This window comes from Bradyrhizobium huanghuaihaiense (assembly GCF_007830635.1).
Classification (GTDB): domain Bacteria; phylum Pseudomonadota; class Alphaproteobacteria; order Rhizobiales; family Xanthobacteraceae; genus Bradyrhizobium; species Bradyrhizobium huanghuaihaiense.
The window spans coordinates 1-54,684 of record NZ_VLLA01000024.1 but is presented as its reverse complement, the minus strand read 5'-3'; the positions used below and the strand labels follow the sequence as shown (position 1 = coordinate 54,684).

General features: G+C 65.2%; 58 protein-coding genes, 1 tRNA gene and 1 pseudogene. 33 read left to right on the top strand and 27 right to left on the bottom strand.

Going from position 1 to position 54,684, the window contains the following annotated elements:
• The first annotated feature begins 80 nt into the window (after positions 1-80).
• On the top strand, positions 81-881 hold the full coding sequence (locus IQ16_RS35060) for an ATP-grasp domain-containing protein (RefSeq protein WP_018644097.1): 801 nt from the start codon (positions 81-83) through the stop codon (positions 879-881).
• A gap of 187 nt (positions 882-1,068) precedes the next feature.
• Here IQ16_RS35060 and IQ16_RS35055 read toward each other — a convergent pair whose 3' ends face one another.
• Positions 1,069-1,989: an amino acid ABC transporter substrate-binding protein gene (locus tag IQ16_RS35055; RefSeq protein WP_018644098.1), complete on the bottom strand. Its 921-nt coding sequence runs from the start codon at positions 1,987-1,989 to the stop codon at positions 1,069-1,071.
• A gap of 12 nt (positions 1,990-2,001) precedes the next feature.
• On the bottom strand, positions 2,002-3,297 hold the full coding sequence (locus IQ16_RS35050) for a dicarboxylate/amino acid:cation symporter (protein WP_018644099.1): 1,296 nt from the start codon (positions 3,295-3,297) through the stop codon (positions 2,002-2,004).
• 213 nt (positions 3,298-3,510) lie between these two features.
• Here IQ16_RS35050 and IQ16_RS35045 point away from each other — a divergent pair, with 213 nt between their 5' ends.
• The 5 genes from IQ16_RS35045 (at position 3,511) to IQ16_RS35025 (ending at position 8,808) form a co-directional block, all read left to right on the top strand.
• Complete coding sequence (locus tag IQ16_RS35045; protein ID WP_145832021.1) at positions 3,511-4,518, top strand: NADP-dependent oxidoreductase; 1,008 nt, start codon at positions 3,511-3,513, stop codon at positions 4,516-4,518.
• Between the two features lie 148 nt (positions 4,519-4,666).
• Positions 4,667-5,497, top strand: a complete 831-nt coding sequence (locus tag IQ16_RS35040) for a hypothetical protein (RefSeq protein WP_018644101.1) — start codon at positions 4,667-4,669, stop codon at positions 5,495-5,497.
• Between the two features lie 129 nt (positions 5,498-5,626).
• On the top strand, positions 5,627-5,842 hold the full coding sequence (locus IQ16_RS35035) for a hypothetical protein (RefSeq protein ID WP_008132706.1): 216 nt from the start codon (positions 5,627-5,629) through the stop codon (positions 5,840-5,842).
• Positions 5,843-6,031: 189 nt separating this feature from the next.
• Positions 6,032-7,198 (top strand): FAD-dependent monooxygenase, encoded by a 1,167-nt coding sequence (locus tag IQ16_RS35030; protein ID WP_018644102.1) that lies wholly within the window; start codon positions 6,032-6,034, stop codon positions 7,196-7,198.
• Positions 7,195-8,808 (top strand): benzoate-CoA ligase family protein, encoded by a 1,614-nt coding sequence (locus IQ16_RS35025; protein WP_018644103.1) that lies wholly within the window; start codon positions 7,195-7,197, stop codon positions 8,806-8,808. Before IQ16_RS35030 ends, IQ16_RS35025 begins: the two co-directional genes overlap by 4 nt.
• Positions 8,809-8,991: 183 nt before the next feature.
• Here the strand turns inward: IQ16_RS35025 and IQ16_RS35020 are convergent, their stop codons facing one another.
• Positions 8,992-9,513, bottom strand: a complete 522-nt coding sequence (locus IQ16_RS35020; protein ID WP_018644104.1) for a MarR family winged helix-turn-helix transcriptional regulator — start codon at positions 9,511-9,513, stop codon at positions 8,992-8,994.
• A complete protein-coding gene (maiA, locus tag IQ16_RS35015; RefSeq protein ID WP_018644105.1) occupies positions 9,503-10,135 on the bottom strand; it encodes a maleylacetoacetate isomerase in 633 nt (210 codons plus the stop codon). Before maiA ends, IQ16_RS35020 begins: the two co-directional genes overlap by 11 nt.
• Before the next feature lie 182 nt (positions 10,136-10,317).
• On the opposite strand from maiA, the gene gtdA reads away from it, so the two are divergent.
• The gene (gtdA, locus tag IQ16_RS35010; protein WP_018644106.1) at positions 10,318-11,358 is read left to right on the top strand and encodes a gentisate 1,2-dioxygenase; all 1,041 of its coding nucleotides are present in this window, start codon (positions 10,318-10,320) and stop codon (positions 11,356-11,358) included.
• 239 nt (positions 11,359-11,597) lie between these two features.
• Here gtdA and IQ16_RS35005 read toward each other — a convergent pair whose 3' ends face one another.
• From IQ16_RS35005 to IQ16_RS34990, 4 genes are all read right to left on the bottom strand, one after another.
• Complete coding sequence (locus IQ16_RS35005; protein ID WP_026312163.1) at positions 11,598-12,422, bottom strand: ABC transporter permease; 825 nt, start codon at positions 12,420-12,422, stop codon at positions 11,598-11,600.
• On the bottom strand, positions 12,415-13,188 hold the full coding sequence (locus IQ16_RS35000; protein WP_018644108.1) for an ABC transporter ATP-binding protein: 774 nt from the start codon (positions 13,186-13,188) through the stop codon (positions 12,415-12,417). Before IQ16_RS35000 ends, IQ16_RS35005 begins: the two co-directional genes overlap by 8 nt.
• 247 nt (positions 13,189-13,435) lie before the next feature.
• Positions 13,436-14,440: an ABC transporter substrate-binding protein gene (locus tag IQ16_RS34995; RefSeq protein WP_018644109.1), complete on the bottom strand. Its 1,005-nt coding sequence runs from the start codon at positions 14,438-14,440 to the stop codon at positions 13,436-13,438.
• Positions 14,441-14,473: 33 nt separating this feature from the next.
• On the bottom strand, positions 14,474-15,841 hold the full coding sequence (locus tag IQ16_RS34990) for an FAD-dependent oxidoreductase (RefSeq protein ID WP_018644110.1): 1,368 nt from the start codon (positions 15,839-15,841) through the stop codon (positions 14,474-14,476).
• Between the two features lie 111 nt (positions 15,842-15,952).
• On the opposite strand from IQ16_RS34990, the gene IQ16_RS34985 reads away from it, so the two are divergent.
• Both IQ16_RS34985 and IQ16_RS34980 read left to right on the top strand, forming a co-directional pair.
• Complete coding sequence (locus tag IQ16_RS34985; RefSeq protein WP_018644111.1) at positions 15,953-16,837, top strand: LysR family transcriptional regulator; 885 nt, start codon at positions 15,953-15,955, stop codon at positions 16,835-16,837.
• 173 nt (positions 16,838-17,010) lie between these two features.
• The gene (locus IQ16_RS34980; protein WP_145832019.1) at positions 17,011-17,283 is read left to right on the top strand and encodes a hypothetical protein; all 273 of its coding nucleotides are present in this window, start codon (positions 17,011-17,013) and stop codon (positions 17,281-17,283) included.
• A gap of 246 nt (positions 17,284-17,529) precedes the next feature.
• Here the strand turns inward: IQ16_RS34980 and IQ16_RS34975 are convergent, their stop codons facing one another.
• Complete coding sequence (locus tag IQ16_RS34975; RefSeq protein ID WP_018644113.1) at positions 17,530-18,333, bottom strand: enoyl-CoA hydratase-related protein; 804 nt, start codon at positions 18,331-18,333, stop codon at positions 17,530-17,532.
• Between the two features lie 151 nt (positions 18,334-18,484).
• Here IQ16_RS34975 and IQ16_RS34970 point away from each other — a divergent pair, with 151 nt between their 5' ends.
• Positions 18,485-19,459, top strand: a complete 975-nt coding sequence (locus tag IQ16_RS34970) for a ketopantoate reductase family protein (RefSeq protein ID WP_018644114.1) — start codon at positions 18,485-18,487, stop codon at positions 19,457-19,459.
• A gap of 3 nt (positions 19,460-19,462) precedes the next feature.
• Here IQ16_RS34970 and IQ16_RS34965 read toward each other — a convergent pair whose 3' ends face one another.
• A complete protein-coding gene (locus IQ16_RS34965; protein WP_018644115.1) occupies positions 19,463-20,140 on the bottom strand; it encodes an alpha/beta hydrolase family protein in 678 nt (225 codons plus the stop codon).
• A gap of 127 nt (positions 20,141-20,267) precedes the next feature.
• Between IQ16_RS34965 and IQ16_RS34960 the strand changes: the two genes are divergently transcribed.
• Positions 20,268-21,413 carry an acyl-CoA dehydrogenase family protein gene (locus IQ16_RS34960; RefSeq protein WP_018644116.1) on the top strand — a complete coding sequence of 382 codons (1,146 nt, stop codon included), beginning with the start codon at positions 20,268-20,270 and terminating at the stop codon, positions 21,411-21,413.
• A gap of 111 nt (positions 21,414-21,524) precedes the next feature.
• Here IQ16_RS34960 and IQ16_RS34955 read toward each other — a convergent pair whose 3' ends face one another.
• A complete protein-coding gene (locus IQ16_RS34955) occupies positions 21,525-22,499 on the bottom strand; it encodes a helix-turn-helix domain-containing protein (protein ID WP_018644117.1) in 975 nt (324 codons plus the stop codon).
• Positions 22,500-22,619: 120 nt separating this feature from the next.
• On the opposite strand from IQ16_RS34955, the gene IQ16_RS34950 reads away from it, so the two are divergent.
• Positions 22,620-23,345: an alpha/beta fold hydrolase gene (locus IQ16_RS34950; protein WP_018644118.1), complete on the top strand. Its 726-nt coding sequence runs from the start codon at positions 22,620-22,622 to the stop codon at positions 23,343-23,345.
• 38 nt (positions 23,346-23,383) lie between these two features.
• Here IQ16_RS34950 and IQ16_RS34945 read toward each other — a convergent pair whose 3' ends face one another.
• Complete coding sequence (locus IQ16_RS34945) at positions 23,384-24,268, bottom strand: LysR family transcriptional regulator (protein ID WP_018644119.1); 885 nt, start codon at positions 24,266-24,268, stop codon at positions 23,384-23,386.
• A gap of 103 nt (positions 24,269-24,371) precedes the next feature.
• On the opposite strand from IQ16_RS34945, the gene IQ16_RS34940 reads away from it, so the two are divergent.
• Genes IQ16_RS34940 through IQ16_RS34930 form a run of 3 tightly spaced genes read left to right on the top strand, consistent with a single transcriptional unit; the run spans position 24,372 to position 25,868 of the window.
• Positions 24,372-24,800 carry a DoxX family protein gene (locus tag IQ16_RS34940; protein ID WP_018644120.1) on the top strand — a complete coding sequence of 143 codons (429 nt, stop codon included), beginning with the start codon at positions 24,372-24,374 and terminating at the stop codon, positions 24,798-24,800.
• A 20-nt stretch (positions 24,801-24,820) separates the two neighbouring features.
• Positions 24,821-25,282 carry a DsrE family protein gene (locus IQ16_RS34935; protein WP_026312165.1) on the top strand — a complete coding sequence of 154 codons (462 nt, stop codon included), beginning with the start codon at positions 24,821-24,823 and terminating at the stop codon, positions 25,280-25,282.
• Positions 25,275-25,868, top strand: coding sequence for a TlpA family protein disulfide reductase (locus tag IQ16_RS34930; RefSeq protein WP_018644122.1), 594 nt, complete (start codon positions 25,275-25,277; stop codon positions 25,866-25,868). Before IQ16_RS34935 ends, IQ16_RS34930 begins: the two co-directional genes overlap by 8 nt.
• A 7-nt stretch (positions 25,869-25,875) precedes the next feature.
• On the opposite strand, the gene IQ16_RS34925 is transcribed toward IQ16_RS34930, so the two are convergent.
• The 3 genes from IQ16_RS34925 to IQ16_RS34915 form a co-directional block, all read right to left on the bottom strand.
• Complete coding sequence (locus IQ16_RS34925) at positions 25,876-27,036, bottom strand: amidohydrolase/deacetylase family metallohydrolase (RefSeq protein WP_145832026.1); 1,161 nt, start codon at positions 27,034-27,036, stop codon at positions 25,876-25,878.
• A 129-nt stretch (positions 27,037-27,165) separates the two neighbouring features.
• Positions 27,166-27,888 carry a DUF2569 family protein gene (locus IQ16_RS34920; protein ID WP_018644124.1) on the bottom strand — a complete coding sequence of 241 codons (723 nt, stop codon included), beginning with the start codon at positions 27,886-27,888 and terminating at the stop codon, positions 27,166-27,168.
• A 118-nt stretch (positions 27,889-28,006) separates the two neighbouring features.
• A tRNA-Arg gene (locus tag IQ16_RS34915) sits at positions 28,007-28,083 on the bottom strand.
• A 143-nt stretch (positions 28,084-28,226) separates the two neighbouring features.
• Between IQ16_RS34915 and IQ16_RS34910 the strand changes: the two genes are divergently transcribed.
• Complete coding sequence (locus tag IQ16_RS34910) at positions 28,227-28,580, top strand: VOC family protein (RefSeq protein ID WP_018644125.1); 354 nt, start codon at positions 28,227-28,229, stop codon at positions 28,578-28,580.
• Between the two features lie 106 nt (positions 28,581-28,686).
• Positions 28,687-28,980 carry a GYD domain-containing protein gene (locus IQ16_RS34905; RefSeq protein WP_014490344.1) on the top strand — a complete coding sequence of 98 codons (294 nt, stop codon included), beginning with the start codon at positions 28,687-28,689 and terminating at the stop codon, positions 28,978-28,980.
• A gap of 57 nt (positions 28,981-29,037) precedes the next feature.
• Here the strand turns inward: IQ16_RS34905 and IQ16_RS34900 are convergent, their stop codons facing one another.
• From IQ16_RS34900 to IQ16_RS34885, 5 genes and pseudogenes are all read right to left on the bottom strand, one after another.
• Entirely contained in the window at positions 29,038-29,994 is a 957-nt protein-coding gene (locus IQ16_RS34900) for a tripartite tricarboxylate transporter substrate-binding protein (RefSeq protein ID WP_018644126.1), read from the bottom strand.
• A gap of 47 nt (positions 29,995-30,041) precedes the next feature.
• Positions 30,042-30,413, bottom strand: a complete 372-nt coding sequence (locus tag IQ16_RS34895; protein WP_018644127.1) for a dimethylsulfonioproprionate lyase family protein — start codon at positions 30,411-30,413, stop codon at positions 30,042-30,044.
• 27 nt (positions 30,414-30,440) lie between these two features.
• Complete coding sequence (locus IQ16_RS34890) at positions 30,441-31,079, bottom strand: RraA family protein (protein WP_026312166.1); 639 nt, start codon at positions 31,077-31,079, stop codon at positions 30,441-30,443.
• Positions 31,076-31,270 (bottom strand): annotated as a pseudogene (locus IQ16_RS47695) (hypothetical protein); the annotation flags it as partial. The gene IQ16_RS34890 and the pseudogene IQ16_RS47695, both read right to left, overlap by 4 nt.
• The gene (locus tag IQ16_RS34885) at positions 31,266-32,294 is read right to left on the bottom strand and encodes a hypothetical protein (RefSeq protein WP_018644129.1); all 1,029 of its coding nucleotides are present in this window, start codon (positions 32,292-32,294) and stop codon (positions 31,266-31,268) included. The pseudogene IQ16_RS47695 and the gene IQ16_RS34885, both read right to left, overlap by 5 nt.
• Positions 32,295-32,503: 209 nt before the next feature.
• Here IQ16_RS34885 and IQ16_RS45970 point away from each other — a divergent pair, with 209 nt between their 5' ends.
• A complete protein-coding gene (locus tag IQ16_RS45970) occupies positions 32,504-33,124 on the top strand; it encodes a hypothetical protein (RefSeq protein WP_018644130.1) in 621 nt (206 codons plus the stop codon).
• Between the two features lie 117 nt (positions 33,125-33,241).
• On the opposite strand, the gene IQ16_RS34875 is transcribed toward IQ16_RS45970, so the two are convergent.
• The gene (locus tag IQ16_RS34875) at positions 33,242-33,451 is read right to left on the bottom strand and encodes a hypothetical protein (RefSeq protein WP_018644131.1); all 210 of its coding nucleotides are present in this window, start codon (positions 33,449-33,451) and stop codon (positions 33,242-33,244) included.
• A gap of 17 nt (positions 33,452-33,468) precedes the next feature.
• Positions 33,469-34,476 (bottom strand): 2-dehydropantoate 2-reductase, encoded by a 1,008-nt coding sequence (locus tag IQ16_RS34870; RefSeq protein ID WP_026312167.1) that lies wholly within the window; start codon positions 34,474-34,476, stop codon positions 33,469-33,471.
• A 161-nt stretch (positions 34,477-34,637) separates the two neighbouring features.
• Here IQ16_RS34870 and IQ16_RS34865 point away from each other — a divergent pair, with 161 nt between their 5' ends.
• A complete protein-coding gene (locus IQ16_RS34865) occupies positions 34,638-35,231 on the top strand; it encodes a YidB family protein (protein ID WP_018644133.1) in 594 nt (197 codons plus the stop codon).
• 100 nt (positions 35,232-35,331) lie between these two features.
• Complete coding sequence (locus tag IQ16_RS34860) at positions 35,332-35,604, top strand: GlsB/YeaQ/YmgE family stress response membrane protein (RefSeq protein WP_018644134.1); 273 nt, start codon at positions 35,332-35,334, stop codon at positions 35,602-35,604.
• Positions 35,605-35,732: 128 nt separating this feature from the next.
• On the opposite strand, the gene IQ16_RS34855 is transcribed toward IQ16_RS34860, so the two are convergent.
• Positions 35,733-36,518: an SDR family NAD(P)-dependent oxidoreductase gene (locus IQ16_RS34855; RefSeq protein WP_018644135.1), complete on the bottom strand. Its 786-nt coding sequence runs from the start codon at positions 36,516-36,518 to the stop codon at positions 35,733-35,735.
• Positions 36,519-36,764: 246 nt separating this feature from the next.
• Here IQ16_RS34855 and IQ16_RS34850 point away from each other — a divergent pair, with 246 nt between their 5' ends.
• From IQ16_RS34850 to IQ16_RS34840, 3 genes are read left to right on the top strand one after another with little or no spacing between them, the layout of a single operon-like run.
• A complete protein-coding gene (locus IQ16_RS34850; RefSeq protein WP_026312168.1) occupies positions 36,765-37,829 on the top strand; it encodes an acyl-CoA dehydrogenase family protein in 1,065 nt (354 codons plus the stop codon).
• Between the two features lie 15 nt (positions 37,830-37,844).
• A complete protein-coding gene (locus IQ16_RS34845) occupies positions 37,845-39,005 on the top strand; it encodes an acyl-CoA dehydrogenase family protein (RefSeq protein ID WP_018644137.1) in 1,161 nt (386 codons plus the stop codon).
• 17 nt (positions 39,006-39,022) lie between these two features.
• Positions 39,023-39,841 (top strand): enoyl-CoA hydratase/isomerase family protein, encoded by an 819-nt coding sequence (locus IQ16_RS34840; RefSeq protein ID WP_018644138.1) that lies wholly within the window; start codon positions 39,023-39,025, stop codon positions 39,839-39,841.
• Between the two features lie 201 nt (positions 39,842-40,042).
• Here the strand turns inward: IQ16_RS34840 and IQ16_RS34835 are convergent, their stop codons facing one another.
• The 3 genes from IQ16_RS34835 to IQ16_RS34825 form a co-directional block, all read right to left on the bottom strand.
• Complete coding sequence (locus IQ16_RS34835) at positions 40,043-40,792, bottom strand: VOC family protein (RefSeq protein WP_020607939.1); 750 nt, start codon at positions 40,790-40,792, stop codon at positions 40,043-40,045.
• A gap of 2 nt (positions 40,793-40,794) precedes the next feature.
• Complete coding sequence (locus IQ16_RS34830; protein WP_018644140.1) at positions 40,795-41,586, bottom strand: enoyl-CoA hydratase; 792 nt, start codon at positions 41,584-41,586, stop codon at positions 40,795-40,797.
• A 135-nt stretch (positions 41,587-41,721) separates the two neighbouring features.
• Positions 41,722-42,927 carry an ABC transporter substrate-binding protein gene (locus IQ16_RS34825; protein ID WP_018644141.1) on the bottom strand — a complete coding sequence of 402 codons (1,206 nt, stop codon included), beginning with the start codon at positions 42,925-42,927 and terminating at the stop codon, positions 41,722-41,724.
• Between IQ16_RS34825 and IQ16_RS47550 the strand changes: the two genes are divergently transcribed.
• The 3 genes from IQ16_RS47550 to IQ16_RS34810 are packed head-to-tail and all read left to right on the top strand — an operon-like array spanning position 42,905 to position 45,548.
• Positions 42,905-43,228: a hypothetical protein gene (locus IQ16_RS47550; RefSeq protein ID WP_158646959.1), complete on the top strand. Its 324-nt coding sequence runs from the start codon at positions 42,905-42,907 to the stop codon at positions 43,226-43,228. The two genes, IQ16_RS34825 and IQ16_RS47550, sit on opposite strands and share 23 nt — an antisense overlap.
• A gap of 26 nt (positions 43,229-43,254) precedes the next feature.
• Positions 43,255-44,025: a thermonuclease family protein gene (locus tag IQ16_RS34815; RefSeq protein WP_321175532.1), complete on the top strand. Its 771-nt coding sequence runs from the start codon at positions 43,255-43,257 to the stop codon at positions 44,023-44,025.
• A gap of 32 nt (positions 44,026-44,057) precedes the next feature.
• Complete coding sequence (locus IQ16_RS34810; RefSeq protein ID WP_018644142.1) at positions 44,058-45,548, top strand: M48 family metalloprotease; 1,491 nt, start codon at positions 44,058-44,060, stop codon at positions 45,546-45,548.
• A gap of 182 nt (positions 45,549-45,730) precedes the next feature.
• Here the strand turns inward: IQ16_RS34810 and IQ16_RS34805 are convergent, their stop codons facing one another.
• A complete protein-coding gene (locus IQ16_RS34805) occupies positions 45,731-47,059 on the bottom strand; it encodes an MFS transporter (RefSeq protein WP_026312169.1) in 1,329 nt (442 codons plus the stop codon).
• Between the two features lie 181 nt (positions 47,060-47,240).
• Here IQ16_RS34805 and cyoA point away from each other — a divergent pair, with 181 nt between their 5' ends.
• The 7 genes from cyoA to IQ16_RS34770 are packed head-to-tail and all read left to right on the top strand — an operon-like array spanning position 47,241 to position 54,174.
• Positions 47,241-48,401 (top strand): ubiquinol oxidase subunit II, encoded by a 1,161-nt coding sequence (gene cyoA, locus IQ16_RS34800; protein ID WP_018644144.1) that lies wholly within the window; start codon positions 47,241-47,243, stop codon positions 48,399-48,401.
• Between the two features lie 11 nt (positions 48,402-48,412).
• Positions 48,413-50,410, top strand: a complete 1,998-nt coding sequence (cyoB, locus tag IQ16_RS34795; protein WP_018644145.1) for a cytochrome o ubiquinol oxidase subunit I — start codon at positions 48,413-48,415, stop codon at positions 50,408-50,410.
• Complete coding sequence (cyoC, locus tag IQ16_RS34790) at positions 50,411-51,040, top strand: cytochrome o ubiquinol oxidase subunit III (protein WP_018644146.1); 630 nt, start codon at positions 50,411-50,413, stop codon at positions 51,038-51,040.
• Positions 51,037-51,417: a cytochrome o ubiquinol oxidase subunit IV gene (cyoD, locus tag IQ16_RS34785; RefSeq protein ID WP_018644148.1), complete on the top strand. Its 381-nt coding sequence runs from the start codon at positions 51,037-51,039 to the stop codon at positions 51,415-51,417. The genes cyoC and cyoD overlap by 4 nt, the downstream gene beginning before the upstream one ends.
• Before the next feature lie 13 nt (positions 51,418-51,430).
• A complete protein-coding gene (locus IQ16_RS34780) occupies positions 51,431-52,279 on the top strand; it encodes an SURF1 family protein (RefSeq protein ID WP_018644149.1) in 849 nt (282 codons plus the stop codon).
• Positions 52,251-53,651: an ATP-binding protein gene (locus tag IQ16_RS34775; protein ID WP_026312170.1), complete on the top strand. Its 1,401-nt coding sequence runs from the start codon at positions 52,251-52,253 to the stop codon at positions 53,649-53,651. The genes IQ16_RS34780 and IQ16_RS34775 overlap by 29 nt, the downstream gene beginning before the upstream one ends.
• A complete protein-coding gene (locus IQ16_RS34770) occupies positions 53,641-54,174 on the top strand; it encodes a response regulator transcription factor (protein ID WP_018644151.1) in 534 nt (177 codons plus the stop codon). The genes IQ16_RS34775 and IQ16_RS34770 overlap by 11 nt, the downstream gene beginning before the upstream one ends.
• Positions 54,175-54,684: the final 510 nt, after the last annotated feature.

Below are 54,684 nucleotides of genomic sequence, written 5' to 3'. Positions count from 1 at the left end.
TGGCGCCGTTTCCCGCATTTTTGCGGCTTTTGGCGCCAGGAACGACTGACAAGAACGACCGACACAAGCGACTGAGGCAGATGGCGGGCAGCGAGCGGATCTTCGTCCAGGCGATCAGGCGCTATTGCGCCCGCCACGGCATCGCGGTCGATGTCCGCGCCGACGGCTGGCTGATCGCGATGCACCTCGGCGAGACGCGCCGCTTCGCCTTCGGCTACGACATCGGCCTCAACAGCGCGATCGCGCACCGCCTCGCCAACGACAAATCCGCGACCGCCGAGGCGCTGACGCTTCAAGGCGTGCCGTGCATTCCGCATCAACTCTTCCTCAACCCGAGGCTGGGCGTGCACGTCGCCGGCCCGGACTGGCATCAAGCGATGCTGGCGCTGCTCGCGCAGAATCCGCAAGGCATCGTGGTGAAGCCGAACGAGGGCACGTCGGGCCGCGCGGTGTTCAAGGTGACGACGGAGGCGGAGCTCGACCACGCGGCTGGTGAGGTCTTTTCGATGAGCACGGGGCTCGTGATCTCGCCCTATGTTGCGATCGAGGAAGAGGTCCGCGTGGTGCTGCTCGATGACGTGCCCCTCGTCGTCTACAGCAAGCAGCGTGGCTCGGATTGGCGGCACAATCTCGATGCCGGTGCAAAGCCGGTGCTGCTGGCGGACGGCGAGGTCAGCGCGGCTTGCGTGAAGCTCGCGATCGATGCCGCGCGCGCCATCGGCATCGTCTTCGCGTCCATCGACGTGGTGCGCGTTGACGCTGCCTGGCGCGTGCTCGAGATCAACTGCGGCGTGATGATGGAAGCGCTGGCGAAGCTGCATCCGGAACTGGTGCAGGCGGCGTATGACGCGGCGCTGGATCGGGTGTTTGGGAAGAGATAGCAGCCACAACGCAAGTGCCCACCCTCCCCTGGAGGGGAGGGTCGGCTCGCAACGCGTCAGCGATGCGAGACGGGGTGGGGTGAAGGTCTCTCCACCGAAGCGGTGCCCGTGCGGAGAGATCACCCCACCCCGCTCGCGCTTCGCGCGATCGACCCTCCCCCTCCAGGGGAGGGTAAGAAAGAAGCCGCTAATTATTCGCGCTGGCGGAATCGTCCATGGCCTTGAAGGCTTCTTCCAGTTGCAATGAGATCGGCACGTTGAGCCGCTCGCCGGTCGGCAGCCGCGACACGAACCATTTGTTGTAGAGCGGGACGAGGTCGCGGTTGGAGCCGAGCTTGCGGAAGGCGCGCTCGACCACGGCGGAGAGCTGCGGCTCGCCTTTCTTGAACATGATGCCGTAGGGATCGTAGGACAGATAATCGCCGGTGACGCGGAACTTGTCCTGCGCCTTGTGGCGCGCGATCAGGCCGAACAGTAGGATGTCGTCGGTCGCGAACGCATCGGCCTTGCCGTCGACGAGGATCTGATACGACTGCTCGTGGTCCGGCGAGGTGACGATGTTGAGGCCGAGCGAGAACTTCTTGTCGGCCGCCTGGATCGCCTGCTCGTTGGTGGTGCCTTTCGTCACCACGATGGACTTGCCTTTCAGATCGGTCAGCGACTGGACGTTCGACGCCTTCGGCACCATCAGCTTGGTGCCAGCGACGAACATCAAGGGCGAGAAGGCAACGCGCTTGCCACGCTCGGCATTGGCCGTGGTCGAGCCGCATTCCAGGTCGATCTTGTTCTGAAGCACGGCGTCGATGCGGTCGTCCGAGGTGACCTTGACGTAATCGATCCTGAGATTGGGATCGTCGACGTCGACGCCGATCTCCTCGACGATGGCCTCGCACAGCTCGAGGCTGTAGCCGATCGGACGACCCGACTGGTCGAGGAAGGAGAACGGCGGCGAGCTCTCGCGATAGCCCAGCCGCACGGTATGCGCCTTCTTGATCGCCGACAGCGTCGGGCTAAGCCCTTCGCTGCCGCCGGTCTGCGCCGAGGCCCCGGTTGCCAGCAGACACGCTGCCAGCAACAGGCTGCACGATATCGCCAATGAGCGGCGCATGATGCACCTCCGTCAATGACCGGCCATCGCGGGCAATTCGCCAGGCACCATGTCCGGCGTCGCCACCTCGCCCGGTCCGAGCTCGTGCTCGGGCCCGAGCTCGCCTTCCCATTTCGCGACCACGGCGGTCGCGAGCGAGTTGCCGATCACGTTGGTGGCGCTGCGCCCCATGTCGAGGAAGGTATCGATGCCCATGATCATCAAGAGGCCCGCCTCGGGGATGCCGAACTGCGCCAGCGTCGAGGCGATCACGACGAGGGAAGCGCGCGGCACGCCGGCGACGCCCTTGGAGGTGATCATCAGGGTCGCGAGCATTGCCAGCTGCGTCGCGAGCGACATCTCGATGTGGTAGGTCTGCGCGATGAAGATGCTGGCAAAGGTGCAGTACATCATCGTGCCGTCGAGGTTGAAGGAGTAGCCGAGCGGCAGCACGAAGCTCGAGATCCGCGACGAGGCGCCGAACTTGGTCAAACCTTCCAGCGTCTTCGGGTAGGCCGCCTCCGAGCTCGCGGTCGAGAACGCGATCATCAGTGGCTCGCGGATCAGCCTCAGCAGATGGCTGTAGCGCGGCCCGATCACGAGGAAGCCGACGATCATCAGGATGACCCACAGGATCGCAAGCGCGAGATAGAAACCGCCCATGAAGACGACGAGCTTCCAGAGCACGCCGAGGCCGTTCTTGGCGACGGTGGCGGTGATGGCGGCCCACACCGCGAGCGGCGCGAACAGCATCACATAGCTCGTCACCTTGAGCATGATGTGAGCGACGTCGTCGATCATCGCGAGAATCGGCTTCGACCGCTCGGGCATCGAGCCCATCGCCACCGAGAAGAACACGGCGAAGATCACGATCTGGAGGATCTCGTTCTGCGCCATCGCATCGGCGATCGAGGTCGGGATCAGATGGGTCAGGAATTTCTCGATCGAGAAGGCCGAGACCGGCAGGCCGGTCGATTGGCCGGCCTGCGGAAGCGTGCCGGGGAAGTTCGCGCCGGGCTGAAGCAGATTGACCATGACGAGGCCGAGCAGCAGCGAGACGAAGGAGGCGCTGACGAACCAGCCCATGGTCTTGGCGAAGATGCGCCCGAGCCGCGAACCGCTTCCCATATGGGCGATGCCGCCGACCAGAGTCGCGAACACCAACGGCGCGATGATCATCTTGATCAGGCGCAGGAACATCATGGCGATCAGGTTGATGGAGGAGGCCCACTCGGCGCGCGTATCGGGCAGGAAGTTGAAGATCGCCGCCCCCATGACGATGCCCAGCACCATCGCGGCCAGAATGTATTGCGTAAACCTGTTCGACATTGAACGACCCCCACTAACACCGGCCGCTTCATGATGTCGCAGATATGACGATGACGCAACACGCTTGGCGAGCGATCGCGTTGGCCGGATGTTCCCGTTGTGAAACGATCCTCCGCGATCTAGCCTTCATGCAGCGCACAACAAATGCGGCTTGCACGTTTTCTTTGCGGCCGCTGCACCAATAATCGTCAAGCAAAAGAAGAGGGAAACGCCATGAGCGGCAACACCAATCGCCAGATTCTGCTGGTGGAAAAGCCCAGCGGCAAGCTCGGTCCTGAACATTTCAAGATGATCGACGGCGCGATGCCGGAGCCGAAGGACGGCGAGGCTTTGCTGCGCGTGCGATACATCTCGCTCGACGCAGCCAACCGCGCCTGGATGCACGGCGCGACCTATCGATCAGCCGTGGAAGCCAACAGCGTGATGGCCGGCGGCGCCATCGCCGAGGTCGTCAGCTCAAAAGCGCCAGGGCTTGCGCCCGGTGACATCGTGTTCGGCGACACCGGCTGGCAGGAGTTTGCCGCGGTGCCGGCGAAGCATCTGACCAAGATGCCGAAGCTCGAGCCGATGACGCATCTGCTCAGCGTGTTCGGCATCGCAGGCCTCACCGCCTATTTCGGCCTGCTGGAGGTCGGCAAGCCCAAGGAGGGCGAGACGGTCGTGGTCTCGGCGGCCGCGGGATCGGTCGGCTCGATCGTCGGACAGATCGCCAAGATCAAGGGCTGCCGCGTCATCGGCATCGCCGGCGGCGCCGACAAGTGCCGCTGGCTGACCTCCGAGCTCGGTTTCGATGCCGCCGTCGATTACAAGGACGGCGCGGTGTTCAAGGCGTTGCGCGCGGCTGCGCCCAAAGGCATCGACGTCTATTTCGACAATGTCGGCGGCGACATTCTGGAAGCCTGCCTGCCGCAAATGAACAATTACGGCCGCATCGCCTGCTGCGGTGCGATCTCGCAATATGACGGCGCGCCCGCCGCGCATGGCCCGCGCGGCGTTCCCGGGCTGATCGTGGTGAAGCGGCTCGTGATGCAGGGCTTCATCGTGATGGACTACATGAAGGACAGCCAGCGCGCGCTTGCCGATCTCCAGGCCTGGGTGAAATCCGGCAAGCTCAAAGTGCAGGAGGACATCATCGACGGCCTCGAGAACACGCCGAAAGCGTTGATCGGTTTGCTCGCCGGCGAGAACCGCGGCAAGCGCATGGTGAAACTAGCGACGTAGTTACGTCGCAATTGCGCTGACATTATCTACTTGCGGTAGAGGCCAAAGCGGCCAAAGATGCCGCGCGCGAGGCATCACTCGCGACGATTGCGCTTGCATACTTTTTTGAAAATTGTCGGCATGACCGACTTGGCAGGAATTCACTCAGATGTTCAACACGTTGAAACATGCCTCAACGCGCACCGCGTTGCTTACCGCAACTCTCTTCGCAACTGCAACAGGCGCATTCGCGCAAGCACCGACCGAGGCCCAGAAGAGCGCGATCCGCTCCGCATGCCGCTCGGACTTCATGGCGCATTGCGCGAGCGTGACGCCCGGCGGCGTCGAAGCGTATCAGTGCCTCGCCAAGAACATGTCCAGCCTGTCGTCGGGTTGCCAGGCCGCGGTTCGCGCGGTCGAGCCGGCGGCCGCGCCGAAGACGGAAGCGGCGCCCGCTAAATCCGAGCCTGCCAAATCCGAGCCTGCCAAGACGGAAGCCGCACCCGCCGCCGAGCCCGCGGCCAAACCGGCAGCGGCAGCCGCCCCGAAGGCGGCAGCGCTAAAGCAGCCGAGCGGCGCGCAGGTTTCCGCGATCAAGAGCGCCTGCCGCGGCGACTATCCCAAGGTCTGCGCCGGCGTGCCGCCGGGCGGCGCGCCCGCGCTCGAATGTCTGGAGAAGAACAAGGCGAAGGTGTCGGCGGGCTGCGCCAAGGCGGTGAATGCGGCTATGGGCGGCGGTGCGCCGGCGGCCGCGCCTGGCGCCGGTGCTGCACCGGCCGCAGCGGCAGCGCCCGCCGCGGCACCGGCCGTCATCGTGCTGCGCCCATTGCGGCCGCGCGAAGAACTGTTCATCGTCCGGTCCGCCTGCGGCGCCGACATCCGCTCGCTTTGCGCCGGCGTCGCGCCCGGCGGCGGTCGCATCATCCAGTGCATCTCCAGCAACGCCGCCTCGCTGTCGCCCGCGTGCAAGGACGTGCTTGCGCCGTTCGCGGCACGATAAGGCAGGCAGGTGCTGCGCCAAGGCGCGTGGCCATGACGAAGCGTCGCGCGAATGAATTTTCGCGCGGCTGCGACGACAACCTTTTGCAAATATCCGATTTCAAACATGACAAGACCGGGAGAAAGAGACATGCGTTCGTTGCTGCTGATCGCTTCCGCGCTCCTCGCCTTTGGGGCAACCATGACGTTCGAGGCCACCGACGCCAACGCGGTGGTGTGCGCCCGCGGCGTCTATCGCGCCGGTTGCGCCGGGCCGAACGCGGCCGTTGTCGTGCGCAAGCCGGTTCCGGTGGTCCGCTGCACCAGGGTGCTGGTGAACGGCGTCTACGTGAAGCGCTGCGTCTGACCCCTGGGTGGCCAACCCGGCCCGGTTTGGCTATGTTTCGTGCCTGAGGATTTTGGACACGCGCAAAACGTGGGTCCGAAAGCGAGCTTCGGCGTGCCGGCCTTGCCGATAATTCCGCTGGCGCCGGACGTCGGAGCACATTAGTCTACCCCTAGATAGTAAGTATACTGTCAATTAGGGAGGCAGACGTTGCGGATCGCCGTGATTGGCGGGGGGCCCGGCGGGCTCTACTTCGCCTATCTCTGGAAGAAGCGTCACCCCGACGATCAAGTCGACCTGTTCGAACAGAACCCGGCCGACGCGACCTGGGGCTTTGGCGTCGTGTTCTCCGACCAGGCCCTGGAGTTCCTGCGTGCCGACGACCCCGAGACGGTCGACGCGATCGCCCCGCACATGGAGAGCTGGGAGAACATCACGCTGAACCTGCAAGGCGACAGCGTCGCCATCGACGGGGTCGGCTTCTCGTCGATCGGGCGGCTCGAGCTTTTGAGGTTCCTGCAGCAGCGCGCGCTCGATGCCGGCGTCACCCCGCGCTTCGACACGCCGATTCACGCGATCGACCAGCTCAATGGTCATGATCTGATCGTCGCCGCCGATGGGCTGAACTCGCTGGTGCGCCGCGCCTATGAGGGCGATTTCGGTACCTCGCTGTCCTACTCCTCCAACAAGTTCGTCTGGTACGGAACGTCAAAGCGCTTCGACACGCTGTCGCAGACCTTCGTGAAGACCGACCGCGGCACCTTCAACGCGCACCACTACCGCTATTCGCCGACCATGAGCACCTTCCTGGTCGAATGCGACCACGCGACCTGGCAGGCCTATGGCTTCGCCTACAAGGACGTCGAGCAGTCCAAGGGCGTCTGCGAGGAGGTGTTTGCCGACACGCTCGGCGGCCATTGCCTCGTCTCCAACAAATCGGTGTGGCGCAATTTCCCCTGGGTCTGGAACGAGCACTGGTCGTTCAAGAACATGGTGCTGCTCGGCGACGCGCTGCACTCGGCGCATTTCTCGATCGGCTCGGGCACGCGGCTCGCGATCGAGGACGCGATCGCGCTGGTCAAGGCGTTGGAATCCGATGCACATCTGACCACCGCGCTGCAGCGCTACCAGGCCGAGCGCAAGCCGGTGGTGCAGAAGCTCGTCAACGCGGCCCGCACCAGCGCCTTCTGGTACGAGCACTTCGCCCAGCACATGCAGCTTGATCTGATGGATTTCGCCTACAGCTACATCACCCGCTCCGGGCGCATCGACGATGCACGCCTGCGCCACATGTCGCCGGCCTTCATGGCGCGTTACGAGGCCGCCAAGAATGGCGCAGGCGACGGCGGGGATGCGGCTGGCGAGGTTACGGCATGAGCAACGAGATTCGCGACCAGGTGCCCGCCGACGGCGAGGGCGCGCGCGAGATCGGCTTTGCCGGTCCGCAAGTCTATAACGCCAGCCGCGTGCTGTTCGACAATCTGGCCCAGGGCCGTGGCGACAAGCTCGCGCTGATCGGACCGGCGGGGACGCGCACTTATGCCGAGCTCGGCGCGGAGGCCTGCCGCTGGGGCAACGGCTTTGCTTCGCTCGGCCTTAAGCGCGGCGATCGTGTACTGCTGTTCCTCGACGATACGCCGGCCTATCCTGCCGCCTTCTTCGGCGCGGTCCGCGCCGGCTTCGTGCCGCTGCTGATCAACACGCTGACGCCGCCGGACCTGCTGCAATTCTATCTCACCGATTCCGGCGCTGCCGTTGCCGTCGCCGATGCCGAGTTCTGCGCGCGCTTCAATGCCGAGGCGTGCCAGGAGACGAAGCTGAAGACGCTGATCGTCGTCAATGGCGAGATCGGCGAGCATGCTGCGCCTGCGGCGGTCGCGGCGGCGAGCTGGCTCGCACAATTCCCGACCGAGCTCGCCGAAGCCGCGACCGATCGCAACGAGATGGCGTTCTGGATGTACTCCTCGGGCTCGACGGGCCGGCCCAAGGGCATCGTGCATCTCCAGCACGACATGGCCTACAGCGAGCTCGCCTTTGCGCGGAACGTGCTGAAGCTGACGCCCGATGACATCTGCTTCTCGGTGCCAAAGATCTTCTTCGCCTACGGCTTTGGCAATTCCGTCACCTTCCCGTTCTCGGCGGGCGCGGCGACGCTGCTGCTGCCGGGCCAGCCGAAGCCGGCGGCGATATTCGCGGCGATCGAGCAGTACAGGCCGACCGTCTTCTTCGGCCTGCCGACGCTCTATACCTCGCTGACCAAGGCCGAGGGCGCGGAGAAGACGAATTTTTCGTCGCTGCGGATGGCGCTCTCCGCCGCCGAAGTGCTCTCGGCAGAGGTCTTCAACGGCTGGAAGACGCTCACGGGCCTTGAGATCGTCGAAGGCCTCGGCTCGACCGAGGTGCTGCACATCTATCTCTCCAACCGCCCCGAGCAGAAGAAGCTCGGCGCCGCGGGCCTGCGCGTCCCCGGCTACGAGGTCGCTCTGCGCGACAAGGACGGGCGCGACGTCGGTGACAACGAGGAAGGCATTTTGTGGGTGCGCGGCGATTCCAACACGCCGCTGTACTGGAACCGGCCGGACAAATCCGCCGAGACCATTCGCGAGGGCGGCTGGATCTACACCGGCGACCGCTTCGTGCGCGATGCCGACGGCTTCCACTTCTTCCGCGGCCGCGCCGACGATCTCATCAAGATCTCCGGCCAGTGGGTCTACCCGCTCGAGGTCGAGCTGTGCCTCGCCGACCACCCCGACATCCGCGAATGCGCGGTGTTCGCCGCCGAGCTGCCGGACCGGCGCATGACGCTGAAGGCGGTGGTGGTGATGAACAACCGCGCGGTGGACCAAGGGGAGGCCACGCGGAAGCTGCAGGATTACGTGAAGAGCAAGCTGCTGCCCTACAAATATCCGCGCGAGGTGATTTTCATCGACGAGCTGCCGAAGACGGGCACGGGGAAGATTGACCGGCAGGCGTTGTTAAGGATGTGAGGCCGACGGTGTCGCCACACAGTAAGTGTCGTCCCGGCGCAGGCCGGGACCCATACGCCGCAGCAGCAGTTGTTGCGCAAGCTCGTCATGACCTGTCTTCGCCAAATCAAGTTTTGTGGTTATGGGTCCCGGCCTTCGCCGGGACGACGGCGGTGAATGAGGCGCGAGCGGAGACCCGCTCACTCACATCCCTCCCCCACCCTTCCCCAGATGCTCCAGCGCGTCCTCGGCCCGCAGCGGTACGCGCGAGGCCTCGTTGTTGAGGTCGACGAGCTGCACCAGCAGCCCCATCAGCGCCTTGCGATCGGCGGGCTTGAGCGGCTCCAGCATGCGCGCCTGGGCGCGCTCGACGGCGGGGATGATCTCGCGCAGGATCGCTGCGCCTGACTTGGTCAGATAGAGCAGCTTGATCCGCTTGTCCTCGGGCGCCGGCTTGCGCTCGATATAGTCCTTGGCCTGAAGACGCTCGATCACGCTGCCGAGGGTGGAGCGGTCGAAGGCGATCACGGCCGAGAGCCGCGTCGCGTCGATGCCGGGATGGGTGTGGATCGCGATCAGCGCGGCATATTGCACCGGCGTGAGATCGAACGCCTTGCACTCCTCCATGAAGATCGAGACCGCGATCTGCTGCATGCGCCGGAACAGATAGCCCGGTGCGTCATAGACCGCGTCGATCGTGATCGGAGCGGAAGGCTTACTCGGCATCGGGCTGCTTCTCCGGCGCGGCACTGGCGAAGGCCGGCAGCGCCTTCGCGGCCGCCTCGGCCTGGAGCAGGCGCGGATAGGCCGAGACATCGACGCCGAAGCGGCGGGCATTGGCGAGTTGCGGCACCAGGCAGAGATCGGCGAGCGTCGGCGCATCGCCGAAGCAGAATGGCCCCGCTTCGCCCATGATCAGGGTCTCGCAGGCCGACAGGCCCTCGCGGTTGACCCAGGCGGCCCAGTCCTGGACCTTCTCCTCGGCAAGACCAAGCTCGCGCAAGCGCGCCAGCACTTTCAAGTTCTGCACCGGATGGGTATCGCAGGCGATCGCCAGCGCGAACGCACGCACCTTGGCGCGGCGCAGCGGATCCTTCGGCAGCAGCGGGGGAGCGGGATGGGTTTCGTCCAACCATTCGATGATGGCGACCGATTGGGTCAGCACCGCACCCGCATCGTCCTCCAGCGCCGGCACCAGGCCCTGCGGATTGATGGCGAGATAGGCGGGCGCGCATTGCTCGCCCTTGCGAAGGTGATGCGGCAGGTGCTCGGCGCCGAGGCCCTTGAGGTTCAGCGCGATCCGCACGCGGTAAGCGGCGCTGGAGCGGAAATAGCCGTGCAGCTTCATCGAGACCCTCCCACTTATTTTGTCATTCCGGGGCGATGCGCCAGCATCGAACCCGGAATCTCGAGGTTCCGGGTTCACGCTTCGCGTGCCCCGGAACGACACCTTGTACGTCGTCGGCCACATTGACGCTACCCAGATCGTCAGTATACTGTCAATTAACAAAACGATCGGGAGCAGCAACCATGGAAGCCGTGACCAAGACACCGGAACGGGAGGCGTTTTACAAGAAGATCGACGGCGAGAACCTCACCGCGCTGTGGACGGTGATGAGCGACCTGATCACGCCGGAGCCGAAAAGCGCCTGCCGGCCGCATCTCTGGAAGTTCGAAATCATCCGCGACTACATGACCGAGGCCGGCAAGCTCATCACGGCCAAGGAGGCCGAGCGGCGCGTGCTGGTGCTGGAGAACCCGGGCCTGCGCGGCCAGTCCAAGATCACGACCTCGCTCTATGCCGGCGTGCAGATGGTGGTGCCCGGCGACGTCGCGCCCGCGCACCGCCACAGCCAGTCGGCGCTGCGCTTCGTGCTCGAAGGCAGGGGCGCCCACACCGCGGTCGATGGCGAGCGCACCGCAATGGAGCCCGGCGATTTCATCATCACACCGTCGATGACCTGGCACGATCATTCCAACGAGACCGATCAGCCGATGTTCTGGCTCGACGGCCTCGACATTCCCTTGGTGCAGTTCTTCGACTGCTCCTTCGCGGAAGGATCGAAGGAGGACCAGCAGAAGATTACCAAGCCAGCCGGCGACAGCTTTGCCCGCTACGGCCACAATCTGCTGCCGGTCGATGTGAAGCGGAGCTCGAAGACCTCGCCGATCTTCAGCTATCCCTATGCCTATACCCGCGAGGCGCTGGAGAAGGCCAGGACGAGCCAGGAGTGGGACGCCTGCCACGGGCTGAAGCTGAAGTTCAGCAACCCCGAGACGGGCGATTTCGCGATGCCGACCATCGGCACCTTCATCCAGCTGCTGCCGAAAGGTTTTACCACCGCGCGCTATCGGTCAACCGATGCCACCGTGTTCTGCCCGATCGAAGGCCGCGGCCGCAGCCGCATCGGCGATGCGGTGTTCGAATGGGGCCCGCGCGATCTGTTCGTGGTGCCGAGCTGGCACTGGGTCACGCACGAGGCGGACGAGGATGCCGTGCTGTTCAGCTTCTCGGATCGCCCGGTGCAGCAGAAGCTGGATTTGTTTCGGGAAGATCGCGGGAACGCGTGATGGTCGCACTGCCAACCACATCGTCATTGCGAGCGCAGCGAAGCAATCCAGAATCTTTCCGCGGCGACAGTCTGGATTGCTTCGTCGCAAGAGCTCCTCGCAATGACGGGCTTGGCTACCTCCAGTGCAACAGTCTCGTAGGGTGGGCAAAGGCGCAACGCGCCGTGCCCACGTCCTCGCGACTCATGGAATGGTGGGCACGCTTCGCTTTGCCCACCCTACGGCAGCGGTGTTTGCAGCTACCGCCAGTGCAACAGCCGCGTCTCCAGCCATCCGATCACCTTGCCTACCGCGAGGCCGAACACCGACAGGATGACCACGCCCGCAAGCAGCTGATCCGTCTGCATCAGATTGCCGGCCTGGAGCACGAAGGCGCCGATGCCGTATTGCGCGCCGATCATCTCGGCGCTGACGACGAGCAACAGCGCGACGGATGCGGTGATGCGGAAGCCGGCGAGAATCGCCGGCAGCGCGCCGGGCCAGATCACCTTGCGCACGATGGTGGCGAAGGGGACGTTGAAGCTCTGCGCCATGCGGATGAGGTTGCGCGGCACCGCATCGACGCCGCTGTAGACCGAGATCGCGGTCGAGAAGAACACCCCTAACGCAATGGTTGCGATCTTCGGCTCTTCGCCGATGCCGAGCCAGAGGATCAAGAGCGGCAGCAGCGCGATCTTCGGGATCGGGAACAGCGCCGAGATGAAGGTGATGCCGACGCTGCGCGCCAGCCGCGACAGGCCGATGGCGAAGCCGACGGCAACGCCGGCGGCCGTTCCCAGCACCCAGCCGACACCGATGCGCAGCAGCGAAGCGGACAGATGCTGCCACAATGCGCCCGACACCGCGAGCTGGTAGATCGCGCGCGCGATCGCGGAGGGCGTCGGCAGGAACAGCGCATTGACGAGGCCGGCGCTGCCGGCGGCCTGCCAGATCGCGATGACGAGGGCGAGCGCGATCCAGCCGCCGTAGCGGCTGCTTGCGGGCACGAAGCCTGCGCCGCGGAAGCGGACGCGGCGCGTTGCTCCGTCCTTCGGGGCCACATCGCTCGCTGCGCGGTCAAGCATGCTGAACCTCGCGCTCGGCATCGATCGCCTCGTTGCGGATCAGCGACCAGATCTGGTTCTGGAGAGCAAGCAGCTTTTCGCGCGCCGTTGCTTCGCCGCGCACCGCGCGCGTCATCGGCACCGTCACGACTTCGCGGATCCGGCCGGGCCGCCGCGACAGCACCACGATGCGGTCGGCGAGCCGCGCGGCCTCTTCGAGATTGTGAGTGACATAGACCGCGCCCATGCCGCCATCGGCGAGCAAACGGACGAAATCCTCCATCAGCAGCTCGCGCGTCTGCGAATCCAGCGCCGACAGCGGCTCGTCCATCAGCAGGATGGCAGGCTTCACCGCGAGCGCGCGCGAGATGCCGACGCGCTGGCGCATGCCGCCGGAGAGCTGCTTTGGGTAGGTCTGACGGAAGTCGGTGAGGCCGGTGCGGCGCAGGGCGTCCTCGACCAGCGCGCGTCGCCCAGCGGCCGAGAGCTGGGTGTGCAGCAGCGGGAATTCGACATTCTCCTCCACCGTCGCCCAGGGCAGCAGCGCAAAATCCTGGAACACGAAGGTCAGCGGATTGAGACTGTCCGCCGGCGGCGCCCCGCGCAGCTCGGGCGCGCCGGAGGCCGGCTGCAAGAGGCCGCCGAGGATCGACAGCAGCGTGCTCTTGCCGCAGCCGGAGGGACCGACGATCGCGACCACCTCGCCGGCACCGACGGTGAAGGAGACATCGTCGAGCACGGCGAGATCGCCGAAGCGATGGGTGATGTGGTTGGCGATCAGGTCCATGTCACGACCTCAGTGTCGTCCCGGCGAAGGCCGGGACCCATACGCCGAGTGGGAGTTGTGGCGCAAAGTGGTCATTGCCTGTCTTCGTCAAATTCAATTCGGTGGTTATGGGTCCCGGCCTTCGCCGGGACGACACTGGGGGCCTGGCATTAGCGACGGCCCCGCTACATCCGGGCCGTGCATCCTTCGAGGCTCGCTTCGCTCGCGCCTCAGGATGACGGGGAGAGAGGGTGGCTCGGAACATCGATCAATCCGCCTTCACATAATCCTTGGCGATGATCGCATCGGCGTCAAAGCCCTTGTCGGCAAAACCCTGCTCCTGCAGCCATTTGATCTGGTTGTCGACGTTCTTCACGTCGAGCTTGCCGTCGGGATCGATATAGGCGCAATTGCCGACGACCTGCTCGACCGGCAGGTTGGTGTATTTTGCGATGATCTCCAGCAGCGGTTTTGTCTGCTCGTTGATCGGCGCGACACCGTCCTTCATCGCGGCCAGGATGACGTCGTGATATTCGCGGTCGGCCTTTGCGAGGACGCCGAGGAATTTCGTCACCAGCGCCTTGTTGGTCAGCGTTTTCGGCGAGGCGAACACCGCACCCAGCTGCCACGGCGTCTCGTCGCCGACCCAGCCCAGAAACTTCGCCCCGCCCTCGTCCATCAGTTTTCGCGCGGTGGAGATGGGCAGTAACGCCGCATCGACGGTCTCGCCCTTGAGCGCGGCGGCTGCATTCGACAGCGATTGCAGCGGCACGATCTTCACGTCCGCAAGCTTGAAGCCGTATTTGTCGGCGAGCAGGCCGAGCGAATAGTGAAAGGAGGAGCCGACCTGCGTCATCGCCACGCGCTTGCCCACGAGGTCCTTGGGCGTCTTCAGCCCGGCAGCGTAGGCGTTGTTGCTGGCGAAATAGCCGATCAGGGGATAGCCTGCTTTCTCGCGGCTCATGCCGCCGATCACCTTCAGCGTGCCCTTGCCGGCCAGATTGTAGAGGCCCGCGGTGAAGGCGGTGACGCCGAAGTCGACGTCGCCCGAGGTGGTGGCGACCGCGATCGGCTGCGCCGCGTCGAAGAACTTCAGCTCGACGTCGAGACCGGCCTCGCGGAAATAGCCCTTGTCCTGCGCGATGAAGACGGGCGCGGATGACGACAGGCGGAGCACGCCGACCTTGGCCTTCAGCGCGTCCTCGGCCCGCGCCGTGCCCATCGCCATGATCGCCATCAGGCCGGCAGCTGCGAGCCTTGCAATTCCGATCATCCCGTTTCCTCCGTCGTCTTCTTTGGCAGCCCGTCACAGACCTTCCGGCACGGGCTGATCCCGCCCGATGAAGGCGCCCTGTTGTTTCAACGTTTCCTGCAATTTTTCAATGGGGATTTCGCGTGGAATCCGATTTCCGGAGAGCGCCAAGGCGGCGGCGGAACCGGCCGCCTCGCCCATCACGAAACAGGCACCGGAGACCCGCGCCGCCGACTGGCCCTCATGGGTCATCGAGGCGCAACGGCCGGCAACCAGCAGATTGTCGACGCCCTCGGGCACCAGCATCCGGTAGGGCAGCTCGTTGTAGCCGCGCGATTCCGGGATCGGCGGGAAGGTGAAGACGACGTCGCCGGGGACGTGGGCCTCGATCGGCCAGCCATTGACGCCGATGGAATCCTCGAAGGACGCGCAGCCGAGCACGTCCTCGCCGCTGAGCTGATAACCGCCCTTGATGCGGCGGGTCTCGCGGATGCCGAGCTGCGGCGGCAGGTCGACGATGTAGGACTTTTCGAAGCCGGGCACGGTGCTACGCAGAAACTCGTACGCTGCAAGCGCCTGCTTGCGGCCCTCGATCTCGCCGCGGGTGAGATCGTCGGGCTCGACGCCGTTGATGGCGTGGCCGTCCTCGCGCGCCACTTGCGTAAAGTTGACCCGCCATTCGATGCCGGACTTTTGCGGCCGTACGATCGCGCTCTTGCGCGGAAATGTGTGGGTGCCGGCGGCAAGGGCCTTTTCCATCAATTGCGGAATGGTGCGCCAGGCCTCGCCCGCCTTCTCGGGATCGATGCCGTTGAGACGGAGCATCATCGATGGATAGAGCGGATGACCGTGCTCGTCGCCGATCTCGAACGGCGCGCCAGCCCAGACCGCAAGATCGCCGTCGCCGGAGCAATCGATGAAGATCTCGGCGCGCACCGCCTGCCTGCCGGCCTTGGTTTCGACCAGCAGCGCGTCGATGCGGCGGTCATCGCCCATCACCACGCCGGCGCCGAGGGCATGGAAGAGGATGTGCACCTTGTGGCTGGCGAGCAGCTGATCGGCCGCGATCTTGTAGGCCGCGGTGTCGTAGGCCTGGGCAAACACCTTGCCCAGGATCAGATGCGGCGTGTTGAGGCCATTGAGCAGATCGATGCGCGCCAGCAGCTCGGACGCCATGCCCTGCACCAGCCGGTGCGCCTTGCCGTAGACATTGCCATGCAGGCCGCAGAAGTTGGTGACGCCGGCAGCAGTTCCCATGCCGCCGAGAAAACCGTAACGCTCGATCAGCAGCGTCTTGCGCCCGGCGCGCGCGGCTGACGCTGCCGCCACGATGCCGGCCGGCCCGCCGCCGAGCACCACGACTTCATATTCGCCGTAGAGCGGCACTTTGCGCGCTGGTTCTTCGATCGTCGTGGCCCGCATGGCGCGTCCCTTCCCAAAATTCCTTGCTTGCGGACGACTATGAATTAACGCGCAGCGGGCTACAATCCATCAAAATAGGCGATCAGCTTTCGCGAATCGAGAAAACTGAAAATGGACATCCTCGTGAACCTCCAGGCCTTCCTCGCCACCGCGGATGCCGCCGGCTTCTCTGCCGCGGCACGCAAACTCCATGTCTCGACCTCGGTCGTCGCCAAGCGCGTCACGCAGCTGGAGGCGCGGATCGGCACGCCGCTATTTCACCGCTCGACCCGGCAATTGCGTCTGACCGAAGCCGGCCAGCGCTACGTGCATCGCGCGCGCGGCGTCGTTACTGACGCCACCGACCTGCTCTCGCGCATGGGCGAGAAGGGTCATGATCTGGTCGATCATCTCCGCATCAAGGCGCCGACCTCGCTGACGGTGGCGCGTCTCGCCGACGCCTTCAGCGCGTTCCAGACCCAGAACCCGCGATTGAAACTCGAGATCGTGCTGATCGATCGCCCGGTCGATCCCGTCACCGAAGGCTTCGACATCGCCATCGGCGCCTTCCCGCATTCGTTCGGCGGCGTGGTCGACGAGCCATTGTGTCTGCTGAAGCGGCTACTCTGCGCCTCGCCTGCGTACCTGAAGAAGCACGGCATGCCGAAGCATCCGCGCGACCTCGTCGAGCATCGCTGTCTCAGCTTCCTGCCGACGGGACCGGAGTGGGTCTTCGACGGCCCGCGCGGCCGCATCAGCATCCAGGTCAGCCCGCTGCTCTCTTCCAACGAAGGCCACGTGCTGGCGCGCAGCGCGATCGCCGGCAACGGTATCGCGCTGATGTCACATTACCTCGTCGCGGATGCCTTGCGCGACGGCACGCTCAAGCCGGTGCTGCGCGACTTTCCGATTCCGGAATTGTGGGTGAAGGCCGCGATCCCCGAGCGGCGCCGCAACGCGGCTGCGGTGCAGGCGCTGCTGACTTTGCTCAAGACGTCACTCGCACCGTCGCTGTAGGCCGTGTCAATTGTGAGGTGGCGGTAGCCCGCATGAGCGAAGCGACATGCGGGACTTTTCGCGACATTCCCGGATGTCGCTTCGCTCATCCGGGCTACGGGAGCGCGCCGCGTCGCGCACCCGTCACAACATCGCAGTTGCTCTCGCGTGACAGACCTGAGAGAAGGGCCGCCATGGATTCGACATTCGTGAAATACGCATTCGCCGCCCTGACCGCTCTCGCGATCTCAACCACCGCCGCCTCGGCCCTGGAGCAGAACTGCCGCTTCATCCAGGCCAAACCCGATCGCGAAGCCTGCTACAAGCGGCAGGAGGACGAGCTGGCCGCGAAGCGCAAGCCGGCGGCGCCGGCCGCCGAGAGCAAGACACTCGAAACACTGCAACAGATGCGGCAGGACGACGACGCCGTCTATCGCAGCATCAACAACATCTGCCGCGGCTGCTGAAGACTGATAGTTGCGGCTTCGCGCGGTACAGAGTCGCGCGCATCTCAACACTTTCGTCGTCCTGGACAAGCGAAGCGCAGATCCAGGACCCATTACCCCAGGGCGTCGTTTGGCGAAGACTCGGGCTGCCGGCTTCGCGCCACAACATCTCCCTAGGGTAATGGGTCCTGGCTTTCGCCAGGACGACGGCTGAGCGAGCCGGCACCCATAACTATCGGCGGCGATTGTTTCAAAGCGGCGACACGCTCAAGCCTTCCCGCCACCCCACCTCGCCGCCCGCTTCTCCGCGAACGACGCCAAGCCCTCCGCGGCTTCCGCGCTCTGGCGCTTGAGCGAATGCAGCTGCACGAGCCGCTTGTAGGCGGCATCGTCCACCGCCATGCCGCCGAACGAGCTCTCCAGCGCAAGGCGCTTGGTTTCTGCCATCGCCTCGGGGCCGTTGGCGAGCAGTTGCTCGACCACCTTGCTGCCTGCGGCTTCGAGATCGGCGAGCGGCACCACCTCATGCACGAGGCCGATGCGGCGGGCGTCCTCGGCGCCGAAGCGCTCGCCGGTGAGCGCGTAGCGGCGGACTTGCCGTACACTAATGGCGTCGCAGAGCTGCGGGATGATGATCGCGGCGGTCAGGCCCCAGCGCACCTCGGTGATGGAGAACAGGGCGTTGTCGGCGGCGATCACGACATCGCAGGCTGCGATCACGCCGGTGCCGCCGCCGAAGCAGCCGCCCTGCACCAGCGCGACCGTCGGGATCGGCAGCGTATTGAGCCGCTGCACGGCTTCGAAGGTCGCGCGCGAGGCCGCCTCGTTGGCCTCGGCCGATTGCGGCCGCACGCCATTGATCCATTTGAGGTCGGCGCCGGCCTGGAAATGCTTGCCGTTGCCCTTGAGCACGACGACGCGCAAGGCCGGTTTCTTAGCCAGCTCGTCCATGGCCGCCAGCACGCCTGATATCAGCGCGCCGTCATAGGCGTTGTTGACCTCCGGCCGGTTCAACGTGACGGTCGCAACCCCACGCTCATCAAGGCTCCACAGGACGGGGCTGGCAGTCATCGGCGTTCCCTCCGGTTGTTTGCCGCGCACTATGGCCGAGGCCGCGCGCCTTGATCCATATCTTTCCGGCGTAGGGCAGCCGCGTCCATCGCATGGCGGCTTGTGTCATGCTGCCGCCTGATGGCACCAAGGGATCAGGGACAGGATCAACATGCGCATCTGCATTTTCGGCGCGGGCGCCGTCGGCAGCCACATTGCGGTACGGCTGGCGCGCGCCGGCCATGAGGTCTCTTGCGTGATGCGCGGCGCGCATCTCGAGGCGGTGCGCGCGAACGGACTCAAGCTGCGGGTCGGCGATTCCGAGGTTTCCGCCAAGGTGAACGCATCAGGGGATCCGGCCCAGCTCGGCCCGCAGGACGTCGTGATCTCCACGCTGAAAGCGACCGCACTGACCGGACTGGTCTCCAGCATCAAGCCGCTGCTGCAAGACGACACCGCGATCGTGTTCGCGCAGAACGGCATTCCCTGGTGGTACGGTATCGGCCTGCCGCCCCGGCACCCGGCACCGCCGGACATTTCCTTCCTGGACCCCGGCGGCCGCCTGCGCGCCTGCATCCCGAAGGAGCGGATCATCGGCGGCGTCATCTTCTCCTCCAACGAGGTGACTGCGCCCGGCGTGGTGCAGAACCTCACCCCGGACCGCAACCGCCTGCTGATCGGGGAATGCGACGACCGCAATTGCGAGCGCATCACGAAACTTCGCAACGTCTTCAACGATGCCCGGCTGGAATCGCCGCCGGTGGCCGAGATCCGCGAGGCGATCTGGTCAAAGCTGCTGACCAACATGTCGCTGTCGGTGCTGTGCCTGCTCACCGGCCAGACCGCACGCGGGGTACGCGACGACCCGGCCTTTGCGGAAGTCATTCCGCGCATGCTGAACGAGGCCAACGACATCGCGCAGCACTTCATCCCCGAGGTCAAGCGCGTCACGCGCAGCGGCCCCGCCCCCAATCACAAGCCGTCGCTGCTGCAAGATTACGAGCTCGGCCGCGCCATGGAGATCGACGTGCTGGTGAAGGCGCCGGCCGCCTTCGCGCGCACCGCCGGCCTGTCGACGCCGACGCTCGATCTCATCGCCGCGCTGGCGATCCAGAAGGCGCGCGACAAGGGGCTCTATTCGGCCTGAGCCTCAGGCGAGCCCGTCGATCCAGGCTTCGAGCACGTCCAGCACCTCCGTGAGCGCCTCGTCATTGCTGCGGCCGGATTTCTTCAGCACCGCGAAGGAGTGATCGCCGCCTTCGACCTGATGCAGTGTCGCCTTCGGGCCAAGCTTCTCGACGACAGGCTTGAGATAGCTCAGATCGGCAAGCTCATCGCGGGTGCCTTGCAGGAACAGCATGGGGATCGCCATGCCGGAGAGGTGATCTGCGCGCTCGGACGACGGCTTCTTGGCGGCATGCAGGGGAAAGCCGAGGAAGGCGAGCCCTTTGACATCAGGCAATGCAGCCTTCGACTGCGCCTGCGAGGTCATGCGCCCGCCGAACGACTTTCCGCCCGCCACGAGCTTGAGACCGGGGCAGAGCCGTGCCGCCTCCGCGACCGCCGCGCGGATGGCGGCGTGCGCCACCGCCGGCTGGTCCGGGCGCCCGTGTTTCTTTTCCATGTAGAGAAAATTGAAGCGGAACGTCGCGATACCGCGCTCCGCGAGTCCTTCTGCGGTCTTTTCCATGAACGAATGCCGCATGTCCGCACCCGCGCCGTGCGCCAGCACGTAGCAGGCGCGCGCACGGTCCGGCAGCGTCAGGATCGCCGAGACCGTGCCGGTGCGTTCGATGTCGAGCTTGAGCTCTTGAGTTTTGGTCGCCACAATCAGACATCCCGACAGAGGCTGTTACGGCCGCCTTGGTAGCGTCACCGGCGCAGCCTGAAAACACAATAATTGCCGCCGCGGCCTGGCTTACCCAAGCCGGAACTGCGCATCAACCGAGGTAACCATGTCCTACCGCTCCTCCTGGATGACCGAAGAGCTCGACGTCTTCCGCGACCAGTTCCGGAAATATCTCGCCAAGGACCTGGCCCCGCATGCGGAAAAATGGCGCGAGCAGAAGATGGTCGACCGCTTCGCCTGGCGCGGGCTCGGCGAGATGGGCGCGCTGCTGGCGAGCGTGCCGGAGGAATATGGCGGCCTGGGTGCCACCTTCGCCTATGACGCCGCGGTGCTCGACGATCTCGAAAGCACCGTGCCGGAGCTGACGACAGGCGTCTCCGTGCACAGCGCCATCGTCGCCCACTACATCCTCAATTACGGCTCGGAGGAGCAGAAGAAGCGCTGGCTGCCGAAGATGGCGAGCGGAGAGATGGTCGGCGCCATCGCCATGACCGAGCCCGGCACCGGCTCGGACCTCCAGGCCGTCAAGACCACCGCGAAGAAGCAGGGCAATTCCTACGTCATCAACGGCCAGAAGACGTTCATCACCAACGGCCAGGCCGCCGATCTCGTCATCGTGGTCGCGCGCACGGGCGAGGCCGGCGCGAAGGGCATCTCGCTGATCGCGGTCGAGACCGAGGGCGCGGACGGCTACAAGCGCGGGCGCAACCTCGACAAGATCGGGCTGCACGCCTCCGACACGTCGGAACTGTTCTTCGACAACGTCACGGTGCCGCCGGAAAACCTGCTCGGCAAGGAGGAAGGCCAGGGCTTTGTCCAGCTGATGCAGCAATTGCCGCAGGAGCGCCTTGCGCTCGCGGTCGGCGCCGTCGCCGCGATGGAGCGCGCGGTCAAGCTCACCGTCGATTACACCAAGGAGCGGAAAGCGTTCGGCAAGCCGCTGATGGATTTCCAGAACACCGCCTTCACGCTCGCCGAGCGCAAGACCGAGGCGATGATCGCCCGCGTCTTCGTCGACTGGTGCATCGAGCGCCTGGTCGCAAAGGACCTCGACACCGTGACGGCGTCGATGGCGAAATACTGGTGCTCGGACAAGCAGGTCCAGACCGCCGACGAGTGCCTCCAGCTGTTCGGCGGCTACGGCTACATGCAGGAATACCCGATCTCGCGCATCTTCATCGATTCCCGCATCCAGAAGATCTATGGCGGCACCAACGAGATCATGAAGCTGTTGATCGCGAGATCCCTGTAGCCGCGTTCTTGCTTCAGGCAAGAGACGCCTCGGCAACACGGTCTCCACAAGACAGCTGTCGTCCCGGCCTAGTGCGCAATTGCGCACGGGGGCCGGGACGACATGCCCGTTTCACCGCGTACGCCAGTCCCGCGGCCGGCAACCAAAACGCTGCTTGAAGCGCCGCGTGAAGTGGGAGAGGTCCGAAAAACCCCAGTCGAACGCGATGGCGCCGATCGCCCGATCTGCCATTGCGGGATCCCTGAGATTCCTGGCCGCACCGTCGAGCCTGTTATCGATGACGTATTCGGTGAAGCTGGAGCCAGATCTCGCCAGCAGTTTATGGACGTAGCGCTCGCTGATGCCTACGGCACCCGCGACGTCGGCAACCGCAAGGCCGGGCTCGCGGAGCCGCCGGTGAATGGCGCGTTTCAACGCCAGCGTGGTCGTCTCAGCGAGGCTCTCCGATTCCGCGGCACCTGCCCGGCTGCGCCGCGACAGGCTGACGGCAACCAGCTCGATCAGCGCCCGAAACAGCCGCACGCCCTCCTCCTCGGTCATGCGCAGCGCGCCGTCGCTCAGCGCACGCGCCGTCTCCACGATGAGGTGACCGACGAAGGGATCGTCCGAGACGCGGCAAGCGGTGATGTCGAACGACGCCGGCAACCGCTCGCGCAGCGCGCCTGCCGGCACCCAGAACGAGGCGACCTGCAATTGCGGACCACGATCGTGCAGGAGGGCGAATTGCCGGTCGCTGTCGAAGATTCCGACCTGCCCGGGCGAGAGGCTGACCTCATGGCCGTCCTGCTGGATGCGGCAGCGCCCGGCCAGCTTCAGGTTGAGGTAGAAGCAGCTGCGGTCGGACGCCGCGATGTCGGCGGCGGAGCGGCGGACCACATGCTCTGGAAAGCTGACGCGGTTGATCGCGGCATCGCCGAGACGAACGTGCTCGACGCTGGCGGGAAAGCCGGCCGCGGCCGCGGGCTCCGGCGTCAGGTTCATGAACGCCTGGCAAATCGCCTCGCGGTAATAGGCGAATTGCTCGTTCGGCCGCACGCCTGCGGTATTCCAGGCTGATTGGCGTGACGGAACGGGGATCTGCTGCATCGGTTCACTCCGAGACCAATCCGGTTCACTTCCAGCCAAGCAACAAATCCGTCGCCGGTCCACATTTGCCGCGCTGCGACGCTGCGCCGATCTAATCACACCCGCGGGAGGAGCCACAACATGTCGACCTACGTTCTCGTTCACGGCGCCTGGCACACCGGTGCAGAGTTCGAGCCCGTGGCGGTCCCGATCCGCGCCCATGGCCATCAGGTCCACACGCCGACGATCAAGGGCAACCGCCCGGGGGATGCCAAGACGACGGGGCTGAAGGAAGCGATCCAGTCGATCGCCGACTACCTCGCCGAGAACAATCTCACGGACGTCATCCTGCTCGGCCATTCCTATGGCGGCATGGTCATCACCGGTGTCGCCGACCTCGCGCCCGAGCGTATCCGCCGTCTCGTCTACTGGAACGCCTTCGTGCCCAACAATGGCGAGTGCCTCAACGACATGGTGCCGCCGCACTATGTCGGGCTGTTCGACGCGATCGCGGCCGAGCGGGGCGACGGCTCCGTGGTGCTGCCATTCCCGGTCTGGCGCGAAGCCTTCATCAACGATGCCGATCCCGAGACGGCGCAACGCGCCTATGACGTGCTCAATCCGCATCCGCTCGCGACCTTCACCGACAAGATCGCGATCAAGACCAATCCGGCCGAGATGCCGCTGGCGAAATCCTACATCAACTGCACCGAGGACACCGCGCTGCCACACAGCTATGGCTGGCATCCACGGCTGTCGGAGAAGCTCGGCCTGTTTCGCCTGGTGCAGGTGCCGGGAAGCCACGAGCTGTGCTTCTCCGATCCGGCGCGCCTCGCCAAGGCGATCATGGAGGCCGGACGCGACTGAAAGCTCCTACGCCGCTGATCTCGCGGTACCGTAAGGCGCTACCTCATCCGCTTGTCGGCGGCGACGAAGTCGATGAAGGTCCGCACCTTCGCGGAGAGATATTTGCGGCTCGGATAGACCGCGAGCAATCGGCCCTCGAAGATGACCACATCGGGCAGGATGTGGACGAGACGTCCGGCGGCGATGTCGTCGGTGACCAGCCATTTCGGCAGGAAGGCGAAGCCCATGCCTTCCAGCGCGGCCATGTGCAGCAGCGTCTCGTTGCCGCTGCGCAGCACCGGGTTGAGCTTGACGGTCTCGACCGTGCCGTTCCGGTTCAGGGAGAAGCTCTCGCCCGGATAAAGCGCGTAGTGCAACAGGGGCTGGCCGGAGAGATCGGCGAAATTCTTCGGTCGGCCCGCGCGTTTGAGGAAGGCGGGGGCTGCCACCAGGTGGAACGGCACGCTGGTGATGGGCCGCGCGATCAGCGCCTCCTCCGGCGCGGCCGTTGCGCGCAGGGCGAGATCAAAACCCTCCTCGACCAGATTGACGAGGCGCCCGCTGAGATCGACGTCGAGGCGCACCTCGGGATAGCGGGCCTGATAGTCCGCCAGCACGCCCGCGAAGATCGCATTCGCCATCCACACCGGCGCGGTCAGCCGCAGCGTGCCGCGCGGCACGACGGTCGCGTTGCTGACGGCGGCTTCGACCTCGTCGAGCGAGTCCAGCATCTGCCGCGCCTGCTCGAAATAGAGCGCGCCGCTCTCGCTCAGGCTGACGCGCCGGCTGGTCCGGTTGAGCAGCCGCGTGCCCAGCCGCTTCTCGAGCTGCATCACATGCTTGCTCGCCATGGCGGGGGAGATGCGCAGGCGCTGCGCCGCGGTGGCAAAGCTCTTCAGCTCCGCGACCAGGCAAAACACCCTCATGCTGACCAGCGTATCCATTAGATCATCAACATCCAGGAAATGAACCTATCCCGGATCATATAATGATCAAAAATGGAGAAACCATCAAATGGTGGCGACCCTCACATTCCGGAGAACCAGCATGTCCACCACCACCCTTGAGACCGTCGCCCCCGGCCGCGCCCTTCGCATCGGCCTCTGGGCTGCGCAGGTCGTCCTCGCCTTCGTCTTCATCTCGGCGGGGTTCGTCAAGCTGACGACGCCGATTCCCCAGCTGGCCGCGATGATGCCCTGGGCCGGCCAGTATTCCGAAACGTTTGTCCGCTCCATCGCACTGGTCGATCTCGCCGGCGGCATCGGCATCCTGCTGCCGGCGCTGACGCGGATCCTGCCGCGGCTGACGGTTCTGGCCGCGCTCGGCTGCGCGGTGCTGCAGGTGATTGCGCTTCTCTTCCATCTCTCGCGCGGCGAGGCCGCGGTGACGCCGCTCAATGTCGTCCTGCTCGCGCTCGCCCTGTTCGTGCTGTGGGGACGCAACGGCAAGGCCCCGATCGCGCCGCGGCAGTTCTGACCGGCAGGAGCGCCGTCGCCATGATCTCTGCCAACGGATGGTCCCGCAGGGGCCTGCTCGCCGGCACCGCGATCCTCACGGCCGGCGGCCCCACCGCCGCCAAGGAGGATCGCCTCACTGAGGGCGTCGTCATTCTGATCGACAGCAACGAGCCCTATGTGATGGGTCACGCGATCAGCTACTCGGCCAACCTCTCAAAGCATTTTGCCGACAGGGGCGCGCGGCTGCTGATCGAGGTCGTCGCCAACGGCAAGGGCATCGACGTCTTCCGCGCCGACAAGACGCCGCTGGTCGAGCCGCTCGCGACGCTGCGGCAGTCGCTGCCCAACCTCACCTACAGCATGTGCGCTTCGTCCAAGGCGATCGCGGAGGCCAAGGAGCAGATCTCCATCCCGCTGATCGCAGGCGCGAGCCTCGTGCCGTTCGGGATCGGCCGCGTCGTCGATCTGCAATTGAAGGGCTGGGCCTATATCCATGCGTGACGAAGCGCGTGAAGGCGTTGCGCTGTCGCGGCGATCGATCCTGCTGGCTGCGGCAGCCTCTCTCGCGGTCCCACGCGCAAGCAGCGCGCAGGACAGCTGGCCGCCGGTGCTCGAAGCGGGCCGCAGGCAGTTCACACTGGTGCGGCCGCGCGCATCGATGCCGCAGCTCAGGCTTCAGGACCTGCACGGCAAGGACGTCACCGTGGCGGCGAAGCCGGGCCGCATCACATTGGTGAACTTCTGGGCGACCTGGTGCGCGGCCTGCAAGCTCGACCTGCCGATGCTCGCGAGCCTTGCGGGATCGCGGCCCGAGCGGCTGGACATCGTCGCGATCTGCACGGATACGAAAGACCTGCGCAAAATCCGCTCGTTTCTCAGCGGCCTCGCCGTGCAGAGCCTTGCCTGCTATGCCGACAGCTACGGCGCGGCAGCCGAAGCATCGACCACGACGTTCTCGCTCGTCGGCATGCCCATCACCTATCTGGTCGGAACGAGCGGCCACGTCGAGGGCTATATCGCTGGCGCGCCCGACTGGCTCTCGCCAGCGGGCGCGCGGCTCCTGCAGTTCTATCGCGAGCAGGACTAGTGCGGCGTCAGTTCGGATGCCACCAGCGGCCACCGATGACGACGCCCTCCGAGACGATCTTGCGATCGCCGATCAGGTGCTCGCCGACGACGTCCTCATAATCGAACTGGCCCTGCTTCACCGAAATCAGCGTGGCGTCGCCGACGCTGCCGGGCTTGAGGCTGCCGAGCTCGGGGCGGCGCAGCGCCATCGCCGCGTTCACCGTCGAGGCCGCGACCACGTCGGACAGCTCCATGCCCATGCAGAGGAATTTCGACATGGTCGTCACCTGGTCGAAGGCGGGGCCGTCGATGCAGAGCTGGTGGATGTCGGAGGAGATGGTGTCGGGATAGAAGCCGTTGGCGAGCATTGCGCGCGCGGTCTTGAACGCGAACGAGCCCTTGCCGTGACCGATGTCGAACAGCACGCCACGCTCGCGCGCCTCCAGCACCACCTTCTTCACCGTGCCCTGCGCGGTCGCCGGCGTATTAGGGAAGGGACGGAACGCATGGGTCAGCACGTCGCCGGGGCGCAGGCGCGCGAGCACCTCTTCATAGCTCGGCGGCGGATGGTCGATATGCGCCATCAGGGGCATGCCGACCTCGTTCGCGACCTCGAGCGCGATGTCGAGCGGCACCAGCCCGGAAGTGCCCGAGGAATGCAGGCCCACGCGCACCTTGATGCCGACGATGAGGTCGCGGTTGGCATCGGCCACCTTGGCCGCCTCGATCGGATTCATCAGCCGCAGCTCCTCGCTCTCGCCGACCATGATCCGGTGCGAGAAGCCGAAAATGCCGGCATGCGAGACATGCAGGTAAGCGAGGATGCGGACCTGGCTCGGCTCGATCACATGCTTGCGGAAGCCGGCAAAATTGCCGGGCCCGGCGCTGCCGGTGTCCACCGCCGTGGTGACGCCGGAGAGACGGCAGAATTCCTCGGCATCGATGCCGAGCGAGGTACCGCCCCAATAGACGTGGGTGTGGAGATCGATCAGCCCCGGCGTCACGATGTATTTCGAAACGTCGCGCACATCCGTGCCCGGATCCGCCTTGAGCCCAGTGCCGATCGCGGCGACCTTGCCGCCCGAAAATGCGACATCCGTCACGGCATCGAGCTTCTGAGAGGGGTCAACGACCCTTCCGCCGCGCAGGATCAAGTCAAAAGGCGTTCTGGTCTCCGGATGTAGCAAAGGACAGGCATGGGCCGGGCTGGAAGGCGCCCCTTCCAGCCCGGCCGCTTCTGTTAGCAATTTTCGCACCAGGCGCGCAAATCAGCGGGCATCCTGTCCGGCTTGCGGGCCGACGGAATGTATGACGGCCTACTCCGTGAACGTATTGGCGACCCTACGGGAGCGCAGCACGTACGGTATCCAAACCGCGGCGCTAATGACGCCGACAATCATTCGGCCAACCTCTGCTGGACCTACCGCGAGGAAATCGGTGAACGGACGATTGAGGGCAACGGAAAAGATCGACGCGATCCACACGCGATCGATCACCGGTATCAGCAGCGCACAGATCATTTGCGCGATGAAGAAAGCTGGAAATCTGCGTGACTGTATGAACAGGAGCACCGTCGTCCAGATTGCAAGGCAGATCAGCGCGCCGTTCAGCGCTATTTCACCCCGAATTTCTATTGAGAATACCGCCCAGACGTCGTCGCTGATCGACTGCACATACTGCGCGATACTGACGACCAGGCGCATGGTACCGATCACCTGGCCGAAGGCCAAAAGCCCGAGCCAGCCGCTGATGCCGGTCGGTTCGGGCTGGACGTTCTTGAACGCGGCAGCGTCTTCTGCGGGAATGGCAGGCTCTCGAATGACCTCAACCGGCGGGGATGCCGGGTCTGGCGGCGGCGATTGAAGAAGCTGCTGTGCGATCTCGTGCACCTCCCCAGCCGGCGTCCAATTCTCGACGCCGTGCCGCCGGACCAGCACACGCCGGGGATCGGCGATACGCGAGAGGAGCGTAACGAGTTCCGAAATCGGCATTGGGCCGCGCCGCTGCCCGCCATCCGCGTAGAACCATAGATCCGCCATGCAACGCCCCTCTGCACCCCGCCATATTCCAGCCGGTTGCCGGCACACGTGACGATAGAAAAGCGCCTGGAGGGATACCGGCACTGCACGCTCGCGGCGTCGCGCAAATGCTCGGAAATGGCGATCCCGGGAAGACTCGAACTTCCGACCTACGGTTTAGGAAACCGTCGCTCTATCCGGCTGAGCTACGGGACCGCGGAACCCGCAGGTTGCGGGTTCGATCCCGTCATAGCAGAGCAAAATGCGGTTCGCCAGCCGCCAGACGGGCCAGACCATCGTCAACCTGAACGGGGCGGCTATACAATCGCTTCCAGGTCCCTCTCGGCGGAGCAGCTCACATGATCGAAAGCATCAGCGCCATCACGCTCGGCACGCATGACATGGGGCTCGCCGTGCATTTCTACCGCTCGCTCGGGTTCGAGCTCTTGTATGGCGGCGAAGCCGCCGCATTCACGAGCTTTCGCGCCGGCAGCGGCTATCTCAACCTGACTGCGCAGCCGGACGCCAAGCGCTGGTCCTGGTGGGGCCGCGTCATCTTCTACGTGGCCGATGTCGACGAGACCTACGCGCAGGCGCGCGCCGCCGGATGGCAGCCATCGACCGCGCCGCGCGATGCCGAATGGGGTGAGCGCTACTTCCATCTCACCGACCCCGACGGCCATGAGCTCAGTTTCGCACGGCCGTTGTCCTGACCGAATAAGTCGCATCTGCTGACGTTCCAACGCGCAAGTAGCGCTGTCTCAGCCGACGTGGCAATCTCGGCGCGGTTTCCTCAAGTTCTGACCAGGGAGGACGACCATGGTAACCTATGTCGTGCTGGGAAACTTCACTGATCAGGGAGTCCGCAACGTCAAGGACTCGCCGAAGCGGGCCGAAGCCTTCAAGGAGATGGCCAAAACGTTCGGAGTGACCGTGAAAGAGATCGTCTGGACGCAGGGACGATATGACGTTGTAACCGTTCTCGAGGCTCCAGATGAGGCTGCCGCGATGTCGCTCAGCCTTAGTCTCAGCGCACTCGGCAATGTCCGCACCGAAACGCTGCGCGCGTTTTCGGCAGCGGATATGACGAAGATCGTCGGCAAGATGCTCTGACGCTCAAGCCCGCGCAAGCGCACCGGACCCGGGATGGCAATCCCGGGAATAGGCGTCTCACGCCTTGATATTGTTGTCCTTCACCACCTTGCCCCAATAGGCGACCTGCTTGTCGAAGAAGGTCTTGAAGGCGGGGCCGTCCTGGAGCAGCAGCGTCATGTGCTGGGTCTCCTTGAGCTGGGTGGCGGTGGCCGGCTCGCTCAGGATCTCCCTGGACGCGGTCGCCATGGCCGAGACGATATCGGGCGGCGTCCCCGCGGGCGCGAAAATGCCCCACCAGGCCAGCGTCTCGAAATCCGGAAAGCCGGCCTCGATCGCGGTCGGCGTGTCCGGCAGCGCCTGCAGCCGCTCGCGGCCGAGCTGCAGGATCGGGCGCAGCATGTTGGTGCCGAGCTGGGCGGCGACCAGCGCCGCCGATCCCGCGATCAGATCGACATGGCCACCGAGCACGTCGTTCATCGCGGGGCCGCCGCCGCGATAGGGCACATGCATGATCTCGACGCCGGCCTTGTTGCCGAGCACGGTCATGGCGAGATGGCCGAGCGTGCCGATGCCGACGGAGGCGTATTTGACCGCGCCGGGCGTTGCCTTGCAGGCGGCGACGACCTCGGCAAAGCTCTTATAGGGACGGCCGGCGCCGGCCGCGATCACATAGGGCGCAGTGCCGATCAGCAGCACCGGCATCAGCTCGCGCTCAACATCGACCGGCGGCTTGTCGAGGATCGACGGGATCACCGCATGCGAGTCGAACGTCACCAGGAACGTCGCGCCGTCGGCCGGGCTCTTGGCGACCTGCGCCGCGCCGAGCGCGCCGGCGGCGCCCGACTTGTTCTCGACCACGACGATGCGGTTGAGCTTTGTCTGCAAATTGCTCTGGAGCAGCCGCGCCATCGCGTCGGTCGAGCCGCCCGGCGGGAACGGCACGACCAGCGTGATTTTCGAGGCTTGGGCGCTTGCCGGTGCCATCGCGAGGATGGCGGGCGCGGCCAGCAGCGCCCGTCGTGTGATCGTCATGGTCCCTCCCTTGTATTTTGCGCTTTGCTTTTTTTGCTTTTGAGCGCTCAGGTCGTCCCGAAGCCCGACCCCGCTTTTTTGTATTCTGGCCGAGGCGGACTGAAGATGTCCAGCACGCGGGCCCCGTCGGGGCCGGCGCGCATGGTGTGCGGCACGTTGCCGGGGGTACGCCAGAAATCGCCCTTCTTCACCGGGATTTCCTCATCGCCCTGGACCCGGATCGCGGAGCCGTCGAGCAGCACGCCCCATTGCTCCTCGGGATGGTGATGCAGCGAACCTTGCGCATGCGGAGCCAGCGTCACCACCGACAGCATTGCCTGCTCGCCGGAGAAGATGCGCGTCGTCACCCCCGCGGCGAGCTCGCGGAACAGCCCGTCGTCGGGATTGTCGATATTGTGGAATTCGTCCCTCTGGCTCACGCCGCTCTCCCCTTCGTTCTTCGCTGGTCAGGCTTTGCCGTATGAGCCCTGGTAGCGGCCCTCGCGGATCGCCTTCATGGTCTCTTCCTCGCGCGCGACCTGGGCACGCACGGCCTCGAGCAGCGCGGCGGCACCAGTGGCCGGAAACGACACCACGCCGTCCTCGTCGCCGACGACGATATCGCCGGGCGCGATCACGGTGCCGCCGATCGTAACAGGCACATTGATCTCGCCGGGACCGTTCTTGTAGGGACCGCGATGGATCACCGCGCGGGCGTAGCAGGGGAAGTCGTCGGCCGCGAAGGCCGCGACGTCGCGGATCGCGCCGTCGATCACATAGCCTTCGGCTTTGCGCCACTGCGCGATGTTCTTCATGATCTCGCCGACCAGCGCGCGGGTCTCGTCGCCGCCGCCATCGACCACGATGACGTCGCCGGGCCCGACCAGCTCCAGCGCACGGTGGATGGCGAGATTATCGCCGGGCCGGGTGCGCACGGTGAAGGCCGTCCCCACCAGCTTGCCGCCGCGATGATAGGGCTTGAGCCCGACCGCGCCCGGCAGCCGGGCGAGATTGTCCGAGATGACCGAGGTCGGCGCACCGCGAAAGCCCGCGATGATCTCGGCGGGCGGCTTCGGCACGCTGTTCGCTGCGATCGTGATCGTCATGTCAAAGAGTCCTTTCGTGAATTTTCTTGTTCGGCATGCGCCGGCGCCTTCGCCGGCAAAATCCGGAAGGCGCGCCCTTCCTTCATCCACGCCGCGCGCTCGTCGCGCAACAGGCTTCTTGGCGGCGCCTCGGGGTGAGGCACTCGCGGGACGAAGTGTAACAGCGACAGCTGCGCCTTCAAGACATCAGCGCTCGGCGCCGCAGCCCGGACTATCGAACAGCGCCGCGAGCCCGCATTTCGAGGTCAGCATCTTGTCGCCGTCATGGCCGACGCCGGCGACATCCCAGACCCGGTGATTGGGCGTGCCATGGTCGCGCTTGGCCATCGCATCGGCATAGGCGTGACCGCGGGCGTAGCGCGTCGGCCCCTGCGCCTCCGCCATGCAGCTCTTATCGAGCGCGGACTGTTTTGGATTGGTGTCGAGCGTGCCGAGCAGGTAGATCACCTCGCGCTCGACATAGCGCTGCGCGAGTGCCGCAGCTGTCGCGTCCGCGAGATAGGGCGGACGGTCGCCCATGCCGTATTTCCAATTGTCGTAGCCGGGACAGGATGCGGCAACCTTCGGCAGCGGCCGCTCAGCGCTGAAATAGGCATAGGACGAGGGATTGGCGACAACGTAGCGAATGTCGATATGCTGGCGCAGCAGCGGCGCCTCGCCCTTGCCCGCGATCGCATAGCGCTGCACCACCTGGCCGCCGCCGGAATGCCCGGCGATCACGACCTGCTTCAGGTTCGGAAAGACGCGCCGGTCCGAGAGTTTTGCCAGGATCGCATCGAGCGCCTCGAACGACGACACCGGATTCGGCGCGAGCGCGGCATCGCCGCCCTCCCAGCCCTCGAGCGACCAGCGCAGCGTATCCGCGGGCAGCTTGTACGCCTCGATATCGATCTCCGCCAGGAACTGCGGGACGATCATCAGCGCACTCTTGCCGTCGTCGCCCGCTGCGGCCTGCGCGTTGTTGGCCGATATGTAATATTCGTCGGCATTGCGCAGGCGTCCATGCAGCACGATGACCGCGCGCGAGACTGCCGGCAGCGGCATCGACCAGTCGCGCGAGAGGTAAAGCGGCAGCATTCCCCGCCCGCCGACCGAGAGCCTGGCATCGCCGATGGCCTTCACCGGCTTGCGGTTGGGTGCATCCTCCTCCGCTGCGAAGGCATGGCCGCACGTCAGCATCAGGGCGAGTGCGGCAAGTCGGGCCAGCGCTCTCATCACGGAGATTCCCCCTCGGATTCAAATCGATAAAAGTCTAAGCGCATCACGTGCCGCGCGGCTGTGACTCCCGCGCCACGTCAAGCAAAAAATGTCAGCATCGCAGCCATGAAATTCCCGGGTTCCATGGGTGACAAGCCGGCGATAAAGGGGCAAAAATCTGGCCCGACTCGGTTCGAGTTGAGTCGTGTAAGGAATGCCCTCGTAAAATGTCGCTTGTCGTTGCATCGCGTCGTGCGGCGCTTCTCGTTGCCGCAGCAGGATTTTTTCTGCTGACGCAGTCGCATGCCCAGGCGCAATGGTGGAAACGCGCGCCCGTCGACTTCGAAGAATGCGCCGATGCCGCCGAGAAGGCTGCAACCAAGGCCGAGAAGACAGCCGCGCTCGCCGATTGCAACGCCAAGTTCGCCGGCCGTCGCAAGCCGGGTGGCGGCTACACCTATTACGACTTCCTCCAGGACCGCACCTTCGACATCGCCGGGCCCAACCCGACTCCGGAGGAGCAGAGGAAGATCGACGAAACCTATACCGCCTACCTCGCCAATCAGCGCCGCAGCAATGAAGCGGCCCAGGCCACGGCGCGCCAGCAGCGTGAGCAGCAGGAGCAACAGGTCCAGCAGCTTCAGCAGATCGCCCTGCGAACCGAGGCCGAGCGCGTTCCGGTGCCGGTCGAGCGGCCGAAGGTGCAGCAGACCGCCGGCCAGCGCCCGAAGGGCGCGGCCTGCACCAAGGGCTCGTTCTCCTGCGAATGGCCGCGGCTGTCGGAAAGCTTGAACGATTTGAAGAAGCTGTTCAGCCCGACGCCGAGCAAGCCGGCGAAGAAGGGGTAGCCAGCCACAGCCGTCATTGCGAGCGCAGCGAAGCAATCCAGAGTCTTTCCGCGGAGGGATTCTGGATTGCTTCGCTGCGCTCGCAATGACGAATGGATAGAGATTCCCGCCCCATCCTCAATTCGCGTGCTTCTTCTTTGTACGCTTCGGCTTTGTCACTGGCGCATCCACCGTCGCCGCCGTTGAACCACCCAACTGCGACCTGCTCTCCTGCAATCGCCTGTCATAGCCGGGCGAGGTCATGACCGTCGGCGGCCTCGCAAGGGCGAGCGTCGATGCGCCGCAGAGCGCGGTCAGCGCGACCCCGATCATCAAACAACGCCTCATCGCGCTCCTCCCTGCACTCAGGCCGTCCCGCGAATCTGCTGCGGCGACAGCCCGGGCGGGCCGTTGCCGGCAACTTCCGCCTCCTTCACCAGCGCAACAATGCGGCGCATCAGCGGCACGGCGACATTGTTCTGCTCGGCAAGCGCGATGACTTCGCCCTGGAGATAGTCGATCTCGGTCTTGCGACCCTGCTTCAGATCCTGCCACATCGAGGAGCGCGCCTCGGGATCGATTTTCATGGTCCGCCCGAGGATCGCATTGAAGATCATGTCGGGCAGTCGCAGCAAGGTCGGCGACCAGTTCATCGGGATCGGCGTCGACGAGACCGGCGCGATGCCGGCGGCCTGCAGGGCAGCCAGGCCCTCCGCCATCTGGTCGGCGAACAATCTTCGCCAGTCGCGGTTTGCCAGTTGCGCGGCGAGCGGCATGTCGGACAACGCGCTGAGCGCGTTGTTCAGATTGATGATCAGCTTGCCCCATTGCACGCCGGTCATGTCACCGCTCGCGCGCACATTGAGGCCGGGCACCGAAAGTGTCCCGGCGGTGTGTGCCTCGTCTTCTCCGACATGGATGTCGCCGGAGCTCGAGCGGTGGAAGCGCCCCTCGCCCATCGCGACCACGTTGAACGGCACCATGCCGGCGAGCACGCGCCGGCCGCCGAGGCGTTCGCGCAAGACCGCGACATTGCCGATCCCGTTCTGAAGCGAGACGATCACGGCATCCTGCGGCGCGTGCTGCGCTATCTGGTCCGCGACCTCGGCGGTGTCGGCGCTCTTCACCGTGACAAGCACAACTCCGGCGCTGTGGAAGATCGAAGGGTCTTCCGAGAGCGCGAGCTGGCCGGCGCCGAGCTTCGTCTCGGAGCCGTCGAAATCGGTCAGAAGCAGGCCGAACCGCTCGATCTCGGTCTTCACCCGCGGCCGCACCAGGAGCGCGACGCGGCGGCCGGCCGCTGCCAGCATGCCGCCGACGAAACAGCCGATGGCGCCCGCCCCGGCCACCACGATGGGTCGATCCGCAACCACCTCGTTCTCCTTATCGTCCCGCTTCGATAGCAGAGGCAACGCCGCCTGCCCAATGGTTGCGACGCATCCGCCTTGTAACCGTCATGAGAGCCCCATATGTTTTCGCCCCGGGGGCAGTCAGCGGCGAGCGCTCGCCGAACGAGACGCCAAAGGAGAGTACCATGGGTCTACTCGATGTCCTCAACGGCATGCAGAACGGCCCCCGCGGCCAGAGCACGCCAAGCTCAGAGCAATCCTCCGGCGGCATGTCGCCGATGACCATGGCGCTGCTAGGCCTGATCGCCTGGAAGGCCTTCAAGCATCTGACGGCGGGCCAGCCCGACGCGGCGCCTGCCCCGCAGCAGCGCTCACCGCTGCCGCCTCCGACGCCAGTCAACACCGGCAATGCCGCGCTTCCCGGCGACAGCGGCGGCCTCAGCGATCTGCTCAAGGGCGGCCTCGGCGGCCTGCTCGCCGGTGGCGCGGCCGGCACCGTGCTGAGCGGCGGGCTCGGCGATCTCCTCAAGCAGCTCCAGCAGGGCGGCCAGGGCGAGACCGCGAATTCCTGGGTTGGCAAGGGCGAGAACAAGCCGATTGCGCCAGGCGATCTGGCCAATGCGCTCGGTGCCGACCAGATCCAGAGCCTGTCCGCCCAGAGCGGCCTGTCGCGCGAGGAGCTGCTCTCCGGTCTCAGCCAATATCTGCCGCAGGTGGTCGATCATCTGACGCCGGACGGACGGCTGCCGACCGAGAATGAAATCTCGGGCAGGATTTAGCAGAAGTCTTCAGTTCAGTTTGAGCGTGATCCGCTCGGAAAACCGCGGCACACTTTTCCGGATCACGCTCTGCGAATTCAGGAAGGGGAGGAGCACTGTCATGAGTTTCGGCGGCCTGTTGTGGATCATCATCGTCGGCTTCATCGCCGGCCTCATCGCGCGCTGGCTCGCGCCGGGGCCGAACAATCCGAGCGGCTTCATCCTCACCACCATCCTCGGCATTGCGGGTGCGTTTCTGGCGACCTTCATCGGTCAGGCCATCGGTCATTACAGCCCCGACCAGGGCGCCGGCTTCATCATGGCCACAGTCGGCGCGGTGGTGGTGCTGTTCATCTGGCACCGCCTGGTGGCCAGCGGGGTGATAAAAGGGTAGCGCGCTAAGGCGTCGGTGGAAGGCACACTGCCTCCACATCGTCATTGCGAGGAGCTCTTGCGACGAAGCAATCCAGACTGTCACCGCGGACACGTTCTGGATTGCTTCGCTTCGCTCGCAATGACGAGTTAGGTAATCAAATGCATCCCAGCATCCATGCGCACGACCTCGCCGGTCATGTTGCTGGAGGCCGGCATCGCCAGGAAGCAGACGAGCTGCGCGATGTCGTCGGCGGATGATGCGACCTTCAGCGGCACCTTCGCCACCACGCTGTCGCGCACCTGCTTGGCACCCGCCTCGCCGCGGCCCTTGGTGAACCAGGGCGTGTCGATATAGCCGGGGCACACCGTGTTGACGCGGATCAGCGGCGCCAGCGCGCGCGACAGCGACAAGGTCATGGTGTTGAGCGCGCCCTTGCTCGCGGCATAGGCGATCGACGAGCCGACGCCGCTGATGCCGGCGACCGACGACACGTTGACGACCGCCGACGGGCGGCCCGATGCCTTCGCACCGGCCTCCAGCAGGCTGCGCGCGGCGCGCACCATCTGGAACGGGCCGATGGTGTTGACGCCATAGAGCCGCTGGAAATCCTCAGCCGACAAGCCGTCGAGATCGGCATGGGCGACATGCTTGGTGATGCCGGCATTATTGACGAGCACGTCGAGGCGGCCCCAGCCGCTCGCTGCCGCGACGATCTTGCGGCAATCCTCATCCTTCGAGACGTCGCCCTGCGCAACCAGCACCTCCGCAGCGCCCGCCTTGCGGCAGACTTCCGCAGTGGCCTCGGCCTCCTTCTGGCTCGACGAATAGTTGATGACGAGCCGCGCCCCGCTCCGTGCGAGAATTTCTGCGGTCGCAGCTCCGAGGCCGGATGCGGACCCCGTCACGATTGCGCACAAGCCGTCCTTTGCCATCCGGTATTTCCTTCCTTTTGTAAGTTGCTGGCGCCCTGTTTAGCGAGTTTGCCGCGCCCTGCAAATCGAGCAAACTCCGCTAAGCGGAATTAGTCCAGGCCAGCTCTCGCCCCCATGTCCGCGCCGCAGATGGACCTGCGATCAACGCTTGTCAGGGCCATGGCTTTTTCCGATCATCGGGCGCAAGAAGAGACTGCACGCCAGCTCATCAGGCAGGCGCGCCAATGGCAAAACACGGGGAACGCTGTGGCGGAGAGTGACAATATCGTCGTCGAGACCGCGGAAAAAATCTTCGCCGATCTCGCCGATCCGCAAACCATCAACAACGACAAGAACAATTCGTGGCAGGCGCCGCTGTGGCAGGCGCTGAGCGAAGCCGGCTTGCCGCTGGCGTGGGTGCCTGACGATCTCGGCGGCTCCGGCGCGAGCCTTGCCGACGGTTTTGCCTTGCTGAACGCCGCCGGCCGCTTCGCCGTCGCGGTTCCCCTCGCCGAGACCATGCTGGCGGGCTGGCTGCTCGCACAGGCCAGGATCGCCTCGCCCGAGGGCGAGATGACGGTCGTGCCGGCGAGCCCGAAGGATCGCATCACCCTTGATGCCGATGGCGCGCTCTCCGGCCGTGCCCGCGGCGTGCCCTTCGCCAAGGCAGCGAAACATTTTGCGGTGTTGGCGCACGGCAAGGATGGCGCGGTCATCGCGCTGGTCGATGCCAGCACGGGGCGGATCGAATCCGGGCTCAATGTCGGCTACGACCACAGCGACACCGTGACGCTCGACAAGGTCCAGCCGATCACGATCAAGCCAGCACCAAAGGGGCTCGACCAGACGACCCTGATGCTGATGGGCGGCGTTGCGCGCAGCCTGCAGATCGCCGGCGCGCTGGAAGCGATGCTCGACATTTCCGTGCGCTACTCCAACGAGCGCGTCGCCTTCGAGAAGAAGATCTCGAAATTCCAGGCCGTGCAGCACAACCTCGCGCGCCTCGCCGGCGAGTCCGCTGCGGCGCTTGCGGCCGCAACATCTGCGGCCGACGCCATCGCGAATGCAAAATCGTTCAACGACGAGGTCTATCTCGAAGCCGCCTCGGCAAAGATCCGCTGCGCGGAAGCCGCCGAAAAGGGCGGCGGCATCGCGCATCAGGTCCACGGGGCGATCGGCTTCACCATGGAGCACATCCTGCACCGCTATTCGCTGCGGGCACTGGCCTGGCGTGACGATTTCGGTTCGGAAAGCCATTGGGCCGTCGAGCTCGGCAAGCTGGTCGCCACCAGAGGCGCCGATGAATTGTGGCCGCTCGTGGCGTCGCGCTGATCGGAGAGAGAACACATGACCGCAGCCCTCCGTTTCGATCCGATCCGCCTGCCCGAAAAATGCGAGCAACTGCGCAAGGAAGTACGCGCCTTCCTCGCTGAGGAAATCGCAGCCGGCACCTTCGATCCGAACAAGCCCAACCGCGAGGACACCGACGCGCCGGAATTTTCCCGCCGGGTCGGCGCCAAGGGCTGGCTGGGGATGACCTGGCCGAAAAAATATGGCGGCCAGGAGCGCTCCTTCCTTGAGCGCTACGTCGTCACCGAGGAGATGCGCGTCGCCAACGCGCCGACGCGGCGCTTCTTCGTCGCCGACCGCCAGAGCGGGCCGGTGCTGCTGAAATATGCGCCCGAGCACATCAAGATGGAGATATTGCCGCGGATCTGCCGCGGCGAGATCTGCTTTGCGATCGGCATGAGCGAGCCGAACTCCGGCTCCGACCTGTTCGCGGCGAAAACGCGCGCGACCAAGACCGACGGCGGCTACCTCATCAACGGCACCAAGATCTGGACCTCGTCGGCGCACATCGCCGACTACATGATCGCGATCTTCCGCACCTCGCCGCCGACCAAGGAAAACCGCCGTCACGGCCTGACCCAATTCCTGGTCAAGATGAAGCAGCCCGGCATCAAGGTGAACCCGATCGGCCAGATCACCGGACAGTACGAGTTCAACGAGGTCGTCTTCACCGATCACTTCATCCCCGACGATCACGTGCTCGGCGAAGTCGACGGCGCCTGGAAGCAGGCGACGAGCGAGCTCGCCTATGAGCGTTCGGGTCCCGAGCGTTTCCTCGAAACCTACTACGTGCTGACCGAGCTGGTCCGCGCGGTCGGTCCCAACCCGGATACGCGCAGCGCCGAAGGCATCGGCCGCCTCGTCGCGCAGCTCCACACCATGCGGCGCATGTCGGTCTCCGTTGCCGGCATGCTGCAGGCCGGCAAGGAGCCGGTGGTGGAGGCGTCCATCGTCAAGGACATCGGCACGGTCTGGGAGCAGCAGCTTCCGCACCGCGTGCGCGATCTCGCCGCCTTCGTCGAGGAGACCGCGACCAATCGCGAGACGCTGGAGCGGCAGCTCGACTTCGCGATCAAGACCGCACCGAAACTCACCATCCAGGGCGGCACCACCGAGGTGCTGCGCGGCATCATCGCGCGCGGGCTTGGCCTGCGCTAATTCAGTCGAGGATCATCATGAGCACGTATAAAGACATCGGCGTCGAGAAGGTTGGGCACGTCGGCACCATCGAGATTCGTCGCCCGCCGCTCAACTTCTTCGACATCTCGCTGATCAACCAGATCGCGGACGCGCTCGACGAGTTCGACCGCGACATCGAAATCCGGGCTTCCGTCCTGTCGGCGCAAGGCAAGGCGTTCTGCGCCGGCGCCAATTTCGGCGACCCGGCCCGACAGGCGCAGGAAGTGCGCGAGGCCGAGCAGGCCAAGAAAGGCGATCCGGCTGACAATCTCGGCCAGATCAGCCATCTCTACATCCAGGCCGTGCGCATCTTCCGCGCCAAGAAGCCGATCGTCGCCGCCGTGCAGGGCGCCGCCATTGGCGGCGGCCTGGGCCTTGCGGTCTCCGCCGACTTCCGCGTCACCTGCCCCGAAGCGCGCTTCTCCGCCAACTTCACCAAGCTCGGTTTCCATCCCGGCTTCGGCCTCACGGTGACGCTGCCGGAGCTGATCGGCAAGAACAACGCCGAGCTGATGTTCTACACCAGCCGCCGCGTCACCGGCGAAGAGGCCTACAAATGGGGCCTCGCCAACGAGCTGGTGCCGCAGGACCAGGTGAAGTCGACCGCGATGAAGCTCGCCGGCGAAATCGCCGAATGCTCCCCGCTCGGCCTGCTCTCGACCCGCGCCACGTTGCGCAACGGCCTCGCCGACCGCGTCATGGCCGCGACCAATCACGAGCTCGCCGAGCAGACGCGCCTGCGCGCGACGGAGGATTTCAAGGAAGGTGTGAAAGCGACCGAGGAGCGGCGCGCGGCGAATTTCAGGGGAAGGTGATTGCGGCAGGGTCTCGCCGTGTCCCTCTAGCGCTTCCACAAACTCCCTGTCGTCCCCGCGAAAGCGGGGACCCATAACCACAGGGAGTGGTTGTAACGCGCGTTGACAACTCCGAGTCTTCGCCAAACCACTCCCTGTGGTTATGGGTCCCGGATCTGCGCTTCGCTTGTCCGGGACGACAGCGGTGCGTGTGGCAACCGCTCACGCACCAAGCCGGAACGTCACACCGCCGAGCAGAAACTCGTTCCCCGCGACCGCAAGGCCCCTCGCCTTGGCGGCATGCAGCACCTGGGCCACGTCAGCCACCCGAAACTCCATCGCGCTCATGATCTCGCTGGCGCCCTTGACGAAGCGGAAAGTGGCATTGGGCAGCTCCAATTCGGCATCGCGTGGCGCAACGCCGATGATCTTGCCCCAATGCTCCGCCAGCCCCTGCGGATCCGGACTCTGCATCTCCACACCCGTCAGCGCCTGCGTCACATCCGTGCGGATGAACTTCTGCCAGTCCGGCCCTGCTGGCGGATACTGGCCCAAAATGTCGTCGCTGCCTTCGGTGTGGTTGAACTCGATGAAGGCGGCGCGGCAGTCGCGGGGGTGGAGCTGGACGCCGTGATAGGGTGCATGGTCGATGACGTTGGCGGTGCGCACACCCATGGCGTTGGCGTTGCGGCCGCGCTCGTCGGGATCATCGCAGCAGAAGATCGCCATGTAGCCGCCGCGGCCGCCGGTCTTCTCGATGAAGCGGCCGGCCGTGGTGCCGTCCTTGAAGGGCGCCACCACCTCCAGCAGGATCGTGTCGACCGGGAGCAGCGCATTCTCCAGGCCGTATTTGGCGACATTGCCGTCGCGATAGCAGACGGCGAGACCCATGATCCGGGCGATGTCGGTGATCACGGGCTCGAGATGCGGCGCGACCAGGCAGATCTGCCGCAAGCGCATGTAGGACGCCATCGTCACTCGCCCCTGAAGGCGGGCTTGCGCTTCTCGACGAAGGCTTTTGCCGCCTCCTTGTGATCGGCGGTGTCGCCGCAGCGGGTGTGGTGGATGGCCTCGCCGTCGAAGCAATCCTCCAGCGCCAGATGCTCGGCATTGTTGATGTTGCGCTTGATATAGCCGAGCGCGATCGAGGGCCCTTGCGCCAGCGACAACGCCAGCTCATGCGCGGCCGCATCGATCTCGGCGTCGGGCACGACCTTCGTCACCATGCCGATCGCGTGCGCTTCCTTCGCGGTCAGCACCGGCGACATCAGATAGAGCTCGCGCGCCCGCGCGCCGCCGAGCAGCTGGGTCAGGAAATAGGTGCCGCCGTAATCGCCGGAGAAGCCGACTTTCGCGAAGGCGGTGGTGATCTTGCAGGATTCAGAGGCGATGCGCAGGTCGCAGGACAGCGCCATCGAGAGGCCCGCGCCGGCCGCCGCGCCGTCGAGCTGCGCCACCACCGGTTTCGGCATCTGGTGCAGGATGCGCGAGACCTCCATGCCACGGCGCAGATTCGCAAGCTTCTGCTCGAACGGCAGCGGCGCGCGGCCCTCCGCCATCGACTTGACGTCACCGCCGACGCAGAACGAGCCTCCGGCGCCCTTGAACAGCACCGCGCGCACCTCCGGGTCGTCAGCCGCACGGCGCGCCGCCTCGACCAGCCCGCGCACCATGTCGGGATTGAGCGCGTTCTTCCGCTCCGGGCGGTTCATCGTGATGGTGAGCAGCCCGCCTTCGAGCTTTTGCAGGACCATGTCGTTGCTCACAGGACGTCTCCCTTGTTGTTGTTTGACCGAGCTATCACCCCACCCGTCATTGCGAGGAGCGAAGCGACGAAGCAATCCAGACTGTCTCGGCGGAAGCATCTCTGGATTGCTTCGCTGCGCTCGCAATGACGAGGTTTATTTCTTCACCAACGGGCAACGCGACTGCTCCAGCGACTGGAACGCCTCGCTGCCGGGCACGGTGGCGAGCAGCTTGTAGTCGTCCCAGCGGCCCTTGGACTCCGACGGCTTCTTCACCTCGAACAGGTACATGTCGTGGATCATGCGGCCGTCCTCGCGGATCTTGCCACCCTTGGCGAAGAAGTCGTTGATCGGCGTCTCCTTCATCACCTTCATGACCGCGGCGGCATCGGTCGTGCCGGCCGCCTTCACGGCCTTGAGGTAATGGGTCACTGACGAATAGACGCCGGCCTGCGCCGAGGTCGGCGGCCGCTTGACCCGCTCCATGAAGCGCTTCGAGAACGCGCGCGTCTCGTCGTTCATGTCCCAATAGAAGGCCTCGGCCAGCAGCAGGCCCTGCGCGGTCTCCAGCCCGATCGAGTCGATGTCGGTGACGAAGGCGAGCAGCGGCGAGACCTTCTGACCGCCCTTGGTGATGCCGAACTCGGCCGCCTGCTTGATGGCGTTGACGGTGTCGCCGCCGGCGTTGGCGAGGCCGATCACCTTGGCCTTGGAGGCCTGGGCTTGGAGCAGGAACGACGAAAAATCCGACGTGTTGAGCGGATGGCGGACGCTGCCGAGCACCTTGCCGCCGGTCTTGGTCACGACGTTGCTGGTGTCCTTCTCCAGATCCTGGCCGAAAGCATAGTCCGCGGTCAGGAAGAACCAGGTGTCGAGGCCCGACTTCACGGCGGCAAGGCCTGTCACGTTGGCCTGTCCGAAGGTGTCGAACACGTAGTGGACGGTGTAGGGACCGCAGGCCTCGTTGGAGAGACGGATCGAGCCCGGTCCGTTGAACATGATGATCTTGTTGCGCGCTTTCGCGATCTCGCCGGCGGCGAGCGCAGTCGCCGACGCCGCGACGTCGTAGATCATCTCCACGCCCTGATTGTCGAGCATGTCGCGAGCGATGTTGCCGGAGAGATCGGCCTTGTTGAGATGGTCGGCAGCCAGCACCTGGATCTTGCGTCCCAGCACCTCGCCGCCGAAATCCTCAACGGCCATCTTCGCCGCGGTCTCGCTGCCGGGACCGGTGATGTCGGCATAGAGGCTCGACATGTCGAGGATGCCGCCGATCTTGAGTGGCGGCTTGTCCTGGGCCTGCGCGGCGCTCGTACTCAGGGCAAACGCGGCGGCAAAAATGCCGGACAAAACATTCTTCATCGAAAAGACCTCCCTTATCGCGCCGTGCTCTGATGGCGGCTTGGTTATTGCTGTTGCCGCAATCATGCCGCATGCGCGAGAGCGCAGCAAGCACGGGGGTGCTGCAAGCGCACGATTGCTGCGCATGTTTTCCGCAAAACGGAATGGTGGCGTGCGGAAAGATGCTTCCACATCGTCATTGCGAGCGCAGCGAAGCAATCCAGAGTCTTTCCGCAGAGACAGTCTGGATTGCTTCGCTGCGCTCGCAATGACGGCGTTCGAGGAAGCCCCTTCGCGCCCCGCCACGCTTGAGTTAAGCTAACGCGCAACACAACCTCTCCGGGTCACGTGACGCGACTGCTTCGTCCCATCATCGCATTTTTCATTTTCGCGGGTCACACCGCGTTCACGGCACCGTGCCAATTCGAATCGCAAGGCGAAGGCCGCGTCGCCGCTATCGTCGATGCGCGCAGCGTGCGGCTCGATGACGGTCGCGAGATCCGTCTCGCCGGCATCGAGCCGACGGCGACGACGAAGCAGGCGCTGACATCCCTGCTCGCCGGCCGCGACGTGACGCTGCGAAGCACCGACGACACGCCCGACCGCTACGGCCGCCAGGGCGCACTGGTCTTCATCGATGAAAGCGACACGTCCGTCCAAGCCATGCTTCTGGCCCAGGGCGACGCGATTGCCTCCGCCGAAATCACCGACAAGGACTGCGCGGCCACCCTGATGGCGTCGGAGGCGCAGGCAAGGCGCCAAAAAATGGGCAGGTGGGCTGACCCATCGGCCATAAAAAACCCGGAAAGTCCGGACGATATTTTGGCGGGGATCGGGCGCTTTATGGTGGTCGAGGGCAAAGTCCTGTCGGTCCGGCAAGCTGGGGCAACGACCTACCTCAACTTCGGACGGAACTGGACACGCGGCTTTGCCGTGACTATTTCAAAGCGCGCACTACCGGCGTTCGAAAGTGCCGGGATTTCCCCTAAGTCTTTGGAGAACCGACGTATTCGGGTCCGGGGCTGGATTGAGGGGACGACGGGGCCGCGTATCGATGTGCGTCTCTTGGGACAGGTTGAATTGCTGGGCGCAAATGAGCCTACTGGGGTAAGGCCGTAACGGCCAGGCACGGGTTAAGCGACGTGAATGGGGTGCTAGAACGGCACGGACTGGGTGATTGCCGCCGCCTGCGGGCTGCGCCGGCCGCGCTTTGCCTTGCGCTGGGCGGGCTTCTCGCCGGCTGCGGCGACATGAACCGGTTCCAGACCGCCGCCGCCCCGCCCACCGTGGCGATGCCCAAGCCGAAGCCTGCGGTCGCGCAGACCCCGGCCACCGAGAAGGAGCACGAGCGCATCCTGGCGAGCTATGGCGGCGCCTATGACGACCCCAGGCTCGAATCGCTCGTCAGCAAGACCGTCGACCGGCTGGTCGCCGCGTCCGACCGCCCCGACCAGGGCTACAAGGTCACCATTCTCAATTCCGGCGCGGTGAACGCCTTCGCGCTGCCGAACGGCCAGCTCTATGTGACGCGCGGCCTTCTTGCGCTGGCGAGCGACACCTCGGAATTGTCCTCCGTGCTCAGCCACGAGATGGCGCATGTGCTGTCCAAGCACGCCGCGATGCGCGAGGACCAGGCGCGCCAGGCCGCGATCGTCACCCGCGTCGTCACCGACATGAGCAACGACCCCGACCTCACTGCGCTCGCGCTCGCCAAGACTAAGCTCACCATGGCGAGCTTTTCGCGCAACCAGGAGTTCGAGGCAGACGGCATCGGCGTTGGCATCTCCGCGAAAGCGCATTTCGATCCTTATGGAGCCGCACGCTTCCTTTCGGCGATGGAGCGCAATGCCGAGCTCAAGGCCGGCAAGAGCTCGCTCGATCCGCGCGCGCAGGATTTCACCTCGTCGCATCCGGCGACACCCGAGCGCGTGCAGAATGCGCAGAACATCGCGCGGCAATATGCGGCGCCTGAGGGCGCCGAGCGCGACCGCGAGAGCTACCTCGCCGCGATCGACAACCTCGTCTATGGCGAAGACCCCAGCGAAGGCTTCGTTCGCGGCCGCCGTTTCCTGCATCCGAAACTCGGCTTCACCTTCCAGGCGCCTGATAATTTCACGCTCGACAACACCGCGCAGGCGGTGATCGGCGTGCGCGACGGCGGTTCGCAGGCGATGCGCTTCGACGTCGTGCGCGTCCCGGCCGAGCAGTCGCTCGGCGACTACCTCAATTCGGGCTGGATGGAAGGCGTCGAGAAGGCCTCGACCGAGGATATCACCATCAACGGTTTCCCGGCCGCGTCCGCCACCGCCAAGGGCGACCAGTGGCAGTTCAAGGTCTATGCGCTGCGCTTCGGCAGCGACGTCTACCGCTTCATCTTCGCGGCCCGGCAGAAATCGACCGAGAGCGAGCGCAACGCGCGCGAGACCGTCAACTCATTTCGCCGCCTGACGCTCGACGAGATCCAGGCCGCGCGCCCGCTGCGCATCAAGGTCATCACCGTGCAGCCCGGCGACACCGTGGAATCGCTCTCCCACCGCATGGCCGGCGTCGACCACCCCGCCGAGCGCTTCCGCGTGCTCAACGGCCTCGACCGCACCGCGCAGGTAAAGGTGCGGGATCGCGTGAAGGTCGTCGCGGATTGAGGTTGCGCTAAGCGCACGTCATCCCGGGGCGCGCTTGAGCAGCGAACCCGGGATCTGGGCTACAAATTCGCTGCCGTAGGGTGGGCAAAGCGAAGCGTGCCCACCATTCCCCACCACAATCGCTGAAAGGTGTTGGGCACGGCGCTATGCGCCTTTGCCCACCCTACAGGCTCCGCGCTTGATTAAGCGCCCGCGTCCATATCCCCGGCCTCGCGCTGGCCACTGAGCCAGAGCGCGAGTAGGGTCCAGAACGCACCGGAGAGCAGATAGGCGCCCGAAGCGATGACGCCGAGATTGGTCGCAAGCAGCAGCGCGACCAGCGGCGCGAAGCCGGCGCCGAACAGCCAGGCCATGTCGGAGGTCAGCGCCGAGGCGGTGTAGCGATACGCCTGCTTGAAGTTCGAGGCGATCGCGCCCGAGGACTGGCCGAAGGAGAGGCCGAGCAGGATGAAGCCGATCACCATGTAGATGGTCTCACCGAACGCGCCGGCGTCGAGCAGCTGCGGCGCAAAGCCGCTGTAGATCGCGATCGCGATCGCCGAACCCATCAAGAGCGACTTGCGGCCGACGCGGTCGGCGATGACGCCGGAGGCCACGATCGCGGCAACGCCGAACACGGCGGCGACGATCTCGATGATCAGAAAGCGCACCGGGCTCTCGCGGGTGAACAGGAACACCCAGGACAGCGGAAACACCGTGACCATGTGGAACAGCGCGAAGCTCGCCAGCGGCGCGAACGCGCCGAGCATGATGTTGTGGCCTTCGCGCGCGACGGTGTCGGAGATGCGCGAGGGCTGCAGTTCGCGGGTCTCGAACAGCGAGGCGTATTCTTCCGTCGTCACCATGCGCAGGCGGGCGAACAGCGCCACGACGTTGATGGCGAAAGCAACGAAGAACGGATAGCGCCAGCCCCAATCGAAGAAGTCGTCGGCCGAGAGGTTGCCGGCGAAATAGGCGAACAGCGCGCTCGCCACGATCAGCCCGAGCGGAGCCCCGAGCTGCGGCACCATCGCGTACCAGCCGCGCTGGGAGGCCGGCGCATTCAGCGCCAGCAGCGAGGCCATGCCGTCCCAGGCGCCGCCCCAGGCCAGACCCTGCGCGATGCGCGCCAGCGCCAGCAGCCAGATCGCGGCAACACCGATCTCGTGATAGCCGGGCAGGAAGGCCAGCGCGACGGTGGCGGTGCCGAGCAGGAACAGCGCCGAAACCAGCTTGGCCGTCTTGCCGTACTCCCGGTCGACCGTCATGAAAATGACGGTGCCGATCGGCCGCGCCAGGAACGCCAGCGCGAAGATCATGAAGGAATAGAGCGTGCCGGTCAGTTCGCTGGTGAACGGGAACACCAGGCGCGGGAACACGATCACCGAGGCGATCGCGAAGACGAAGAAGTCGAAGAATTCCGAGGTGCGCCCGATGATGACGCCGATGGCGATCTCGCCGGGACTGGCCTGGTCGTGGCCGTGCTCGCCCGAGTGGAGGTCTGCCATTGCGGGGGTCTGTGCCGTCGCCATTCGTGCGCCCTTAACGTCCTGAAAACCAAAGCCGACCGCCCGGCGGGTAGCCAGGCAATCCGGCCCTGTCTGGCCCAACATTCCGCAGTGCAACATTGGACAAATTGTCCAATGTCCGGATTGCTGCGTCGCAGCTACCCGTTGGCCCCGCAAAGGAAACTCATTCTCAAAGGCTCGGCCCGTGTCTCGTCTCAAGATCCTGGCGCTACTACCTCTGGCTGCCGCACTCAGCGGCTGCGACTACGTCGTGCTGGCGCCAGCCGGCGACATCGCTGCCCAGCAGCGCGACCTCGTCATCATCTCCACCGTCCTGATGCTCCTGATCGTCGTCCCCGTGATGGCGCTGACGGTGCTGTTCGCCTGGCGCTACCGCCAGTCCAACACCTCCGCCCGCTACGAGCCGGAATGGGACCACTCGACCAAGCTCGAGCTGGTGATCTGGTCGGCGCCGCTGCTGATCATCGTTTGCCTGGGCGCGCTGACCTGGATGGGCACGCATCTGCTCGACCCCTATCGCACCCTCGGCCGCATCAAGGCGGAGCAGGCCGTGGACCAGTCCAGGGCCCCGCTCGAGGTCGACGTCGTCGCGCTCGACTGGAAATGGCTCTTCATCTATCCGGACTACGGCATCGCCACCGTCAACGATCTCGCAGCTCCCGTCGATCGTCCGATCAAGTTCCGCATCACCGCCTCCTCGGTGATGAACTCGTTCTACATCCCCGCGCTCGCCGGCCAGATCTATGCGATGCCGGGCATGGAGACCAAGCTCCACGCCGTCGTGAACCACGCCGGCACCTACAAGGGTTTCTCGGCCAACTACAGCGGCGCCGGATTCTCCGGCATGCGCTTCAACTTCCAGGGCCTCGACGACAAGGCCTTTGACGCCTGGGTCGCGCAGGCCAAATCCGCCGGTGGCTCGCTCGGCCGCGCCGAATATCTCAAGCTCGAGAAGCCCAGCGAGAACGAGCCGGTGCGCCGCTACGGCACGGTCGATTCCGATCTCTACCGCCTGATCCTCAACATGTGCGTCGAGACCGGCAAGATGTGCCAGAGCGAGATGATGGCGATCGACGCCAAGGGCGGCCGCGGCCATGAGGGCCTGAACAACACTCTCCCGCTCACCTACGACAAGTACGCCCGCCGCGGCACCCCGCTCGGGCCGGAGCCGACCTTCGTCGCCGGCACCTGCACGCCGGATGCGCCGCAGGGTCAGACCACCGCGTCGATCAAGGCCCCCACCGACATTGCGCCGCTCACCGGCGCCGGCCTGAAGCGGCCGACCTTCACGCCGCTGAAGTCCTCGTCCTTCTTCCTCGGACAGCGTCCGAAGTCAGACTCCTAAAGAGAACGCGCATGTCTCCTGATCTTCTCAAGCTCATCTTCGGCCGGCTCGGCCTCGAATCGCTGCCGCTGCACGAGCCGATCGTCGTCGGCACCTTCGCGGTGGTCGCGCTCGGCGGCGCCACGCTGCTCGCCGGCCTCACCTATTTCCGCCTCTGGGGCTACCTCTGGCGCGAATGGTTCACCACGGTGGACCACAAGCGCATCGGCATCATGTACATGATCCTCGGCATCGTCATGCTGCTGCGCGGCTTTGCCGACGCGCTGATGATGCGCGGCCAGCAGATGCTGGCCTTTGGCGGCTCCGAAGGCTATCTCAACGCCCATCACTACGACCAGGTCTTCACCGCCCACGGCGTGATCATGATCTTCTTCGTGGCGATGCCGCTGGTCACGGGCCTGATGAACTACGTCGTGCCGCTGCAGATCGGCGCGCGCGACGTGTCGTTCCCGTTCCTGAACAATTTCAGCTTCTGGATGACGGTCGGCGGCGCGGTGCTGGTGATGGCCTCGCTGTTCATCGGCGAGTTCGCCCGCACCGGCTGGCTGGCTTATCCGCCGCTGTCGAACATCGGCTACAGTCCTGACGTCGGCGTCGACTATTACATCTGGGCGCTGCAGGTCGCCGGCGTCGGAACGACGTTATCCGGCATCAACCTGATCTGCACCATCGTCAAGCTGCGCTGCCCCGGCATGACCATGATGAAGATGCCGGTGTTCACCTGGACCTCGCTCTGCACCAACATCCTGATCGTCGCCTCCTTCCCCGTCCTGACCGTCGTGCTCGCGCTGCTTTCGCTCGATCGCTACGTCGGCACCAACTTCTTCACGAACGATTTCGGCGGCAGCCCGATGATGTACGTGAACCTGATCTGGATCTGGGGTCACCCCGAGGTCTACATCCTGGTTCTCCCGGCCTTCGGCATCTTCTCGGAAGTCACCTCGACCTTCTCCGGCAAGCGGCTGTTCGGCTACACCTCGATGGTCTACGCCACGGTGGTCATCACCATCCTGTCGTACCTGGTGTGGCTGCACCACTTCTTCACGATGGGTTCGGGCGCCAGCGTCAACTCGTTCTTCGGCATCACCACGATGATCATCTCGATCCCGACGGGCGCGAAGATGTTCAACTGGCTGTTCACGATGTATCGCGGCCGCATCCGCTACGAGCTGCCGATGATGTGGACGATCGCCTTCATGCTGACCTTCGTGCTCGGCGGCATGACCGGCGTGCTGCTGGCGGTGCCGCCGGCCGACTTCGTGCTGCACAACAGCCTGTTCCTGATCGCGCATTTCCACAACGTGATCATCGGCGGCGTCGTGTTCGGCGCGTTCGCCGGCATCAACTACTGGTTCCCGAAGGCGTTCGGCTTCAAGCTCGATGTGTTCTGGGGCAAGCTGTCGTTCTGGTTCTGGGTCGTCGGCTTCTACCTCGCCTTCATGCCGCTCTACGTGCTCGGCCTGATGGGCGTGACCCGCCGCCTGCGCGTGTTCGACGATCCGTCCCTGCAGATCTGGTTCGTCATCGCCGCGATCGGTGCCTTCCTCGTCTTCCTCGGCATCCTCTCGATGCTGATGCAGTTCGCAGTCAGCCTCCTCAAGCGCGAGCAGCTCAAGGACGTCACCGGCGATCCCTGGGACGCGCGCACGCTGGAATGGGCGACCTCATCGCCCCCGCCGGACTACAACTTCGCCTTCACCCCCGTCGTTCACGACAATGACGCGTGGTGGGACATGAAGAAGCGCGGCTACCAGCGTCCGCTCACCGGGTTCAAGCCGATCCACATGCCCAGCAGCACCGGCACCGGCGTCATCCTCGCCGGCCTCGCCACCGCGATGGGATTCGGCCTGATCTGGTACATCTGGTGGCTGGCGGCTGCGAGCTTCCTCGCGATGCTCGTCGTCGGGATCGGCCACACCTTCAACTATCACCGCGACTTCGACATTCCGGCTGAAGACGTCATCCGGACCGAGGACGCGCGCACCAAACTGCTCGCCGGAGCCAAGTAAATGACTGTCGCTGTCAATCCCACGCAAACCGGCGAGCCGCTGTTCTATCTCGCCGACGAACACCCGCATCCGGAAGGCTACAGCACCTCGCTCGGCTTCTGGATCTACCTGATGAGCGATTGTCTCATCTTCGCGATGCTGTTCGCCACCTTCGGCGTGCTCGGCGCCAACTACGCCGCCGGCCCCGCGCCGAAGGACCTGTTCGACCTCGACCTGGTCGCGGTGAACACCTCGATGCTGCTGCTGTCGTCGATCACCTATGGTTTTGCCATGCTGACGATGCAGCAGAACAAGGTCGCCCAGACGCAGATCTGGCTGGCGATCACCGGCCTGTTCGGTCTCGCCTTCATCGGCATCGAGCTCACCGAGTTCGCCCACATGATCCATGAAGGCGCTACCCCTCAGCGCAGCGCCTTCCTGTCCGCCTTCTTCACCCTGGTCGGCACCCACGGCCTGCACGTCACCTGCGGCATCATCTGGCTGGTGACGCTGATGGTGCAGGTCGGGAAATTCGGCCTGATCGAGGCCAACCGCCGCCGCCTGATGTGCCTGTCGATGTTCTGGCACTTCCTCGACGTGGTCTGGATCGGCGTCTTCACCTTCGTCTATCTCCTGGGAGTTCTGCGATGAGCACCGATACCCACGCAGCCGGCGCGCACGACCATCACCACGACGACGGCCACGCCCACAGCACGTTCTCGGGCTACATGCTCGGCTTCGTGCTCTCGGTCGTGCTCACCGCTATCCCGTTCTGGCTGGTGATGAGCGGCGTGCTGCCGAGCAAGCAGATCACCGCGCTCGTCATCATGGCCTTCGCGGTCGTGCAGATCGTCGTGCACATGGTCTACTTCCTGCACATGAACGCCAAGTCCGAGAATGGCTGGACCATGATGGCGCTGATCTTCACCATCGTCATGGTGGTGATCGCGCTGTCCGGTTCGCTGTGGGTGATGAGCCACCTCAACAGCAACATGATGCCCATCCATCAGATGAGCGGAATGAAGTGAGCGATACCCTGACGTGAGCAAGACTCGGACCGTGACGAGCAAGGCAGACCGGACGGGCGGCAAGGCTGCGCGTCCGCGCCTGTGGCTCACGGTCCTCTCGCTCACGGCCTTTGCACTTCTGATCGCCCTTGGCGTCTGGCAGATCGAGCGCCGCGCCTGGAAGCTGGCGCTGATCGACCGCGTCGAGCAGCGCGTCCATGCCCCGGCCCAGCCGATCCCCGCGCCGGCGGCTTGGCCCACAATCACCGCCGCAAGCGACGAATACAGGCACGTCAGCGCCACCGGCCGCTTCCTGCACGACCGCGAGACGCTGGTTCAGGCGGTGACCGAGGAAGGCCCCGGCTATTGGGTGCTGACGCCGCTTCAGCGCGCCGACGGTACGCTGGTTCTGGTCAACCGCGGTTTCGTGCCGACCGAGCGGCGCGACGCATCGACGCGCCAGACCGGTAATCCCGAGGGCAAGGTCGAGATCACCGGCCTGTTGCGGATCACCGAGCCGAAGGGCGGCTTCCTCCGCAACAACGTTCCCCAGCACAACCGCTGGTACTCGCGGGACGTCGCCGCGATCGCGGCGGCGCGCGGCCTCCACGACGTCGCCCCGTTTTTCGTCGATGCCGACGCCGGATCACAAAGCGCCGGCGGGCCCATCGGCGGATTGACCGTGATCCGCTTTCCCAATAACCACCTGATCTATGCGCTGACGTGGTTTGCCCTGGCTTTCATGCTGGCCGGTAAACTTCTCGTCACATTCGGCGGCGGGCTGTTCCGCCGCAGGCGCTTCGTCCACGAACCGGCCGGCGGCCCTGATGCCGCTGCCCGCAGGACGGGATCAGATGCTGGAACGATCGTCGAACAGGCCTGACGACGGAAGAACGCAGACGCTCGCCCAAAGCGGGGGACTGGCCGTCACGCTGCAATCGCAGGCGGATACGCGCAGCGAGCTGATCGGCGCTGCGCCCACCGACGACGAGACCAACCGCAAGAATATGGCGCTGCTGATCCAGCTGCGCTGGACCGCGGTGGTCGGCCAGATCGTGACCATCGGCGGCGTGCATTTCTGGCTCGGAATCCCACTGCCGCTGGAGCGGATGGGTGCGGTGATCGGCGCGCTGGTGCTGCTCAACGTCTCCAGTCTGGTCTGGGTCCGCCATCGCGCAGCGATCTCCAGCAACGAGCTGCTGGTTGCCCTGATGCTCGATGTCGCGGCGCTGACTGCGCAGCTTTACCTCAGCGGCGGCGCGACCAATCCCTTCACGTCACTCTTCCTGCTCCAGGTGACGCTGGCCGCCGTGCTGCTCGACGCGCGATCGACCTGGTCGCTGGTGGCGCTGACCTGCGCGTGCTTCGTCTGGCTGACGATGGCGTATCGACCGCTCGAGCTGCCGCCGAACCCGATCAGCGAGACCTACAGCCTCACCGTCACAGGCATGCTGCTGGGCTTCGCCCTCAATGCCGTGCTGCTGGTCGTGTTCGTGACCCGCATCAACAGGAACCTGCGCGAGCGCGACGCGCATCTGGCGGCGCTGCGCCAGCATGCCGCCGAGCAGGATCACATCGTCCGCATGGGCCTGCTTGCCTCCGGCGCCGCGCATGAGCTCGGTACGCCGCTGGCCTCGCTCTCGGTCATCCTCAGCGACTGGCGCCGCATGCCGGATCTTGCCGCCAAGCAGGAGCTCGCCGAGGACCTCGCGGAGATGGAGACCTCGCTGCAGCGCTGCAAGTCGATCGTGACTGGGATCCTGGTGTCGGCGGGTGAGGCCCGCGGCGAAGGCTCCTCGCCGACGACGGTGACGGCGTTCGTCACCGCTCTGGTCGACGAATGGCGCAACGCCCGTTCGGCGCGCACGCTCTATTTCGTCAACACTTTCGGCGAGGACGTCGCCATCGTCTCCGACGTCGCGCTGAAGCAGGTCATCTTCAACGTGCTCGACAACGCTTACGAGGTCTCTCGCGACTGGGTCGAGCTTGTCGCCGAGCGCGAGGGCGACAATCTCGTGCTGTCGATCTCCGATCGCGGCCCGGGCTTTGCGCTGGAGATGCTGGCGCAGCTCGGAAAGCCCTACCACTCGAGCAAGGGCCGCGCCGGCGGCGGGCTCGGCCTGTTCCTGGTGGTGAATGTGGTGCGCAAGCTGGGCGGCAGCGTGACCGCCGAGAACCACAGGAAGCGCGGCGCCACGGTGCGCCTGACGCTGCCGCTCGCAACGCTCGCGATCGGAGGCAGCTTTGACGCCTGACCGTTCGCTCATCGTCGTCGAGGACGATTCCGGCTTTGCGCGCACGCTGAAGCGCTCGTTCGAGCGCCGCGGCTACGAGGTCGTGATCGCCGCCTCGATCGAGGAGGTGCGCAAGGTGCTGGAGGAACGCTCCTTCGGCCATGCCGTGGTCGACCTCAAGCTCGGCGGCGCCTCCGGGCTCGCCTGCGTCGAGCTGCTGCATACGCATGACGAGGACATGCTGATCGTGGTGCTGACCGGCTTTGCCAGCATCTCGACCGCCGTCGAAGCGATCAAGCTGGGGGCCTGCCATTACCTCGCAAAGCCGTCGAACACCGACGACATCGAGGCCGCCTTCCACAAGGCCGAAGGCAACGCCGAGGTCGCACTCGACAGCCGGCCGACCTCGATCAAGACGCTGGAATGGGAGCGCATCCACCAGACCCTGATCGAGACGGATTTCAATATCTCGGAGGCGGCGCGGCGATTGGGGATGCATCGCAGAACACTGGCGAGGAAGCTCGAGAAGCGGCCGGTGAAGTAGGACCAGGGCGCGTCTCTCTTCTCGTCGTCCCGGCGAAGGCCGGGACCCATACCGCGGAATCTATCGTTGCGATCGGTAGAAGTACCGAACGACCATTCTTCGTCAAACTTCTCCTTGGGGGTATGGGTCCCGGCCTTCGCCGGGACGACACCGCGTTTGTTGAGCCGACGACCGCATCATCACTCCACGGCCCAATCGGGATAGGGGGAAGCCTCGCGGCTCCGCCCCTCCCACACCACCGGACATACGGGTCCGTATCCGGCGGTTCAGCGGATTATGCGGGTCGCCGTGCCGCGACGGAAGCCAAGCCGAGTGAGGCAAAGAAGCCGTTTGGCAGAGCAATGGTGAGCGCGGGGCTGTTCGCGAGCCGCCAAGGGCCACGTGGGCTGCCGGCGGTTTGCGCCGCCAGATCCCGGCCGACGCCGCGGCGTCGCAACTCGGCAAAGCGAGCGGGTCCATACTTCCATTGCTTCCAGGCAACGGCGCGCAACCGTCGCCTGATCCACTGGT

Bases quoted from the DNA above. Each gene is read 5' to 3' on its own strand.
- IQ16_RS34950 (WP_018644118.1), top strand. From the start codon at position 22,620: ATGTCGACCTACGTTCTCGTTCACGGCGCCTGGCACACCGGTGCAGAG.
- IQ16_RS34875 (WP_018644131.1), bottom strand. From the start codon at position 33,451: ATGAGGCGTTGTTTGATGATCGGGGTCGCGCTGACCGCGCTCTGCGGC.
- IQ16_RS47550 (WP_158646959.1), top strand. From the start codon at position 42,905: ATGCCGGACAAAACATTCTTCATCGAAAAGACCTCCCTTATCGCGCCG.
- IQ16_RS34970 (WP_018644114.1), top strand. From the start codon at position 18,485: ATGCGCATCTGCATTTTCGGCGCGGGCGCCGTCGGCAGCCACATTGCG.
- IQ16_RS34945 (WP_018644119.1), bottom strand. From the start codon at position 24,268: ATGGATACGCTGGTCAGCATGAGGGTGTTTTGCCTGGTCGCGGAGCTG.
- cyoD (WP_018644148.1), top strand. From the start codon at position 51,037: ATGAGCACCGATACCCACGCAGCCGGCGCGCACGACCATCACCACGAC.
- IQ16_RS35055 (WP_018644098.1), bottom strand. From the start codon at position 1,989: ATGCGCCGCTCATTGGCGATATCGTGCAGCCTGTTGCTGGCAGCGTGT.
- IQ16_RS34975 (WP_018644113.1), bottom strand. From the start codon at position 18,333: ATGACTGCCAGCCCCGTCCTGTGGAGCCTTGATGAGCGTGGGGTTGCG.
- IQ16_RS34825 (WP_018644141.1), bottom strand. From the start codon at position 42,927: ATGAAGAATGTTTTGTCCGGCATTTTTGCCGCCGCGTTTGCCCTGAGT.
- IQ16_RS35000 (WP_018644108.1), bottom strand. From the start codon at position 13,188: ATGGACCTGATCGCCAACCACATCACCCATCGCTTCGGCGATCTCGCC.
- IQ16_RS34935 (WP_026312165.1), top strand. From the start codon at position 24,821: ATGATCTCTGCCAACGGATGGTCCCGCAGGGGCCTGCTCGCCGGCACC.
- IQ16_RS34840 (WP_018644138.1), top strand. From the start codon at position 39,023: ATGAGCACGTATAAAGACATCGGCGTCGAGAAGGTTGGGCACGTCGGC.
- IQ16_RS34855 (WP_018644135.1), bottom strand. From the start codon at position 36,518: ATGGCAAAGGACGGCTTGTGCGCAATCGTGACGGGGTCCGCATCCGGC.
- IQ16_RS45970 (WP_018644130.1), top strand. From the start codon at position 32,504: ATGTCGCTTGTCGTTGCATCGCGTCGTGCGGCGCTTCTCGTTGCCGCA.
- cyoC (WP_018644146.1), top strand. From the start codon at position 50,411: ATGACTGTCGCTGTCAATCCCACGCAAACCGGCGAGCCGCTGTTCTAT.
- IQ16_RS35025 (WP_018644103.1), top strand. From the start codon at position 7,195: ATGAGCAACGAGATTCGCGACCAGGTGCCCGCCGACGGCGAGGGCGCG.
- IQ16_RS34905 (WP_014490344.1), top strand. From the start codon at position 28,687: ATGGTAACCTATGTCGTGCTGGGAAACTTCACTGATCAGGGAGTCCGC.
- IQ16_RS34775 (WP_026312170.1), top strand. From the start codon at position 52,251: ATGCTGGAACGATCGTCGAACAGGCCTGACGACGGAAGAACGCAGACG.
- IQ16_RS34865 (WP_018644133.1), top strand. From the start codon at position 34,638: ATGGGTCTACTCGATGTCCTCAACGGCATGCAGAACGGCCCCCGCGGC.
- maiA (WP_018644105.1), bottom strand. From the start codon at position 10,135: ATGAAGCTGCACGGCTATTTCCGCTCCAGCGCCGCTTACCGCGTGCGG.
- IQ16_RS34960 (WP_018644116.1), top strand. From the start codon at position 20,268: ATGTCCTACCGCTCCTCCTGGATGACCGAAGAGCTCGACGTCTTCCGC.
- IQ16_RS34885 (WP_018644129.1), bottom strand. From the start codon at position 32,294: ATGAGAGCGCTGGCCCGACTTGCCGCACTCGCCCTGATGCTGACGTGC.
- IQ16_RS35050 (WP_018644099.1), bottom strand. From the start codon at position 3,297: ATGTCGAACAGGTTTACGCAATACATTCTGGCCGCGATGGTGCTGGGC.
- IQ16_RS34805 (WP_026312169.1), bottom strand. From the start codon at position 47,059: ATGGCGACGGCACAGACCCCCGCAATGGCAGACCTCCACTCGGGCGAG.
- IQ16_RS34845 (WP_018644137.1), top strand. From the start codon at position 37,845: ATGACCGCAGCCCTCCGTTTCGATCCGATCCGCCTGCCCGAAAAATGC.
- IQ16_RS34990 (WP_018644110.1), bottom strand. From the start codon at position 15,841: ATGCGGGCCACGACGATCGAAGAACCAGCGCGCAAAGTGCCGCTCTAC.
- IQ16_RS34995 (WP_018644109.1), bottom strand. From the start codon at position 14,440: ATGATCGGAATTGCAAGGCTCGCAGCTGCCGGCCTGATGGCGATCATG.
- IQ16_RS34940 (WP_018644120.1), top strand. From the start codon at position 24,372: ATGTCCACCACCACCCTTGAGACCGTCGCCCCCGGCCGCGCCCTTCGC.
- IQ16_RS34985 (WP_018644111.1), top strand. From the start codon at position 15,953: ATGGACATCCTCGTGAACCTCCAGGCCTTCCTCGCCACCGCGGATGCC.
- cyoB (WP_018644145.1), top strand. From the start codon at position 48,413: ATGTCTCCTGATCTTCTCAAGCTCATCTTCGGCCGGCTCGGCCTCGAA.
- IQ16_RS35035 (WP_008132706.1), top strand. From the start codon at position 5,627: ATGCGTTCGTTGCTGCTGATCGCTTCCGCGCTCCTCGCCTTTGGGGCA.
- IQ16_RS35060 (WP_018644097.1), top strand. From the start codon at position 81: ATGGCGGGCAGCGAGCGGATCTTCGTCCAGGCGATCAGGCGCTATTGC.
- IQ16_RS35040 (WP_018644101.1), top strand. From the start codon at position 4,667: ATGTTCAACACGTTGAAACATGCCTCAACGCGCACCGCGTTGCTTACC.
- IQ16_RS34890 (WP_026312166.1), bottom strand. From the start codon at position 31,079: ATGACGATCACGATCGCAGCGAACAGCGTGCCGAAGCCGCCCGCCGAG.
- IQ16_RS34860 (WP_018644134.1), top strand. From the start codon at position 35,332: ATGAGTTTCGGCGGCCTGTTGTGGATCATCATCGTCGGCTTCATCGCC.
- IQ16_RS34835 (WP_020607939.1), bottom strand. From the start codon at position 40,792: ATGGCGTCCTACATGCGCTTGCGGCAGATCTGCCTGGTCGCGCCGCAT.
- IQ16_RS35020 (WP_018644104.1), bottom strand. From the start codon at position 9,513: ATGCCGAGTAAGCCTTCCGCTCCGATCACGATCGACGCGGTCTATGAC.
- gtdA (WP_018644106.1), top strand. From the start codon at position 10,318: ATGGAAGCCGTGACCAAGACACCGGAACGGGAGGCGTTTTACAAGAAG.
- IQ16_RS35045 (WP_145832021.1), top strand. From the start codon at position 3,511: ATGAGCGGCAACACCAATCGCCAGATTCTGCTGGTGGAAAAGCCCAGC.
- IQ16_RS34980 (WP_145832019.1), top strand. From the start codon at position 17,011: ATGGATTCGACATTCGTGAAATACGCATTCGCCGCCCTGACCGCTCTC.
- IQ16_RS34955 (WP_018644117.1), bottom strand. From the start codon at position 22,499: ATGCAGCAGATCCCCGTTCCGTCACGCCAATCAGCCTGGAATACCGCA.
- IQ16_RS35005 (WP_026312163.1), bottom strand. From the start codon at position 12,422: ATGCTTGACCGCGCAGCGAGCGATGTGGCCCCGAAGGACGGAGCAACG.
- IQ16_RS34900 (WP_018644126.1), bottom strand. From the start codon at position 29,994: ATGACGATCACACGACGGGCGCTGCTGGCCGCGCCCGCCATCCTCGCG.
- IQ16_RS34930 (WP_018644122.1), top strand. From the start codon at position 25,275: ATGCGTGACGAAGCGCGTGAAGGCGTTGCGCTGTCGCGGCGATCGATC.
- IQ16_RS34920 (WP_018644124.1), bottom strand. From the start codon at position 27,888: ATGGCGGATCTATGGTTCTACGCGGATGGCGGGCAGCGGCGCGGCCCA.
- IQ16_RS34910 (WP_018644125.1), top strand. From the start codon at position 28,227: ATGATCGAAAGCATCAGCGCCATCACGCTCGGCACGCATGACATGGGG.